The 57,671-nt window shown below is 63.1% G+C and carries 45 protein-coding genes (1 of these 45 running past the window's edge); 16 read left to right on the top strand and 29 right to left on the bottom strand.

The genetic code is table 11. The features are described from left to right. The first annotated feature begins 16 nt into the window (after nucleotides 1–16). Both glnL and ntrC read left to right on the top strand, forming a co-directional pair. On the top strand, nucleotides 17–1,102 hold the full coding sequence (gene glnL, locus ACQKPS_RS10980; protein ID WP_427604017.1) for a nitrogen regulation protein NR(II): 1,086 nt from the start codon (nucleotides 17–19) through the stop codon (nucleotides 1,100–1,102). Next, a complete protein-coding gene (gene ntrC, locus ACQKPS_RS10975) occupies nucleotides 1,099–2,535 on the top strand; it encodes a nitrogen regulation protein NR(I) (RefSeq protein ID WP_054884256.1) in 1,437 nt (478 codons plus the stop codon). The genes glnL and ntrC overlap by 4 nt, the downstream gene beginning before the upstream one ends. A 361-nt stretch (nucleotides 2,536–2,896) precedes the next feature. On the opposite strand, the gene ACQKPS_RS10970 is transcribed toward ntrC, so the two are convergent. Beyond that, nucleotides 2,897–3,334: a hypothetical protein gene (locus ACQKPS_RS10970; protein ID WP_427604015.1), complete on the bottom strand. Its 438-nt coding sequence runs from the start codon at nucleotides 3,332–3,334 to the stop codon at nucleotides 2,897–2,899. Between ACQKPS_RS10970 and trmL the strand changes: the two genes are divergently transcribed. After that, the gene (gene trmL / locus ACQKPS_RS10965; protein ID WP_427604013.1) at nucleotides 3,333–3,794 is read left to right on the top strand and encodes a tRNA (uridine(34)/cytosine(34)/5-carboxymethylaminomethyluridine(34)-2'-O)-methyltransferase TrmL; all 462 of its coding nucleotides are present in this window, start codon (nucleotides 3,333–3,335) and stop codon (nucleotides 3,792–3,794) included. The two genes, ACQKPS_RS10970 and trmL, sit on opposite strands and share 2 nt — an antisense overlap. 99 nt (nucleotides 3,795–3,893) lie before the next feature. Here the strand turns inward: trmL and secB are convergent, their stop codons facing one another. The 3 genes from secB to ACQKPS_RS10950 are packed head-to-tail and all read right to left on the bottom strand — an operon-like array spanning nucleotide 3,894 to nucleotide 5,089. Then, nucleotides 3,894–4,379 carry a protein-export chaperone SecB gene (secB, locus tag ACQKPS_RS10960; RefSeq protein ID WP_054884253.1) on the bottom strand — a complete coding sequence of 162 codons (486 nt, stop codon included), beginning with the start codon at nucleotides 4,377–4,379 and terminating at the stop codon, nucleotides 3,894–3,896. A 40-nt stretch (nucleotides 4,380–4,419) separates the two neighbouring features. Further along, nucleotides 4,420–4,674, bottom strand: coding sequence for a glutaredoxin 3 (grxC, locus tag ACQKPS_RS10955; protein ID WP_054884252.1), 255 nt, complete (start codon nucleotides 4,672–4,674; stop codon nucleotides 4,420–4,422). A gap of 1 nt (nucleotide 4,675) precedes the next feature. Beyond that, nucleotides 4,676–5,089 (bottom strand): rhodanese-like domain-containing protein, encoded by a 414-nt coding sequence (locus ACQKPS_RS10950; protein ID WP_254482712.1) that lies wholly within the window; start codon nucleotides 5,087–5,089, stop codon nucleotides 4,676–4,678. Nucleotides 5,090–5,295: 206 nt separating this feature from the next. Between ACQKPS_RS10950 and gpmI the strand changes: the two genes are divergently transcribed. From gpmI to ACQKPS_RS10925, 5 genes are all read left to right on the top strand, one after another. Continuing rightward, nucleotides 5,296–6,831, top strand: coding sequence for a 2,3-bisphosphoglycerate-independent phosphoglycerate mutase (gpmI, locus tag ACQKPS_RS10945; RefSeq protein WP_254482710.1), 1,536 nt, complete (start codon nucleotides 5,296–5,298; stop codon nucleotides 6,829–6,831). Between the two features lie 141 nt (nucleotides 6,832–6,972). Next, nucleotides 6,973–8,268 carry a murein hydrolase activator EnvC family protein gene (locus ACQKPS_RS10940; RefSeq protein WP_254482708.1) on the top strand — a complete coding sequence of 432 codons (1,296 nt, stop codon included), beginning with the start codon at nucleotides 6,973–6,975 and terminating at the stop codon, nucleotides 8,266–8,268. A gap of 79 nt (nucleotides 8,269–8,347) precedes the next feature. Next, nucleotides 8,348–9,682 carry a S41 family peptidase gene (locus ACQKPS_RS10935; RefSeq protein ID WP_054884248.1) on the top strand — a complete coding sequence of 445 codons (1,335 nt, stop codon included), beginning with the start codon at nucleotides 8,348–8,350 and terminating at the stop codon, nucleotides 9,680–9,682. Nucleotides 9,683–9,690: 8 nt separating this feature from the next. Next, nucleotides 9,691–10,458, top strand: coding sequence for a divergent polysaccharide deacetylase family protein (locus tag ACQKPS_RS10930; RefSeq protein ID WP_254482706.1), 768 nt, complete (start codon nucleotides 9,691–9,693; stop codon nucleotides 10,456–10,458). Nucleotides 10,459–10,538: 80 nt separating this feature from the next. Continuing rightward, the gene (locus ACQKPS_RS10925) at nucleotides 10,539–11,936 is read left to right on the top strand and encodes a trypsin-like peptidase domain-containing protein (RefSeq protein ID WP_427604009.1); all 1,398 of its coding nucleotides are present in this window, start codon (nucleotides 10,539–10,541) and stop codon (nucleotides 11,934–11,936) included. A 63-nt stretch (nucleotides 11,937–11,999) separates the two neighbouring features. Here ACQKPS_RS10925 and ACQKPS_RS10920 read toward each other — a convergent pair whose 3' ends face one another. Further along, nucleotides 12,000–16,655, bottom strand: a complete 4,656-nt coding sequence (locus ACQKPS_RS10920) for a hypothetical protein (RefSeq protein ID WP_427604007.1) — start codon at nucleotides 16,653–16,655, stop codon at nucleotides 12,000–12,002. A gap of 125 nt (nucleotides 16,656–16,780) precedes the next feature. Then, the gene (locus tag ACQKPS_RS10915; RefSeq protein WP_254485516.1) at nucleotides 16,781–18,727 is read right to left on the bottom strand and encodes a BCCT family transporter; all 1,947 of its coding nucleotides are present in this window, start codon (nucleotides 18,725–18,727) and stop codon (nucleotides 16,781–16,783) included. A gap of 533 nt (nucleotides 18,728–19,260) precedes the next feature. Here ACQKPS_RS10915 and betI point away from each other — a divergent pair. The 7 genes from betI (at nucleotide 19,261) to trxC (ending at nucleotide 30,492) form a co-directional block, all read left to right on the top strand. Next, nucleotides 19,261–19,917: a transcriptional regulator BetI gene (gene betI, locus ACQKPS_RS10910; protein WP_176508131.1), complete on the top strand. Its 657-nt coding sequence runs from the start codon at nucleotides 19,261–19,263 to the stop codon at nucleotides 19,915–19,917. 37 nt (nucleotides 19,918–19,954) lie between these two features. After that, complete coding sequence (betB, locus tag ACQKPS_RS10905) at nucleotides 19,955–21,427, top strand: betaine-aldehyde dehydrogenase (protein ID WP_054884242.1); 1,473 nt, start codon at nucleotides 19,955–19,957, stop codon at nucleotides 21,425–21,427. 77 nt (nucleotides 21,428–21,504) lie between these two features. Continuing rightward, nucleotides 21,505–23,202, top strand: coding sequence for a choline dehydrogenase (gene betA, locus ACQKPS_RS10900; RefSeq protein ID WP_176508129.1), 1,698 nt, complete (start codon nucleotides 21,505–21,507; stop codon nucleotides 23,200–23,202). A 247-nt stretch (nucleotides 23,203–23,449) separates the two neighbouring features. After that, nucleotides 23,450–25,192 carry a potassium/proton antiporter gene (locus ACQKPS_RS10895; protein ID WP_060509850.1) on the top strand — a complete coding sequence of 581 codons (1,743 nt, stop codon included), beginning with the start codon at nucleotides 23,450–23,452 and terminating at the stop codon, nucleotides 25,190–25,192. Nucleotides 25,193–25,227: 35 nt separating this feature from the next. Next, nucleotides 25,228–28,536 carry a mechanosensitive channel MscK gene (gene mscK, locus ACQKPS_RS10890; protein WP_254482702.1) on the top strand — a complete coding sequence of 1,103 codons (3,309 nt, stop codon included), beginning with the start codon at nucleotides 25,228–25,230 and terminating at the stop codon, nucleotides 28,534–28,536. A 45-nt stretch (nucleotides 28,537–28,581) separates the two neighbouring features. Then, the gene (gene selO / locus ACQKPS_RS10885) at nucleotides 28,582–30,042 is read left to right on the top strand and encodes a protein adenylyltransferase SelO (RefSeq protein WP_254482700.1); all 1,461 of its coding nucleotides are present in this window, start codon (nucleotides 28,582–28,584) and stop codon (nucleotides 30,040–30,042) included. Between the two features lie 15 nt (nucleotides 30,043–30,057). Continuing rightward, the gene (gene trxC / locus ACQKPS_RS10880) at nucleotides 30,058–30,492 is read left to right on the top strand and encodes a thioredoxin TrxC (protein WP_254482698.1); all 435 of its coding nucleotides are present in this window, start codon (nucleotides 30,058–30,060) and stop codon (nucleotides 30,490–30,492) included. On the opposite strand, the gene ACQKPS_RS10875 is transcribed toward trxC, so the two are convergent. Both ACQKPS_RS10875 and ACQKPS_RS10870 read right to left on the bottom strand, forming a co-directional pair. After that, the gene (locus ACQKPS_RS10875; protein WP_254482696.1) at nucleotides 30,489–31,262 is read right to left on the bottom strand and encodes a ParA family protein; all 774 of its coding nucleotides are present in this window, start codon (nucleotides 31,260–31,262) and stop codon (nucleotides 30,489–30,491) included. The two genes, trxC and ACQKPS_RS10875, sit on opposite strands and share 4 nt — an antisense overlap. A 96-nt stretch (nucleotides 31,263–31,358) precedes the next feature. Then, on the bottom strand, nucleotides 31,359–32,258 hold the full coding sequence (locus ACQKPS_RS10870; RefSeq protein ID WP_254482694.1) for a LysR family transcriptional regulator: 900 nt from the start codon (nucleotides 32,256–32,258) through the stop codon (nucleotides 31,359–31,361). Between the two features lie 161 nt (nucleotides 32,259–32,419). On the opposite strand from ACQKPS_RS10870, the gene ACQKPS_RS10865 reads away from it, so the two are divergent. Then, nucleotides 32,420–33,607, top strand: coding sequence for an MFS transporter (locus tag ACQKPS_RS10865; protein ID WP_254482693.1), 1,188 nt, complete (start codon nucleotides 32,420–32,422; stop codon nucleotides 33,605–33,607). Between the two features lie 12 nt (nucleotides 33,608–33,619). Here the strand turns inward: ACQKPS_RS10865 and gspM are convergent, their stop codons facing one another. The 21 genes from gspM to ACQKPS_RS10760 all read right to left on the bottom strand — a co-directional run. Beyond that, entirely contained in the window at nucleotides 33,620–34,090 is a 471-nt protein-coding gene (gspM, locus tag ACQKPS_RS10860; protein ID WP_427604002.1) for a type II secretion system protein GspM, read from the bottom strand. Beyond that, nucleotides 34,087–35,199, bottom strand: coding sequence for a type II secretion system protein GspL (gene gspL, locus ACQKPS_RS10855; protein WP_427604000.1), 1,113 nt, complete (start codon nucleotides 35,197–35,199; stop codon nucleotides 34,087–34,089). The genes gspM and gspL overlap by 4 nt, the downstream gene beginning before the upstream one ends. Then, the gene (locus tag ACQKPS_RS10850; protein ID WP_254482687.1) at nucleotides 35,192–36,025 is read right to left on the bottom strand and encodes a general secretion pathway protein GspK; all 834 of its coding nucleotides are present in this window, start codon (nucleotides 36,023–36,025) and stop codon (nucleotides 35,192–35,194) included. The genes gspL and ACQKPS_RS10850 overlap by 8 nt, the downstream gene beginning before the upstream one ends. A gap of 20 nt (nucleotides 36,026–36,045) precedes the next feature. Continuing rightward, a complete protein-coding gene (gene gspJ / locus ACQKPS_RS10845) occupies nucleotides 36,046–36,624 on the bottom strand; it encodes a type II secretion system minor pseudopilin GspJ (RefSeq protein ID WP_427603997.1) in 579 nt (192 codons plus the stop codon). After that, complete coding sequence (gspI, locus tag ACQKPS_RS10840; RefSeq protein ID WP_427603995.1) at nucleotides 36,611–36,994, bottom strand: type II secretion system minor pseudopilin GspI; 384 nt, start codon at nucleotides 36,992–36,994, stop codon at nucleotides 36,611–36,613. Before gspI ends, gspJ begins: the two co-directional genes overlap by 14 nt. Continuing rightward, nucleotides 36,972–37,436, bottom strand: a complete 465-nt coding sequence (gspH, locus tag ACQKPS_RS10835) for a type II secretion system minor pseudopilin GspH (protein WP_427603993.1) — start codon at nucleotides 37,434–37,436, stop codon at nucleotides 36,972–36,974. Before gspH ends, gspI begins: the two co-directional genes overlap by 23 nt. Beyond that, a complete protein-coding gene (gene gspG / locus ACQKPS_RS10830; protein ID WP_254482679.1) occupies nucleotides 37,433–37,879 on the bottom strand; it encodes a type II secretion system major pseudopilin GspG in 447 nt (148 codons plus the stop codon). The genes gspH and gspG overlap by 4 nt, the downstream gene beginning before the upstream one ends. Nucleotide 37,880: 1 nt before the next feature. Further along, the gene (gene gspF / locus ACQKPS_RS10825; RefSeq protein WP_427603991.1) at nucleotides 37,881–39,086 is read right to left on the bottom strand and encodes a type II secretion system inner membrane protein GspF; all 1,206 of its coding nucleotides are present in this window, start codon (nucleotides 39,084–39,086) and stop codon (nucleotides 37,881–37,883) included. Between the two features lie 2 nt (nucleotides 39,087–39,088). Further along, the gene (gene gspE, locus ACQKPS_RS10820) at nucleotides 39,089–40,552 is read right to left on the bottom strand and encodes a type II secretion system ATPase GspE (protein WP_427603989.1); all 1,464 of its coding nucleotides are present in this window, start codon (nucleotides 40,550–40,552) and stop codon (nucleotides 39,089–39,091) included. 2 nt (nucleotides 40,553–40,554) lie between these two features. Next, the gene (gspD, locus tag ACQKPS_RS10815; RefSeq protein ID WP_427603987.1) at nucleotides 40,555–42,390 is read right to left on the bottom strand and encodes a type II secretion system secretin GspD; all 1,836 of its coding nucleotides are present in this window, start codon (nucleotides 42,388–42,390) and stop codon (nucleotides 40,555–40,557) included. Then, the gene (locus ACQKPS_RS10810; protein ID WP_254482675.1) at nucleotides 42,387–42,881 is read right to left on the bottom strand and encodes a hypothetical protein; all 495 of its coding nucleotides are present in this window, start codon (nucleotides 42,879–42,881) and stop codon (nucleotides 42,387–42,389) included. Before ACQKPS_RS10810 ends, gspD begins: the two co-directional genes overlap by 4 nt. 4 nt (nucleotides 42,882–42,885) lie before the next feature. Then, complete coding sequence (locus ACQKPS_RS10805) at nucleotides 42,886–43,398, bottom strand: cytochrome b/b6 domain-containing protein (RefSeq protein WP_254482674.1); 513 nt, start codon at nucleotides 43,396–43,398, stop codon at nucleotides 42,886–42,888. A gap of 57 nt (nucleotides 43,399–43,455) precedes the next feature. Further along, nucleotides 43,456–44,919 carry an N-acetylglucosamine-binding protein GbpA gene (gbpA, locus tag ACQKPS_RS10800; protein WP_254482673.1) on the bottom strand — a complete coding sequence of 488 codons (1,464 nt, stop codon included), beginning with the start codon at nucleotides 44,917–44,919 and terminating at the stop codon, nucleotides 43,456–43,458. 213 nt (nucleotides 44,920–45,132) lie between these two features. Continuing rightward, nucleotides 45,133–46,197: a uroporphyrinogen decarboxylase gene (hemE, locus tag ACQKPS_RS10795; protein WP_254482672.1), complete on the bottom strand. Its 1,065-nt coding sequence runs from the start codon at nucleotides 46,195–46,197 to the stop codon at nucleotides 45,133–45,135. A 194-nt stretch (nucleotides 46,198–46,391) separates the two neighbouring features. Then, nucleotides 46,392–47,810 carry an FAD-dependent oxidoreductase gene (locus tag ACQKPS_RS10790; protein ID WP_060484277.1) on the bottom strand — a complete coding sequence of 473 codons (1,419 nt, stop codon included), beginning with the start codon at nucleotides 47,808–47,810 and terminating at the stop codon, nucleotides 46,392–46,394. Between the two features lie 106 nt (nucleotides 47,811–47,916). Next, nucleotides 47,917–52,362: a glutamate synthase large subunit gene (gene gltB / locus ACQKPS_RS10785; protein ID WP_427603983.1), complete on the bottom strand. Its 4,446-nt coding sequence runs from the start codon at nucleotides 52,360–52,362 to the stop codon at nucleotides 47,917–47,919. A gap of 374 nt (nucleotides 52,363–52,736) precedes the next feature. Further along, entirely contained in the window at nucleotides 52,737–54,356 is a 1,620-nt protein-coding gene (locus ACQKPS_RS10780) for an AAA family ATPase (protein ID WP_254482668.1), read from the bottom strand. Nucleotides 54,357–54,371: 15 nt separating this feature from the next. Further along, the gene (gene aroB, locus ACQKPS_RS10775; protein ID WP_254482667.1) at nucleotides 54,372–55,469 is read right to left on the bottom strand and encodes a 3-dehydroquinate synthase; all 1,098 of its coding nucleotides are present in this window, start codon (nucleotides 55,467–55,469) and stop codon (nucleotides 54,372–54,374) included. 93 nt (nucleotides 55,470–55,562) lie between these two features. Further along, nucleotides 55,563–56,081, bottom strand: a complete 519-nt coding sequence (gene aroK / locus ACQKPS_RS10770) for a shikimate kinase AroK (RefSeq protein WP_054884228.1) — start codon at nucleotides 56,079–56,081, stop codon at nucleotides 55,563–55,565. Nucleotides 56,082–56,085: 4 nt separating this feature from the next. Then, nucleotides 56,086–57,333, bottom strand: coding sequence for a type IV pilus secretin PilQ (locus ACQKPS_RS10765; RefSeq protein ID WP_427604251.1), 1,248 nt, complete (start codon nucleotides 57,331–57,333; stop codon nucleotides 56,086–56,088). Continuing rightward, nucleotides 57,278–57,671 carry the 3' end of a pilus assembly protein PilP gene (locus ACQKPS_RS10760; RefSeq protein ID WP_427603980.1) on the bottom strand. 626 nt of this gene lie beyond the right edge of the window, so only the last 394 of its 1,020 coding nucleotides appear in the window; the start codon falls outside the window, past its right edge — the gene reads right to left on this strand; the stop codon is at nucleotides 57,278–57,280. The genes ACQKPS_RS10765 and ACQKPS_RS10760 overlap by 56 nt, the downstream gene beginning before the upstream one ends.

Below are 57,671 nucleotides of genomic sequence, written 5' to 3'. Positions count from 1 at the left end.
AGGTCAACGACGCCTTATGACCATCAGCGATGCACAGCACCGTCTGCTTCTGGACAACCTGACCACCGCCACGCTCCTGCTCAATGCAGAACTGCGCCTGGAGTACATGAACCCGGCCGCAGAAATGCTCCTGGCGGTCAGTGGCCAGCGCAGCCACGGGCAGTTCATCAGTGAGCTGTTCACCGAATCGGCCGAGGCGCTCAACTCGCTGCGCCAGGCCGTGGAACAGGCGCATCCGTTCACCAAGCGTGAAGCGCAACTGACCTCGCTGACCGGGCAGGCCATCACCGTCGACTATGCCGTGACACCGATCCTGCACCAGGGCAATACCTTGCTGCTGCTCGAAGTTCACCCGCGTGATCGCCTGCTGCGCATCACCAAGGAAGAAGCCCAGCTGAGCAAGCAGGAAACTACCAAGATGCTGGTACGCGGCCTGGCCCACGAGATCAAGAACCCGCTCGGCGGCATCCGTGGTGCAGCACAGCTGCTGGCCCGCGAGCTGCCCGAAGAGGGCCTGCGCGACTACACCAACGTGATCATCGAAGAGGCCGACCGCTTGCGCAACCTGGTCGACCGCATGCTCGGCTCGAACAAGTTGCCGTCGCTGGCCATGACCAACATCCACGAAGTACTGGAGCGGGTCTGCAGCCTGGTCGAGGCCGAAAGCCAGGGCTGCATCACCTTGGTGCGCGACTACGACCCGAGCCTGCCCGACGTGTTGATCGACCGCGAGCAGATGATCCAGGCCGTACTGAACATCGTACGCAATGCGATGCAGGCCATCAGTTCGCAGAACGAATTGCGCCTGGGCCGCATCACCCTGCGCAGCCGCGCCGTGCGCCAGTTCACCATCGGCCATGTGCGCCATCGCCTGGCGGCACGTATCGAGATCATCGACAACGGCCCGGGCATCCCCGCGGAACTGCAAGACACCCTCTTTTATCCCATGGTCAGCGGACGCCCGGACGGTACCGGGCTGGGCCTGGCCATCACCCAGAACATCATCAGCCAGCACCAGGGCCTGATCGAATGTGAAAGCCACGCAGGGCACACCGCCTTCTCGATCTTCCTGCCCCTGGAACAAGGAGCCACCGCCTCATGAGCCGAAGTGAAACCGTATGGATCGTCGATGATGATCGCTCCATCCGCTGGGTCCTGGAGAAAGCCCTGCAACAGGAAGGCATGACCACCCAGAGCTTCGACAGCGCCGATGGCGTCATGGGCCGCCTGGCCCGCCAGCAGCCGGACGTGATCATCTCCGACATTCGCATGCCCGGCGCCAGCGGCCTCGACCTGCTGGCGCAGATTCGCGAACAGCATCCGCGCCTGCCGGTCATCATCATGACTGCGCATTCCGACCTGGACAGCGCCGTGGCGTCCTACCAGGGCGGTGCTTTCGAGTACCTGCCCAAGCCGTTCGACGTCGATGAGGCGGTGTCGCTGGTCAAGCGTGCCAATCAGCATGCCCAGGAACAACAGGGCCTCGATGTTCCCCAGGCCTTGGCCCGCACTCCGGAAATCATCGGCGAAGCGCCAGCGATGCAGGAGGTGTTCCGCGCTATCGGCCGCCTGAGCCACTCCAACATCACCGTATTGATCAACGGCGAATCCGGCACCGGTAAAGAACTGGTGGCGCATGCGCTGCACCGTCACAGCCCGCGTGCCGCCTCGCCGTTCATCGCCCTGAACATGGCCGCCATCCCCAAGGACCTGATGGAGTCGGAGCTGTTCGGCCACGAGAAAGGCGCCTTCACCGGCGCGGCCAACCTGCGCCGCGGCCGCTTCGAACAGGCAGACGGCGGTACCTTGTTCCTCGACGAGATCGGCGACATGCCGGCCGATACCCAGACTCGCCTGCTGAGAGTGCTGGCCGATGGCGAGTTCTATCGCGTTGGCGGCCATGTGCCGGTGAAGGTCGATGTACGCATCATTGCAGCGACCCACCAGAACCTGGAGTCGCTGGTCACGGCCGGCAAGTTCCGTGAGGACTTGTTCCACCGCCTGAACGTGATCCGCATCCATATCCCGCGCCTGGCCGACCGCCGCGAGGACATCCCGGCGCTGGCCCGCCACTTCCTAGGCCGTGCCGCCCAGGAGCTGGCCGTCGAGCCGAAGCTGCTCAAGCCGGAAACCGAGGAGTTCATCCGCAACCTGCCGTGGCCAGGCAACGTGCGCCAGCTGGAGAACACCTGCCGCTGGATCACCGTGATGGCCTCCAGCCGCGAAGTGCTGATCGGCGACCTGCCGCCGGAGCTGCTGAACCTGCCGCAAGACGCAGCGCCAGTCACCAACTGGGAGCAGGCGCTACGCCAGTGGGCGGATCAGGCGCTGGCGCGCGGGCAGTCGAACCTGCTCGACAGCGCAGTGCCCAGCTTCGAGCGAATCATGATCGAGACCGCGCTCAAGCACACCGCCGGTCGCCGCCGTGACGCTGCGGTGCTGCTGGGTTGGGGCCGCAATACCCTGACCCGCAAGATCAAGGAACTGGGGATGAATGTGGACGGTGGGGATGATGACGAGGGTGAAGACCACTGACCTGCCGCTAGACCTCTAACATAACCGGGGCCGCTTTTGCGGCCCCAGTCATTTCAGCCTTCCTGTGCACCGATCCTGTGCCCGATGCACCTCTCCAAGGCACAAATCCCCTCAAAACCCGGCCAATTCACCCTCAAAGCCCAGTACTCACGGGTTTTTCAAAACTGGCACGCCCCCTGCAATAACTCATGCATACCCAGTTTCGGGGGCCCTGGTACAGGCAGGCCGGGTGACCCCTCTTTTATTCGCAGTAACGCCAGTTTTGGGGACCTCGGTACAGGCAGGCCGGGCCATCCCCCCTTTAATTCTCTGTAAGCCCTTTTGGGGACCTTGGTACAGGCAGGCCGAGATATCCCCTCTTTTATTCGTGCAGTTTCACCTGCACCCGCCAACGTCCAGCGTCCTCTGCACCGGCCCATTCGCCGTGCAGGGGACGCGCGGCGATCACCGTCAGCAACAACCCCTTGTCGCTCTTCTGCAATCGCCAGCCGACCGGCTTGCCTTGAAGATCCAGCTGACCACGCTGTGCCTTGCCCTCGGCCTCGAACAGCAGCGCGACCGTACCTTCGACGTTTTCGCCATGCAGCTTGGGCGCGTCGTTGAACCAGAGGTTCAGGCCATCCTGCACCACTTCGACTTGCTCCAGCACCCGTTCTTCAGGGGCAGTCAGACGGCCAATCATCAACCCCACCAAGACGCCGAACAGCGCCAGGGAAAGCAGCATGCGCGGCCAGGCCTTCGAACGCAGGTCGGGTTCAGGGGTAGAATGCTCGTCATCTTCACGTTTGGAGCCGTGCATGTTTCACGTCATCCTTTTTCAACCAGAAATTCCGCCGAATACCGGCAACATCATCCGCCTCTGCGCCAACAGCGGTTGCGCCCTGCACCTGATCGAGCCGATCAGCTTCGAACTGGACGACAAACGCCTGCGCCGGGCCGGGCTGGATTACCACGAGTATGCCACGCTCAAGCGTCATGAGAGCCTCGCCGACTGCCTGGAGAGCCTGGGCAATCCGCGGCTGTTCGCCTTTACCACCAAAGGCTCGCACCCGTTCCATGAAGTGGCTTATCAGCCTGGAGATGCGTTCCTGTTCGGGCCTGAGAGCCGAGGGTTGCCAGCCGAAGTCCTGGACAGCTTGCCGGCCGAGCAACGCCTGCGCCTGCCCATGCGGCCAGGGTGCCGGAGCCTGAACCTGTCCAATACCGTGGCGGTCACCGTCTATGAAGCCTGGCGGCAGAACGGGTTTGCCGGGAGCTGATCGTTAGCCTGTGACGGCCTCTTCGCGGTAAACCCGCGAAGAGGCCGGAACAAGCAACAAAAAAGCGCCCCGAGAGGCGCTTTTTCGATTCCGGCAGAATTACTGAACGGTCGGCGTTTCGCCAGCTTCCTGCATGCGCTGCAGCTCTTGCGCGTACAGGGCGTCGAAGTTGACCGGCGACAGCATCAGGGCCGGGAACGAACCGCGGGTCACCAGGCTGTCCAGGGTCTCACGGGCGTACGGGAACAGGATGTTCGGGCAGAACGCGCCGAGGGTGTGGCTCATCGACGAAGCGTCGAGGTTCTTGATCAGGAAGATACCGGCCTGCTGAACTTCAGCGATGAAGGCCACTTCGTCACCGTTCTTGACGGTCACCGACAGGGTAAGCACCACTTCGTGGAAGTCGCCTTCCAGGGCTTTCTGCTTGGTGTTCAGGTCCAGCGCAACGCTCGGCTCCCACTGCTGACGGAAGATCTGCGGGCTTTTCGGGGCTTCGAACGACAGGTCGCGCACGTAGATGCGCTGCATGGAGAACTGAGGGCTGTTGTCTTCTGCAGCAGCGCCGTTGGTCTGTTGGTCAGTCATGGCAGATCCTTAATCCTAATGTTTTTGAATGCAGTGCAAATCAGACTGCCAGCAGCGCGTCGAGCTTGCCGGCGCGCTCCAGGGCGTAGAGGTCATCGCATCCACCGACGTGGGTGCTGCCGATCCAGATCTGCGGCACCGACGTGCGGCCGGCCTTCTGGCTCATCTCGGCGCGCACCTGGGGCTTGCCGTCGACCTTGATCTCTTCGAAGGCAACGCCCTTGCTCTGGAGCAGGTGCTTGGCACGCATGCAGTAGGGGCAGTAGTCGCTGGAATAGACGATGACGGGCTTCATATCACTTCACCAAAGGCAGGTTATCGGCTTTCCAGCTGGAAACGCCACCGCTCAGCTTGGCGGCAGTGTAACCAGCCTTGAGCAGTTCGCCGCAGACCGCGCCGGACTGCTGGCCCATCGCGTCGACGACGATCAGGGTCTTCGCTTTGTGCTTCTCGAGCTCGGCCATGCGGTTGGCGAGCTTGTCCTGCGGGATGTTCAGCGCACCGACGATGTGCCCGGCGGAGTATTCCTTGGACGGGCGAATGTCGATGACCAGCGCCTTGTCGGCATTGACCAGCGCGGTCAGCTGGCCGTTGCTCAGGCTCTGGCCGCCACGGCGCAGTTCATTGACGAGCAGTGCAACCAGCAGAACCACGAAGATCGCCACCAGGATGTAGTGATCTGTCGCGAATTGAATCAGGTGAGCAACCATCAGCGGTGTTCCAGGCGATTGAAAATGCCGGCCAGTATACACACCCCCCCAGTGCCACCAAAGCCCGATGGGCCGGAGGTAAAGGTACCTTCATGTTACCGGGTTGCCCGCGCCGGTCGGGTGACAGGACGATTATTCGCCGTTGATGGCGTATTTGCCCTAAAATGCGTGTCTTTATCATCTTTGAACAACCGTGAGTTTGATTGATGACGAGCACGCCCAAACCTCTGGTCCTGATCATCCTGGATGGATTCGGCCACAGCGAAAGCCCCGAATACAACGCCATCTATGCCGCCAACACACCGGTCTATGACCGCCTGCGCGCCACCCAGCCGCATGGCCTGATTTCCGGATCGGGGATGGATGTCGGCCTGCCGGACGGGCAGATGGGCAACTCCGAGGTCGGGCACATGAACCTTGGCGCGGGCCGCGTCGTCTACCAGGACTTCACCCGGGTCACCAAGGCCATCCGCGATGGCGAATTCTTCGAGAACCCGGTGCTCACCGGGGCGGTGGACAAGGCTGCAGGCGCCGGCAAGGCCGTGCACATCCTCGGCCTGCTGTCCGACGGTGGCGTGCACAGCCACCAGGACCACCTCGTCGCCATGGCCGAACTGGCCGCGCAGCGTGGCGCCGAAAAAATCTACCTGCACGCCTTCCTCGATGGCCGTGACACCCCGCCACGCAGCGCCCAATCGTCGATCGAACTGCTCGACGCGACCTTCGCCAAGCTCGGCAAGGGCCGTATCGCGAGCCTGATCGGCCGCTACTTCGCGATGGACCGCGACAACCGCTGGGACCGCGTCAGCGCCGCTTACAACCTGATCGTCGACAGCGTTGCCGAATACACCGCCGACACCGCACTGGCGGGCCTGGAAGCGGCCTATGCCCGCGAGGAGAACGACGAATTCGTCAAGGCCACGCGCATTGGCGAGGCCGTCAAGGTTGAAGACGGCGACGCCGTGATCTTCATGAACTTCCGCGCCGACCGCGCCCGCGAACTGTCGCGTGCCTTCGTCGAGCCGGACTTCAACGAGTTCCCGCGTGCACGCCTGCCGAAAATGGCGGCCTACATCGGCCTGACCCAGTATTCGGCAAAAATCGCCGCGCCGGCCGCCTATGCGCCGTCCAGCCTGGACAACGTGCTGGGCGAGTACCTGGCAAAAAACGGCAAGACCCAGCTGCGCATCGCCGAAACCGAGAAGTATGCACACGTCACCTTCTTCTTCTCCGGTGGCCGCGAAGAACCGTTCGAAGGCGAAGAACGCATCCTGATCCCGTCGCCGAAGGTCGCCACCTACGACCTGCAGCCCGAGATGAACGCACCTGAAGTGACCGACCGCATCGTCGAAGCCATCGAGCAGCAGCGCTTTGACGTGATCGTGGCCAACTACGCCAACGGCGACATGGTCGGCCACACCGGCGTGTTCGAGGCTGCGGTAAAAGCCGTCGAGGCCCTGGATACCTGTGTCGGGCGCATCGTCGAGGCGCTGGACAAGGTCGGCGGCGAAGCCCTGATCACCGCCGACCACGGCAACGTCGAGCAAATGGAAGACGCGTGCACCGGCCAGGCGCACACGGCCCACACCAGCGAACCGGTGCCGTTCATCTACGTCGGCAAGCGCAAGGTGCGGGTCCGCGAAGGCGGCGTGCTGGCCGACGTGGCGCCGACCATGCTGAAACTGCTGGGCCTGGAAAAACCGGCCGAAATGACCGGCACTTCGATCCTGGTCGACGCCTGATTCAGTGTCCCGGGGCCGCCTGGCAGCCCCTTTGCACATGAATTCCGGACAAACGCCTCGCTGCCCCGGCAGCGAGGCGTTTTTTTTGCCTGCTCGCACGGGCATACTAGCCCAGTCTCCATCCCCGGTACGCCAAACCCCATGCTACGCGCCCTGATCCTATTAGCCCTGTCCTGCCTGCTCAGCCCGGCGTTCGCCGATGAGCGCGCGCAGACCCAGCAGCAACTGGACGCCACCCGCCAGGACATTGCCGAGCTCAAGAAGACGCTGAGCAAGCTCCAGGAAGAAAAAGCCGGTGTGCAAAAAGACCTCAAGGCCACCGAGACCGACATCGGCAACCTGGAGAAGCAGGTGGAGGCCCTGCAACAAGAACTAAAAAAGACCGAGGGCGAGCTGGAGCGCCTTGATACCGAGAAAAAAAAACTCCAGAGCGCCCGCGTTGAACAACAGCGGCTGATTGCCATCCAGGCCCGTTCGGCCTACCAGAACAACGGCCGCGAGGAATACCTCAAGCTGCTGCTCAACCAGCAGAATCCTGAGAAGTTCGCCCGCACCCTCACTTATTACGACTACCTGAGCAAGGCGCGCCTCGACCAGCTCAAGGCCTTCAATGAAACGTTGCGCCAGCTGGCCAACGTCGAGCAGGACATTTCCCGCCAGCAGGAACAACTGCTGGCGCAGCGCGCCGACCTCGACACGCGCCGCCAGGCGCTGGATGCCGAGCGCAGCAAACGCCAGCAGGTACTGGCCAAGCTCAACAGCGACGTCAAAGATGGCGACCAGAAGCTGCAGGCCCGCCAACAGGACCAGGCGGACCTGGCCAAGGTGCTCAAGACCATCGAGGAAACCCTGGCACGCCAGGCCCGCGAAGCCGAAGAAGCGCGCAAGAAAGCCCTGCTCGCCCAGCAGGAAGCCGAGAAACGCCGCCAGCAGGAGGCCCTGGCTGCCCGTGCGGACAGGGAAGATAGCGAGCCAACGAAAAAGGCCCGCACCACCCTCGGCCCACTGGTTTCCAGTGACGGCGCCAGCTACGGCGGTGCATTTTCTGCAGCACGGGGAAAACTTCCCTGGCCGGTCAATGGTCGATTGCTGGCACGCTTCGGTGATGCCCGCGGCAACGATGCCCGGGCCAAGTGGGACGGCGTGATGATCAGCGCCAGCCCAGGCACCCAGGTACACGCAGTGCACGGCGGGCGCGTGGTGTTTGCCGACTGGTTGCGCGGCGCTGGACTTCTGGTCATTCTCGACCATGGTAATGGTTACCTGAGCCTGTACGGCCACAACCAGAGCCTGCTCAAGAGCGCCGGCGACATCGTCAAGGCCGGCGAAGCCATTTCCACCGTTGGCGACAGCGGTGGCCAGGACAGCGCAGGCTTGTACTTCGCCATCCGCCAGCAGGGCCGGCCAACCGACCCTTCGCAGTGGTGCCGCGGCTGACACATTACATACGGCATGGCGCCAGGCGCTGCGCCGATGCTCCGCAGGGAGCGCTTACAGGATCAGGAGTTCGTTCGACATGCTGCACTCGCCTCGCCTCACCCAGCTGGCCCTGACCATCGCCCTGGCGATCGGTGCGCCCCTGGCCAGCGCCGCGGAGCCGGTGAAGGCCTCGCCAGCCAAGACTGCCGCAGTGCCGGCCACCGAGGTGACCGCCAAGGCACCGCTGCCGCTGGAAGAGCTGCGCACCTTTGCCGAGGTCATGGACCGTATCAAGGCGGCCTATGTCGAACCGGTGGACGACAAGACCCTGCTGGAGAACGCCATCAAGGGCATGCTCAGCAACCTTGACCCCCACTCGGCCTACCTCGGCCCCGAAGACTTCCAGGAGCTGCAGGAAAGCACCAGCGGCGAATTCGGTGGCCTCGGCATCGAAGTGGGCCAGGAGGACGGCAATATCAAGGTGGTATCGCCTATCGATGACACCCCGGCATCGCGAGCCGGCGTGCAGGCCGGAGACCTGATCGTCAAGATCAACGGCGCCCCGACCCGCGGCCAGACCATGACCGAAGCGGTCGACAAGATGCGTGGCAAGGTTGGCGAGAAGATCACCCTGACCCTGGTGCGCGACGGCGGCAGCCCGTTCGACGTCACCCTTGCCCGCGCGGTAATCCAGGTCAAGAGCGTGAAGAGCCAGCTGCTGGAAAGCGGCTATGGCTACATCCGCATCACCCAATTCCAGGTCAAGACCGGTGACGAGGTCGGCAAGGCCCTGGCCAAGCTGCGCAAGGACAACGGCAAGAAACTGCGCGGGGTGATCCTCGACCTGCGCAACAACCCCGGCGGCGTGCTGCAATCGGCAGTGGAAGTGGCCGACCACTTCCTGACCAAGGGCCTGATCGTCTACACCAAGGGCCGCATCGCCAACTCCGAACTGCGCTTCTCCGCCGACCCGGCCGACGCCAGCGAAGGGGTACCACTGGTGGTATTGATCAACGGCGGCAGCGCTTCGGCCTCGGAAATCGTCGCCGGCGCCCTGCAGGACCAGAAACGCGCCGTGCTGATGGGCACCGACAGCTTTGGCAAGGGCTCGGTGCAGACCGTGCTGCCACTGGCCAATGACCGCGCACTGAAGCTCACCACTGCGTTGTACTACACGCCCAACGGCCGCTCGATCCAGGCCCAGGGCATCGTCCCCGACATCGAAGTGCGTCCAGCCAAATTGACCGCCGATGCCAACGATAACGATACCTTCAAGGAAGCCGACCTGCAGGGCCACCTGGGCAACGGCAACGGTGGTGCTGACCGCCCGACCGGCAGCACCAAGCGCCAGGAACGCCCGCAGGACAGTGACTACCAGCTGAGCCAGGCGCTGAGCCTGCTCAAGGGCCTGAACATCACCAAGGGCGACTGACCCACCCCATGCGTTATCTGCTGTGTCTGTTGGTCTGCCTGATGGCCGGGGTCGCACAAGCGGCGCCGGCCGGCAAGGCCTACATGAGCATCATCATCGACGACCTGGGCCAGAACGCCGAGCGCGACAGCCGCACACTCGCCCTGCCTGGGCCAGTGAACATGGCGATCATGCCCGACACCCCGCACGCCACCGATTTCGCTCGCCAGGCCCACAAGGCCGGCAAGACGGTGATCCTGCACATGCCCATGGACCCGGCCACCGGCCCCTATGCCTGGCATCCCGGCATTCCCCTGGACGAACTGGCCCGACGCCTCGATGCAGCCCTGGCCAAGGTGCCGTATGCCGCCGGTATCAACAACCACATGGGCAGCCGCATGACTGCCCAGCGCGAGCCGATGGCCTGGCTGATGGGCGAATTGCAGCGTCGGCACCTGTTCTTCGTCGACAGCCGCACCAGCGCGGCCACGGTCGCTGCGGCCGAAGCCCAGGCACAGAGCCTGGCGCATGTATCGCGGGATGTATTCCTCGATGACGTACGCACCACCGAGGCAATTACCGGGCAATTGCAGCAAGGTGTTGCTCTGGCCCGCAAGCAAGGCTCGGCCGTGCTGATCGGGCATCCCTACCCGCAGACGCTGGAAGTGCTTGAGCGCGAATTGCCAAGGCTGAGAAGCCAGGGCATCGAGCTGATCAGGCTCAAGCAGATGATCGCCGTGCGCAGCAACCTTGCCATGCCGGGTCACGGCAAGAACGGGCGCTACACCAACCGCTAGATAAGCCCGTCACTTATATACCGCCACGCGCCTCGCCAGCCCCCTCACCCTTCGTCCCTCCATGCTCAGGAGGTACGAATATGCAACGATCAATGCGTCTGGCGACGTTAGGCCTGATACTGCTCACCCAGTTGGCTGACGCCGACGACACCCTGCCCACAGCGCCGCTTACCCTGTACAACAGTGCCGGCCAGAACGCACAGTGGACCGGTGTCGGCCGGCTCACCTGGCGAAACCGGCTGTGCATCGGCACCCTGCTGGACAGCCGCGACGCCACCTTCGGCACCACTGGGCCCGCCTACCTGCTGACAGCCGGCCACTGCGCAGGAGGCGTCAATGGCAAAGTCATCGTCGACCTGCCACTGACCGGCAGCATTGCGTTCAATTACTTTGCCGATACCCAGGACCAGCGCCTCACCGTGCCCTTGAAGCGAACGGTCTGGAGCAGCATGCAAGGTGCCGACCTGGCATTGCTGGAACTGGATGCCACGCTCGACGAGTTGCTGGCGAAAGGCATCAGGCCGGTCAAGCTCGGTCCATCCTCCACATCGACAAACAGGGTCCAGGTCATCGGCGAACCCAGTTCCCTCGGCAAAGGGCTGCGTCTGTCCAGCTGCACGGAGCGCTGGCAGAGTCATTCCAGCGTCGGCAACTGGGTGTGGCGAAACGTCAGGCGCAACGATTGCCAGGGCATCGATGAAGGCGCTTCCGGCAGCCCGGTCATCGACAGCGCCACGCAGCGCCTGATCAGTGTGGTCAACAGCGTGCATGACGATGAGGTCGGCGCCATCCCGCTCCAGCGTGTGCAGGGATGCTTCAGCGCCGGGCAGGCCGACCTGGAGCTGGACGCCTGCCAATTACTGCCTGGTTTTCAGCTCACGCCGCAGGGCAGCGGTTTCAAAACTATCGCCAAGGCCAGAACCTTGGCCGATGGCTCGCTAGAGCAGCCCCGCTGGGACTTCGCCTTCCTGATCGACACGCCACGCTACCGCTACAAGTCCAGCACCGATGCGCTCGCCTGTGAGGACCCGGTCGGCTACAGCGGGACGATCTCCTCGGATGAGGCCAACATCTACGACCCCATCGGCACCACGCCGGGTAAACACTACCTGTGCCTGGTCGGCGTGCAATCACCCGAGCAATTGCCCTCCCGTGCGCTCATGGCCAACAGCCTGAGCCTGGAAGTCGAACTGCTGCCACCCGGCCGGCCCAAGGCTGAGGTGAGCACCGAACGGCTGCCGAACGGGGACATCCGGGTGAACTGGGCACGAGCTGCCGATATCGTGTTCTATCGGGTAAAGCGCGGCCCGGCGGCCACCACCGACTGCGACGATCATTCCGGTTATCGCCTGCTGCGCAGCCAGAGCGTGGTGATCGCACACGCGTCGTTACCCTTGAAACTGTGCAGCGTTGCCATTGACGTCATACGCCAGAGCTCCGAGTTTCGCACTGACTTGCTCGAGGCCAATGTCTCCTGACACCCCCATGGCCGCGGCTGCGCCTGTGCAGGGAAGCACAGACGCAGCGGGCGGTGCCCCTGCTCAGCGACGGGATCCATGGAAGGGAATGATTCCCCTGGCCTGCTCCAGCGTCAGCCTGCCTCGGTGCAGGCGCTGACCTGCTTCGGCCGCCTGGCGGCTGCTCATGCGGCGCTGGCTCCAGGTCTTCAAGTGGCCGGAAACGAAGTCCTCCGGGAAATCATCAGGCGAATTGAAATGGAAGTGCGCAGCCCAGATTTTGCGCTTGGTCGGCAGCAGCAGCAGCACGCGGTATTCGTCGAACGCGCTGCCGTCCTGCATGGTGCGCCGCTCGCCATACTGGACCTCGATCAACCCATCGGCATGCAGAAAGCGCAGCGCCTCGGCCGTAGGGTAGCGAGTGTTCGTGTACAGCATGGTCAAGCGCAGTTTCCTTTCCGACCGCAACGTGCCGGCTTCACGCTCAAGCGTCCTGAGCAGTGCGTCGTTGCCGTTGGCATCGCGGACGATACCGACCGCCCGCTCCAGCTTTTCCAGCTGCCGGTCGAACAGCCGGGCCAGGAGATTACCCTTGATGTCGTTTTCCACGTAGGACCTGGCCTTTTCCCGCACCCCGGCGCTATCCTCGAGCAACGACTGTACCCACAGGGGCAGGTCAGCCGACGGCGCTTCATCGATGAGCGAAGGCAGCTTTTCGCCACGCTGTTGCCAATCGCCACCCACCTGTTCGAACGTGGCCAATAGCTCCCCGGAGACCGACTCGCGCACTTCGAGCAGCGCCTCACCGCCCTCCGTCACGGGCGTGCCGATCAGCAACTGGCCCTCAGCGTTGCGCACCATCTGCTGGGGAACATCGGCCACCACGTAGGGCGATCCCCTGACGGATGTGCCGCCCCCGTCCTGTTCGCGGATGGCCTGTACCAGGCGGGCGCCCGCATCGAGCTTGAGCTTGCCGACATGCTCCCGGTAGCGATCGAGCATGGCCGGCTCGATCAGCGTGCCACCTTCCTCCCGTACGCGGCCGCTGTTGAGCAGTGCCGCGCTGTATTCATCCCAAGCCTCTTGCAGGATAACGATCCTGTCCGCAGCGGACAGGTTGGCAAAGTCGAGCTCGCCATGCACCTGCGCTGCATTGCGCAGGGACATCCCCGCCAGGTCGTCGCGGTAGCGCGCCAGGCGCTTCTGCCCGGTGGCATCGTCGAGGTGCAGGGCCAGGTCTGCCAGGTTCAGCACCTGGTGAAAGCGCAGTTGAACCGTGCTGAACGGGCGTGCGGCTTTCAACTGCCCGACAGTGCGGGGAGGCTCGGACGGCGCTGTGCTGATCAGCTGGTCGTCGGGCGTATCGCTGAGCAGTTCGTCGAGCTGCTCCTGGGCCAGCAACATGCGTTCCTGATACGCCACGACCACCTCGAGCCTTTGTCGGAACTGCCGGTACAGCGCCGAAGCTTCCACCAAGGGCAGCCCGTCGAGGCTCTTTTGCAGACGGGCAAGCCGCGGATAGTCGGTAAGTTGCCAGAGTTCGTGAAAAATGAGGTCGTTGTGGCGGATCTGGTCGATCAAGACATTGGCCCGATGGCTGGCGATCACGCCTTCAAGCCCTGCCGCTCGGCGCGCGTTGGCGTATTTGGGCTCTTGCAGGGTGGTCAGTGCGGGCAGCATTTGCCTGCCAGCACGCACCATGCCTTCCAGCACCTGTATCGAATCATCCCGCAGCCGGGTGACTTCCGCCTGCCGCTGGGCGATCCGTTCCCCATACATGCCGATCAGCGCCTGAGCGTCAGGCGCCCCCTCGGTCCCTTGCTTCTCCTCAAGGCTGGCCTTGAGTGTCTTGAGCTTCTGCAGCTCGGTCTCCTTGGCCAATACGCTGTTGCCCAGTTCCTTGAAGCGTGCCGCGCCAGCAACGACCTGGTTGTCCAGCTCAGTGACGGTGTCGCGCAGGCTCCGGAACCGCGATGCCAGCCGCTCACGGCCAGCCGCACCGCGCATCCCGCCAGCCAGGCGAAGCGCCGGGTCGAGCCGCCATGCACCCTCGACAAACGCAAGCCAGGGCCCATGCCCGCCCTTCGGGTCGATGACACGCACGCCCACCGCCGACACCGCCACCCGGTAGGTTTCCCCCGCCAGGCGAACATAGTGGTGGTTATCCAGCAGATAAAGTTCCTCGTGACCTTCGATCGTCATCGGCTTCACAGCGTCCAACGAAACCGCTGAGCGCATGGCCTGCAGCGCTTGCCGCTGGTGCTTCGGCAGCCAGTTGAAGCCCTGCTGGCCGCGCCAGGAAAAGTCCAGCTGCAACGCAGGCAAAGGCATCTGGGCAGGCGCCAGCGGCTTTTCCAGGGGCACGATTGCCGATTCGGCGAACGCCCCCCGCTGTGGGGCCGGCCCTTCGAATGCCGAGGCATCCGGCCAGGCACCAGGTGCAGCCGCCAGCTTCGGCTGAAGGGCGTGCAACAATGTCATGCTGATGTTCAACATCAGATCGACGACCGCTGCCGAGCGGTCGAAACCGCTGCCTTGTTCAAGGGCGTCGATGTCATGCTGCAGGGCAACCAGCAGCTGGGCCAACCATGCCACGCTGGCAATCGGACCACGCAGTGCCAGGGTCGCCACGTCGAACAAAAGCCCAGCACCTTCGAGCAGGGTCGACCAGCGGTTCTCGGCATTGGACAGCGATTGCCTGTCCGCCAGCTCGACGAGCAGGTCACGGTTCGCCTGATAGAAGCGTTCGTCCAGCTGGTTGCGCCAGAAGCGCAAGCCAAGCGTTGCCGGTTGCGGGCGCTGCAGCGCGACATAGGGATCAATGCCGACATGCACGATATGGGGCTCGCGGAAACCGCCATGGGCATAGGTATCGCGCGCCTGCGGGGCCAGCCAGGTGAGGATGCTGTCCTGCAGCAGGGCCGATTCACGCACATGTTCGAGCAACGCGCCAAGGTTGGCATATTCTCGAACGGTGTCGCGTCGATACAGCGGACGGTAGAGCAGCACCAACGCCGGCTCTGCGCAGTACAGCAGATACATGCCGCGTACCCGGTCTTCGACCTGCGAGCTGCTGCTTCGTCTGAACGCCAAAGGAAGCAGCGCCATCCGCGGGGTCGACAGATCGACATGGCCAGCACAGAAATCGACCACGCACTGCAACCCGGCCTCCGACACCTTGCCGTCGAGCCTGGCAGTGACCGCGCCCGACAGCAAGGCGCTGCGCCATTCCCGCCCCAGCTGCTCGACACGGACACTGCGCTCGCCAGGGTCGTCCAGGCGGGCGGCCACATAGGCCGGATAGCGCCCGCCGATATCAGTCTTGCTTACCAACGTGCGCGCCGCATCGGCGGTCAGCCAGGACGGCGCTGCACGGCCATCGCTACGGCGGATGTTTTCGATGCTCGCGCCCTTGAGCGATGCGAGGTTGCCTATGGCAAAGGCGGTCAGGCTCTTGCTGCCGACGAAGACCAGCGGCTCCCCACCACCGGCACCGGTTGCCGCGCCGCCAGGCACGCCGCGTGCAAGGTAGAGGTCGAGCAGCAGGTCGTCAGGCGAACTGTCCTCGGCATGGTCACTACGCATCTGCGCGCTCACCTGTTCACGGGCGAAATCCGTGAGCGTCTGGATGCCGTCCAGCGCGCCCTTGCCCTGCGAATCGAGCTGGTTCAGCGCCAGCGAGAGCAGCGCGGAGCTGCAAGCGAAACTGTTTTGCGCGGCAGTGGCCAGCAGCCCCGGCGGCGGGCGTACCGCCGGCGTTTCGTTTTCATAGCGAACGAACCACGGCGACACATCGCTCAGCTGTGCATAGCGCTGCTCCAACGCACCGACATCGGCCAGCCCCAGGCAGCGCGCCCGCTCTACCCGGTGGCACAGCGCGTCCAGCAGCAAAGCCACCTGCTGGGCGAACACATTGCCTTCGACAGGATGACGCTGCCAGGTCATGCTTTCGAAGCGGTAGCGCTGGGCCAGGTCATCGCGCAGTGCCTGACCGAACAGTGCCAGCGAAGCGAACGCACGCACCTCGCCTGAAGGCGCGCAATACAGCACCAGCTGACGCTCATCCAGCTCCGCGAGCAGCAGAACATGGGCCTGCATCTCATCGTATTCCCGGCCATCGCTGACCATGCTCGCCCGCACGAAAAACGCCGCGGGCTGATCATGCCCACCGCGGATCAGGCCGCGCACGCACGCCTGCTCCTGCACATCCAGCCCTTGGAAAGGCAACGCGCGCAGCAGTGCGGTCTTGAGCAGCAACTGCAACCACTGATCGCGGCTGACCCCCGCGCTGCCCTTGGCATTCCAGTAGGCGAGCTGGGCCTCGCAGAAATACTGCGGCAGCTGCGCCAGCAGCTCGTTGAGCGCATCTGACAGGCCCTTCAGTTGCCGGGTATCGAGCGGGTGGTGTGAGCCTGGAAACCGATAGGGCTCGCTGAGCCCGAGGTTGTGATGGCGCTCGCCCAAGGGTTCGAGGTCGAGCGGGGTCGAATCCAGCAAGCCCTGCAAGAGGCGGTCTACCAGCGGTTGCGTGGTCCAGTACGGCGTCGCCGGGTCGGGACTGTCCAGCAGCAGGGGGTCGGCCGAGGAAAGGGCCGGATGCACCCGTGCCAGCCAGGGCAGTTTCGCCAGCAAGGTCTTGAGCAGGTGTTCGCTGGCGACCTCGCGCAGGGTTGGGCGATCGCCGAACTGGGTGGCAACCGCCTGCTGGAAATCGAATGTGGGCGTGTCTGAAGGGTTCATGCCGCAGGCCTCTGGTGAAAACCGACAGGCTGCTGCAAACCTCTCGCAAGGCTGGGCTACATAATGCTCGGGTACAAAAAAGGCCCTGCTCCGCAGAGCAAGGCCTTCAGTTCAGCGCAACGGTGTCAGCTGTAGACACGCCCCAACAGCTGCCGGTGGCTTTCGAACTGATCCAGCACATCGCGCACGATCTGCTCCGGCGCGAAGCCCATCAGGTCGTACTCCTGGCTGCCATCGTGCAGATACACCTCGGCACGGTAGAAGCGCTGGCGCACTTCCGGCTCGCCTTCCACCGGCGCCTCGCTCGGTGCGGCCAGGTAGCCGTCCAGGCTCACTTCGTAAACGAACGGGTTGCCCTCGTCCATCATCACCCGCAAGCCCATCATGTTGCGTGACTGGCCAACGCGGGTTTCCACCTCGAAGCCCAAGGTCTGCAACTGCGCGGCGGCTTCTTTGAGCGCCGGGCTGACGTGCTTGTCCATGAAGCGCTGGACCACGGCCTGGGTCGGCTGCAATTCCAGCTGGGTCAGGCGCTCGGAGAAGCCGCGGCGGCCACGGGCGGCCAGCTCGGCACGCTCATGCTCGACGGCCACGTCCTGCTTCATGGCCTTGTACAGGCCGAACATGAACAGCACCAGCACTACCGAGAACGGCAGGCCGGCCAGCACCACCATGGTCTGCATGGCTTCGAAGTTACCGGCGAACAGCAAGCCGATGGTGACCAGGGTGATGACCACCGACCAGAACACCACCATCCAATGCGGGGCGTCTTCGTCGACCTTGCCGCCTGTGCACGACAGGTTGGCCATCATTACCGCACCGGAATCGGCCGGGGTGAGGAACAGCACGAAGCCGACGAATACCGCCACACCGATCACGATCTTGGCCGCCGGGAAGTATTCCAGCAGTTGGTAGATCGACATCGAAGGCTGTTCAAGCGCGGTCTTGCCCAGCTCGACCGCGCCCTGGTTGATGACCAGGTCCAGCGCGGTGTTGCCGAAGATCGACAGCCAGGCCAGGGTGAAGCCCAGCGGGATCAGCAGCACGCCGCTAACCAGCTGGCGCACGGTACGGCCCTTGGAAATACGGGCAATGAACATGCCGACGAACGGGCCCCAGGAGATCCACCAGGCCCAGTAGAACACGGTCCACAGGCCCAGCCAGCGCTCGGACTTGCCGGCTTCGCCTTCGTATACGTAGAGGTCGAAGGTCTTCAGCACGATACCGTTGAGGTAGTCGCCGATGTTCTGCACGAAGCCGTTGAGCAGGTGCAGGGTTTCGCCGCCCAGCAGCACGAAGATCAGCAGACCACTGAACAGCATGATGTTCAGGTTGGACAGGCGACGAATGCCGTTCTCCACACCCGATACAGCCGCCACGGTGGCCACGCCGGCCATCACCAGGATCACCACCAGCAGGTTGGTCTTGCTGTGGTCCATGCCGAACAGGTACTCCAGGCCGGAGGACACCTGCATCGAACCGATGCCTAAGTTGGTCACCAGGCCCAGCAGGGTCACGAACATGCCGAAGATGTCCACGGCATTGCCCGCAGCGCCTTTGACCCAGCGCTCACCCACCAGCGGGTAAAGCGCCGAGCGCAGGGCCAACGGTTGATTGTGGCGGTAGGCGAAGTAACCCACGGCCAGGCCGACCAGGGCGTAGATCGCCCAGCCATGCAGGCCCCAGTGCAGGAAGGTCAGTTGCAGGCCCTGGCGCGCGGCTTCGAGGCTGGCAGAGGTGCCCTCTGGCGGGTTGAAGTAGTGGTCCAGCGGCTCGGACGCGCCGAAGTACAGCAGCGAAATGCCGATACCCGAGGAGAACAGCATGCCGGCCCAGGCGCCGTAGCTGAAGTCAGGCTGATCGTCTTTGCCGCCAAGCTTGAGCTTGCCGTAGTCAGAGAAGGCCAGGTAGACGACGAACAGCAGGTAACCGCCGATCACCAGCATGTAGTACCAGCCGAAGGTGCGGGTCAGCCATTTCTGGGCTACGCCCAGCACCTGGCCGGCAGTTTCAGGTACAGCGATCAACAAGGCAGTCAGAACGAGGATCATCAGCGCGGAGGTGAAGAACACCACGCGGTTGACCCGGACCCTCTCGGCGGGGGGCTTGGTAAGTGAGGCAGAACTCATTGCACGAATGCTCCGGGCAGTACGGCTTTGGAGGCTAATCAGTCTTTTCCCGAGCAATTGGTGGAATTCCGCCACTGCATCAGGTGTTATAAAAGCACCCTGGAAACCGCGATCCCGAATCGATACGTTGCAAAAAACAGACAGGTGGCCTGCTGCAAATGCCACGCCCTCCACTAAGGTGCGCGCATTCGTCACAGATCACCCCGCCCGCTCCAAGGGCCTGTCGCAGGCCAGTGACCGTACGGCAGAATCTGCATTTCGCCTCGCTCATGCCCGTCAACGCCTTGTATTCCGGGGGTTACGCGATTTCCTGGGGTGTCAATCCGTGCCTTCTCGACCGCCTGAAAGACTGTCAATGGCACAAATTGTCGCAGAGCTTATTCTTTATTGATTGAACGTTCAATCAAAACAAAATAGACTGGCCTTCGCCGAGTCAGCCGCCTGTCGTCTGCTCGCAGGCCTGAGGAGATAGCAAGATGCCCAAGGTCGGTATGCAACCCATCCGCCGCCAGCAGTTGATCGAAGCCACATTGCAGGCAGTCGATCAGGTCGGACTGGGTGACGCCAGCATTGCGCTGATTGCCCGTTTGGCCGGCGTGTCGAACGGCATCATCAGTCACTACTTTCGGGACAAGAACGGCCTGATCGCAGCGACGATGGGTTACATCATGAACATGCTCAACGAAGGCGTTAGAGCACGTCGCCAGGCACTGACGGACGACAGCCCGCGCGCCCACCTGAAAGTGATCATCGAGGGCAACTTCGATGCCAGCCAGGTGAACGGCCCGGCAATGAAAACCTGGTTGGCCTTCTGGGCTTCCAGCATGCACCAGCCCGATTTGCACAGGTTGCAGCGGATCAACGATCACCGCCTGTATTCCAACCTGTGCTGCCAGTTCCGCCGCGCCCTGCCGCTCTACCATGCGCGCAAGGCAGCCCGCGGCCTGGCAGCCCTGATCGACGGCCTGTGGCTGCGTGGTGCCCTGTCGGGAGATGCATTCGACACCGACCAGGCGATACGGATTGCATACGAATACATGGATCTACAACTGGCTAAACAGCACACCCTGGACACAGACGACCAGGCCGCTGATCAAGCGCGCACGGCCCTTGCCCACCCGGCAGGAGCGTGACGCGCAGCCAACCACACACTGCACTTGCGAGGACACTATGGCCCGTTTCGGAACGCAAAAACTCTACATTGATGGCGCTTACGTCGACGCTGGCAGCGATGCCACCTTCGAAGCCATCAACCCGGCTACCGGCGAAGTCCTCGCCCACGTGCAACGTGCCACCGAGGCCGACGTCGAGAAGGCGGTGGAAAGCGCCGAGCGCGGCCAGAAGGTCTGGGCCGCGATGACCGCCATGCAGCGTTCGCGCATCCTGCGCCGCGCCGTCGACATCCTGCGCGAGCGCAACGATGAACTGGCCATGCTGGAAACCCTGGACACCGGCAAGTCGTACTCGGAAACCCGCTACGTCGACATCGTCACCGGCGCCGACGTGCTGGAGTACTACGCAGGCCTGGTACCGGCCATCGAAGGCGAGCAGATCCCCCTGCGCGAGTCGTCCTTCGTCTACACCCGCCGCGAGCCGCTGGGCGTGACCGTCGGTATCGGCGCGTGGAACTACCCGATCCAGATCGCCCTGTGGAAATCCGCCCCGGCCCTGGCCGCTGGCAACGCGATGATCTTCAAGCCCTCGGAAGTCACTTCGCTGACGACCCTGAAACTGGCCGAGATCTACACCGAAGCCGGCCTGCCGAATGGCGTGTTCAACGTCCTGACCGGCAGCGGCCGCGAAGTCGGCACCTGGCTGACCGAGCACCCACGCATCGAGAAAGTCTCCTTCACCGGCGGCACCACCACCGGCAAGAAGGTCATGGCCAGCGCCTCGAGCTCGTCGCTCAAGGAAGTCACCATGGAACTGGGCGGCAAGTCGCCACTGATCATCTGCGCCGACGCCGACCTGGACAAGGCCGCCGACATCGCCATGATGGCCAACTTCTACAGCTCCGGTCAGGTCTGCACCAACGGCACTCGCGTGTTCATCCCGGCGGCAATGAAAGCAGCCTTCGAAGCCAAGATCGCCGAGCGCGTTGCCCGCATCCGCGTTGGCAACCCGGAAGACGAGAACACCAACTTTGGCCCGCTGGTCAGCTTCCAGCACATGGAAAGCGTGCTCGGCTACATCGCCAAAGGTAAAGAAGAAGGTGCCCGCGTGCTGTGCGGCGGCGAGCGTCTGACTGCCGGTGATTTCGCCAAAGGCGCCTTCGTGGCCCCGACCGTATTCACCGATTGCACCGATGACATGACCATCGTCAAGGAAGAGATCTTCGGCCCGGTGATGAGCATCCTCACCTACGAAACCGAAGAAGAAGTCATCCGCCGTGCCAACGACACCGACTACGGCCTGGCCGCCGGTGTCTGCACCAACGACATCTCCCGCGCCCACCGCATCATCCACCAGCTGGAAGCCGGTATCTGCTGGATCAATGCCTGGGGCGAATCGCCAGCCGAAATGCCGGTTGGCGGCTACAAGCAGTCGGGCGTCGGCCGTGAGAACGGCGTCAGCTCGCTGGCTCAATACACTCGCATCAAGTCGGTCCAGGTCGAGCTGGGCGGCTACAACTCGGTCTTCTAAGGCCCTGTCCAGCCACGCCCGTTGCCACCGCACGGGCGTTTCCGCTCCCTGATCACCGCCAACACGAGGGTACTTTCATGTCCCAAGAATTCGATTACATCATCGTCGGAGCAGGCTCCGCCGGTAACACCCTGGCGACTCGCCTGACCGAAGACGCCGGCGTCACCGTACTGCTGCTGGAAGCCGGTGGCCCCGACTACCGCTTCGACTTCCGCACCCAGATGCCGGCCGCCCTGGCCTTCCCGCTGCAGGGCCGTCGCTACAACTGGGCCTACGAGACCGACCCGGAGCCGCACATGAACGGCCGCCGCATGGAATGTGGCCGTGGCAAGGGCCTGGGTGGCTCGTCGCTGATCAACGGCATGTGCTACATCCGTGGTAACGCCATGGACTTCGACGGCTGGGCGAAACTGCCAGGCCTGGAAGACTGGACCTACCTCGACTGCCTGCCGTACTTCCGCAAGGCCGAAACGCGCGACATCGGCCCGAACGACTATCACGGCGGCGAAGGCCCGGTCAGCGTGACCACGCCAAAGGCTGGTAACAACCCGCTGTTCCACGCCATGGTCGAAGCTGGCGTGCAGGCCGGCTACCCGCGCACCGAGGACCTCAACGGCTACCAGCAGGAAGGCTTCGGTCCGATGGACCGCACCGTAACCAAGCAGGGCCGTCGTTCCAGCACCGCCCGTGGCTACCTGGATCAGGCCAAGAAGCGCCCGAACCTGACCATCGTCACTCACGCCCTCACTGACCGCGTGCTGTTCGACGGCAAGCGCGCCATTGGCGTGACTTACCTGGTCGGCGACAGCGAAGAGCGCGTCGAAGCCCGCGCCCGCAAGGAAGTGATCGTAAGCTCCGGCGCCATTGCTTCGCCGCAGCTGCTGCAGCGTTCCGGCGTTGGCCCGCGCGCCCTGCTGGAAAGCCTCGACATCCCGGTGGTGCACGACCTGCCAGGCGTCGGCGAAAACCTGCAGGACCACCTTGAGCTGTACCTGCAGTACGCTTGCACCCAGCCAGTGTCGCTGTACCCCTCGCTGCTGTGGTGGAACCAGCCGGCCATCGGCGCCGAGTGGATGTTCAAGGGTACCGGTATCGGCGCCAGCAACCAGTTCGAGGCCGGTGGTTTCATCCGCACCCGCCCTGAATTCGAATGGCCGAACATTCAGTATCACTTCCTGCCGGTCGCGATTAACTACAACGGCTCCAACGGCGTGAAGGAACACGGTTTCCAGGCGCACATGGGCTCGATGCGCTCGCCAAGCCGTGGCCGCATCCAGGTCAAGTCGAAGGACCCGCGCCAGCACCCGAGCATCCTGTTCAACTACATGGCCACCGAGCAGGACTGGCAGGAGTTCCGTGACGGCATCCGCCTGACCCGCGAAATCATGGCCCAGCCGGCGCTGGACCCGTACCGCGGTCGCGAGATCAGCCCGGGCGAGCACGTGCAGACGGATGAAGAGCTGGACAAGTTCATCCGCGAACACGCCGAAACCGCCTTCCACCCGTCCTGCTCGTGCAAGATGGGCACCGACGAGATGGCCGTGGTCGACGGCGAAGGCCGCGTGCATGGCATGAAGGGCCTGCGTGTGGTCGATGCGTCGATCATGCCGATCATCATCACCGGCAACCTCAACGCCACCACGATCATGATCGCCGAGAAGATCTCGGACAAGATCCGCAACCGCAAGCCGCTGCCGCGCAGCACCGCCAAGTACTATGTGGCCAATGGTGCACCGGTAAAAGGCAAGCCAATGCGTGAAGTGAAGCAGGCGTAAGCCCGCACCGGCCCCTTCGCGGCTAAAGCCGCTCCCACAAGGACCGCGCGGTGACTGTAGGAGCGGCTTCAGCCGCGAAAGGGCCCACCCAGGCAACATCAGAAAAAGGCACCCTCCGCGGTGCCTTTTTTTCATCTGCAGAAACGCTTTACAGCCTGCCAATTCATCAGGTTAGAATCAGTTGGCACGCGACTTGCCAAGTCAAGGCGCCAAGCCCCCTTCCCGCGATATCCCGGAGTACCTGCCTTTGGATGCAAGCACCATCAACAGCCTGTTCTTGATCGGCGCATTGCTGGTGGGCGCAAGTATCCTGGTCAGCTCGCTGTCATCGCGCCTGGGCATCCCCATTCTGGTCATCATCCTCGCCGTCGGCATGGTCGCCGGTGTCGATGGTGGCGGCATCATCTTCAACAACTACCCGACCGCCTACCTGGTGGGCAACCTGGCATTGGCCGTGATCCTCCTTGACGGTGGCCTGCGCACGCGGGTGGCGAGCTTCCGCGTGGCACTGTGGCCGGCGCTTTCGCTGGCCACCGTCGGCGTGATGATCACCACCGCACTCACCGGCATGGTAGCTGCCTGGCTGTTCAACCTGAGCCTGATCCAAGGCCTGCTGATCGGCGCCATCGTCGGCTCCACCGACGCCGCCGCGGTATTTTCGCTGCTCGGCGGCAAAGGCCTGAACGAGCGGGTTACCGCCACGCTGGAAATCGAATCGGGCAGCAACGACCCGATGGCCGTGTTCCTCACCGTCACCCTGATCGACATGATCGCCAGCGGCCAGACTGGCTTGCACTGGAGCCTGCTGGGCCACTTGCTGCGCGAGTTCGGTATCGGCGGCCTGCTTGGCTTGGGTGGCGGCTGGCTGATGCTGCAGCTGGTCAACCGCATCAACCTAGCCGGCGGGCTGTACCCGATCCTGGTGGTCGCCGGCGGCCTGGTGGTGTTCTCGCTGACCAACGCCCTGCACGGCAGTGGCTTCCTCGCCGTGTACCTGTGCGGCCTGGTGCTGGGCAACAAGCCGATCCGCAGCCGCCACGGCATCCTGCACATGCTCGACGGCATGGCCTGGCTGGCCCAGATCGGCATGTTCCTGGTGCTGGGGCTGCTGGTCACGCCCCATGACCTGCTGCCGATCGCCCTGCCGGCGCTGGGCCTGGCGTTGTGGATGATCCTGGTGGCGCGACCATTGTCGGTGGTTGCCGCACTGCTGCCGTTCAAAGCCTTCCACGGCCGCGAGAAAGGCTTCATTTCCTGGGTCGGCCTGCGTGGCGCGGTACCGATCATTCTGGCGGTGTTTCCGCTGATGGCCGGGCTGCCGGACGCCCAGCTGTTCTTCAACCTGGCGTTCTTCATCGTACTGGTGTCGCTGCTGGTGCAGGGCACCAGCCTGCCGTGGATGGCCAAGCTGCTCAAAGTCACCGTACCGCCGGACCCGGCACCGATCTCGCGCTCTGCGCTGGAAGTGCACGTCACCAGCGAGTGGGAGCTGTTCGTCTACCGCCTGGGTGCGGAAAAGTGGTGCATTGGCGCCGCCCTGCGCGAGCTCAAGATGCCCGAAGGCACGCGTATCGCCGCACTGTTCCGGGGCGAACAACTGCTGCACCCGTCCGGCAGTACGGTACTGGAGGTAGGCGACATGCTCTGCGTGATCGGCCACGAACATAACCTTCCGGCGCTGGGCAAGCTGTTCAGCCAGGCGCCGCAGCGTGGTCTGGACCTGCGTTTCTTTGGCGACTTCGTGCTCGAAGGCGATGCCGAGCTAGGTGCGGTGGCCGCACTTTATGGCCTCAAACTGGACGGCCTGGACGCGAAAATGCCGCTGGCGCAGTTCATCCGACAGAAGGTCGGAGGCGCTCCAGTAGTAGGCGACCAGGTCGAATGGCACGGCACGATCTGGACCGTGGCGACCATGGACGGGAACAAGATCCAGAAAGTCGGCGTCAGATTCCCCGAAGGAACGCGACCCGGACCAGGATTGTTCCTCTAAACTCCGTTTCTGCCTGATCCACAAGTAGTCTGCCTATGTCCCTGCGCGTGTACCTTCGCACAGCCCTGCTGGGGTTGTGCCTGTCCATTTCTTTCGCGGTCAACGCGGCAGAAGCCCCGACCACCGCCAGCATCCAGAACAGCCTCGACAAGATCGCCGAGCGCAAGCTGCCCGAGGCCGACCAGAAGGCCCTGCAGCAGGTGCTCGAGCAGACCTTGAACCTGCTCAACAGCAAGGAAGACAGCGAGAAGAAGCTTGCCGCGCTCAAGCAGCAGTTGGCCAGCGCCCCCAAGGAAACCAGCGAAAGCCAGAAAGAACTGGCCAAGCTCAAGGAAAGCAAGCCCCAGCCGGTCGCCCAGCGCTATGCCAGCCTGAGCGTGCCACAGCTCGAGCAGATGCTCAGCGAACGCAACACCCAGCAGGGAGATTTGCAAAAGGCGCTGTCCGAAGCCAACAGCCTGATCATCAACTCGCAGACCCGCCCCGAACGGGCCCAGGCCGAGATCAGCAACAACCAGACCCGCACCCAGCAGATCAACAGCAGCCTCAAGAGCGGCAAGGACGGCGGCAAGCCGATCAACGCTGACCAGCGCAACCAGCTCAATGCCGAACTGGCCTCGCTCAACGCGCTGACCCTGCTACGTCGCCAGGAGCTGGCCGGTAACGGCCTGCTGCAAGACCTGGGCAACGCCCGTCATGACCTGCTGATCGAACGCGCCGCGCGCCTGGAGCAGGAAATCCAGGACCTGCAGACGCTGATCAACGAGAAACGCCTGGCCCAGTCCCAGGAGGCCGTCACCCAGCAGTCGATCGAAGCGCAAAAGGCCGGCGGCAGCAGCCTGCTGGCCACCGAGAGCGCGGCCAACCTGAAGCTCTCCGACTATCTGCTCAAAAGCACCGACCGCCTCAACGAGCTGACCCAGCAGAACCTGCGCACCAAGCAGCAGCTCGACAGCCTGACCCAGGCCGACCAGGCACTGGATGAGCAGATCAACGTGCTCAAGGGCAGCCTGCTGCTGTCGAAGATCCTCTACAAGCAGAAGCAAGCACTGCCGCACCTGAAGCTCGACCGCGACCTGGCCGACCAGATCGCCGATATCCGCCTTTACCAGTTCGAGATCAACCAGCAGCGCGAGCAGATGAGCAGCCCGGTGACTTACGTCGACAAGCTGCTGGCCAGCCAGCCGCAGGAAGACGTTACGCCGCAACTGCGCAAGGCCCTGCTGGAAGTGGCGATCACCCGCAGCGACCTGCTCGAACGCCTGAATCGCGAGCTGTCGGCGCTGCTCAACGAATCGATCACCCTGCAGCTCAACCAGAAGCAGCTGCTGGGTACCGCCCAGGGCCTGCGCAACACCCTCGACGAGCAGATGTTCTGGATCCCCAGCAACAAGCCGCTGGACTGGGACTGGCTGCGCCTGGTGCCGGAACGCTTCCCCGAACAGGTTGCCAGCCTGCCCTGGGGCTCGGGCTTCAAGGAGCTGGCCGACGGCCTGGGCCAGCGGCCGCTGCTGTTCCTGCCCCTGCTGCTGGCGATCGGCGCCCTGCTGTGGCGGCGCAAGTACCTCTACCAACGGCTGGGCAAGGTGCACCAGGACATCGGCCACTTCCGCCGTGACAGCCAGTGGCACACCCCCCAGGCCATCCTGATCAACATCCTCCTGGCGATGCCAGTGAGCCTGGGCCTGGCGCTGTGCAGCTATGCCCTGCAGATCGACGCCCGCGGGCAGAACGCCAACCTCGGCGCGGCGTTGTGGCAACTGGCCCAGGCCTGGCTGGTGTTCTACACCGCCTACCGCATCCTCGCGCCTGGCGGCGTGGCGGAAGTCCACTTCCGCTGGCACAAACCGCAGGTCGAATTCCTGCGCGGCTGGGTACGCCGGTTGGGCACCGTGGTGCTGGCGCTGGTTGGCGTGGTGGCAGTTGCCGAGCACCAGCCTTCGGCCCTGGCCGACGACGTGCTCGGCATCGGCGTGGTACTGACCTGCTACGCGCTGATGGCCTGGCTGCTCAGCCGTCTGCTGCTGAGCAGCCCGGCGCACCGCGACACGTCGCTGTTCCGCAGGGCTGTCGGGGTGGCCTTCACCGCACTGCCGATCGCGCTGTTCGTGGCCGTGTGCTTCGGCTACTACTACACCGCACTGAAACTGACCGACCGGCTGATCTATACCCTCTACCTGCTGCTGTTCTGGCTGGTGATCGAAGCCGCCTTTGTCCGTGGCCTGTCGGTCGCTGCGCGGCGCCTGGCCTACCAGCGCGCGCTGAGCAAGCGCCAGGCGGCCAAGGAAGGGCTGGATGGCGAAGTCATCACCGAAGAGCCGACCCTGGACATCGAACAGGTCAACCAGCAGTCGCTGCGCCTGATCCGCCTGGCCCTGCTCGGCGGTTTCATCGCTGGCCTGTACTGGGTCTGGTCGGACCTGATCTCGGTATTTGCCTACCTCAACAACTTTGTGCTGTACGAGTACACCAGCGGTACCGGGGCCGCCGCCAGCATGGTGCCGATCAGCCTCGGCGACCTGCTCGGAGCGCTGGTGATCGTCGGCATCACCTTCGCCCTGGCGGGCAACTTGCCGGGCCTGCTGGAAGTGCTGGTGCTGTCGCGCCTGAACCTGGCCCAGGGCAGCGCCTACGCCACCACCACGCTGCTGTCGTACACCATCGTCGGTGTCGGCATCGTCAGTACCCTGTCGACCCTCGGGGTGAGCTGGGACAAGCTGCAGTGGCTGGTAGCAGCGCTGTCGGTGGGCCTGGGCTTCGGCATGCAGGAGATCTTCGCCAACTTCATCTCCGGCATCATGATCCTGTTCGAGCGCCCCGTGCGGATCGGCGACACCATTACCATCGGCAACCTGTCCGGCACCGTGAGCAAGATCCGCATCCGCGCCACCACCATCACCGACTTCGACCGCAAGGACATCATCGTCCCCAACAAGACCTTCATCACCGGCCAGCTGATCAACTGGTCGCTGACCGACACGGTCACGCGGGTGACGCTGAAGCTGGGCATCGACTATGGCTCTGACCTCGACCTGGTACGCGACCTGCTGCTCAAGGGTGCCCACGAGAACCCGCGAGTACTCAAGGACCCGGAACCGATCGTGTACTTCCTGAACTTCGGCGAGAGCTCGCTGGACCACGAACTGCGCATGCACGTTCGTGACCTGGGTGACCGCAACCCGACGCTGGACGAGATCAATCGCTACATCAACCGCGAGTTCAAGGCCCACAACATCAAGATCTCGGTACGCCAGGTCGAGGTGTTCCTGATGGACCCGAAAGGCGGCAAGCAGCAGCTGATCCCGACGGAGCAACCTAAACCGGATGGCACTGCACCGGCCTGAGTGGGCTCGAATGCTTTATTCTGTGCTGAATCTCAGGAGCAGCCCGTGAAAGCCCTCGACCAACTCACCTTCGACAACCGCTTCGCCCGCCTGGGCGATGCGTTCTCCACGCAGGTCCTGCCCGAGCCGATCGCCGAGCCGCGCCTGGTGGTGGCGAGCGAGGCGGCCATGGGCCTGCTCGACCTTGCCCCGGACCAGGCCGATCTGCCGCTGTTTGCCGAGCTTTTCAGCGGGCACAAGCTATGGCAAGAGGCCGACCCGCGGGCGATGGTCTATTCCGGCCATCAGTTCGGCTCCTACAACCCGCGCCTGGGGGATGGCCGCGGCCTGCTGCTGGCCGAAGTGCTGAATGACCAGGGCGAGCACTGGGACCTGCATCTCAAGGGCGCCGGCCAGACGCCCTATTCACGCATGGGCGACGGCCGCGCCGTGCTACGCTCGTCAATCCGCGAGTTCCTCGCTTCAGAGGCCCTGCACGCGCTGGGCATCCCCACCAGCCGGGCACTGTGCGTGATCGGCTCAAGCACCCCGGTGTGGCGCGAAACCCGCGAGAACGCGGCAATGCTCACTCGCCTGGCGCAGAGCCATGTGCGTTTCGGGCATTTCGAGTACTTCTACTACACCAAGCAACCGGAACAGCAACGCGTACTGCTTGACCACGTGCTGGAGCAGCACTACAGCGAATGCCGCGATGCCGAGCAGCCTTACCTCGCCATGTTCCGCACCATCGTCGAGCGCAACGCCGAGCTGATCGCCCGCTGGCAAGCCTATGGCTTCTGCCACGGGGTGATGAACACCGACAACATGTCGATACTCGGCATCACCTTCGATTTCGGCCCTTACGCCTTCCTCGACGATTTCGACGCCAACTTCATCTGCAACCACTCCGATGACCGTGGCCGCTACAGCTATGCCAACCAGGTGCCGATCGCCCACTGGAACCTCAGCGCCCTGGCCCAGGCCCTGACCACGGTGATCGAGGTGGAACCGCTGAAGGAAGCGCTGGGCCTGTTCCTGCCGCTGTATCAGGCACACTACCTCGACCTGATGCGTCGGCGCCTGGGCCTGACCACCGCCGAGGAAGACGACATGGCGTTGGTCGAGCGCCTGCTGCAGCGCATGCAGAGCGGCGGCGTGGACTACAACCTGTTCTTCCGCAAGCTGGGTGACCAGCCTGTCGCCGAAGCGCTGAAGGTGGTACGCGATGACTTCATCGACCTTGCCGGCTTCGATGCCTGGGGCGCGGATTACCTGGCCCGCTGCGAGCGCGAGACCGCTAATGCCGAAGGCCGCCGTGAGCGGATGCATGCGGTGAACCCGCTGTACGTGCTGCGCAACTACCTGGCACAGAAGGCCATCGAAGCGGCCGAAGCGGAGGATTACAGTGAAGTGCGCCGCCTGCATCAGGTTTTGAGCCGGCCGTTCGAGGAGCAAGCCGGCATGCAGGCTTATGCCGAGCGCCCGCCTGAGTGGGGCAAGCACCTGGAAATCAGCTGCTCTTCATAATCTCAAGGAGCCAACATGTCCGACCCATTGGTCATCCCCTGCCCCCACTGCAACGGCCTAAACCGCCTGCCGGCAGCGCGCCTGGGCGACGCGCCGAAATGCGGCCGCTGCAAACAGGATGTGCTGCTGAGCCAGCCCTTCGAACTCAGCGAAGCCAACTACACCAGCCAGATCAAGGGCGATCTGCCGCTGCTGATCGATGTCTGGGCCGACTGGTGCGGCCCATGCAAGTCCTTTGCTCCGACCTTCGAACAGGCCGCCCGCCAACTCAGCGGCCGCTGCCGCCTGGCCAAGCTCGACAGCGAAGCCAATCGCAACCTCGCCGGGCAACTGGGCATTCGCTCGATTCCCAGCCTGATCCTGTTCAGGAACGGCCGCGAAATCAGCCGCCAGGCCGGGGCGTTTCCGCTGCAGTCGTTGCTGGAGTGGTTGCGTAGCCAGGGGGTTTAAGCGTTCTCTTCGAGCAGCGAGTGCAACTCGACAAACTGCTGCGTCAGCTTGTGCCGTGGCTCCAGGTGAATCAGCGGCAGGCTGGCGTGGTGCGACTCGCGCATCTTCACCGAGCTGCCCAGGTACACCGGTAGCACCGGCAGCCCTTCGGCCAGCAGCTCGTCAAGCATCTGCTGCGGCAGGCTGGCGCGGGACTGGAACTGGTTGACCACGATGCCTTCGACCAGCAGCTCTTCGTTGTGGTCGTCCTTGAGTTCTTCGATTTCGGCCAGCAGGCCGTACAGCGCCTGACGCGAGAAACTGTCGCAGTCGAAGGGGATCAGTACACGATCAGCGGCGATCAATGCGGAAACCGCATAGAAATTGAGCGCCGGCGGCGTGTCGATGTAAATCCGCTCGTAATCCTCGTCCAGCTCATCGAGCAACTTACGCAGCTTGTTGATCTTATGTTTGGCTTCCAGCTTGGGCTGAAGGTCGGCCAGCTCCGCCGTGGCAGTTACCACATGCAGGTTATCGAACGGAGTTTCGTAGATATCGACCTTGTTCTTCTTGCTGAATGGCCCGCTGGACAAGCTCTGCTTGAAGAAATCGGCGATCCCCATGGGGATATCGTCGCCAGTCAGGCCGGTCAGGTACTGGGTCGAGTTGGCCTGGGCATCCAGGTCGATCAGCAAGGTCCGATAACCTTCGCTGGCACTCACAGCCGCCAGGTTGCAAGCGATGCTCGACTTGCCCACGCCACCCTTCTGATTGAACACCACGCGCCGCATGATTGACCTCCGTGTATCAACGAATGCCCGAGTATGTGGCGGCTCAGCGGCAATGACCAGTGCCATTTGCCCATTCGCCAGCACCACCCAGAAACATCACCCCTGCCCCGCCATGAGTCCCGTCAGCAATTCGGCAAACGCACGCGCCATCGCCGAACCCCCGCGCTCACGCTGCACCAGCCACACCGCCGACATCGCCTCTTCATCCAGCAGCGTGCGGTACACCACGCCTTCGATGCGCATGCGCTGGAACGATGCTGGCAGCACCGAGACCCCAAGCCCCGCCGATACCAGGCCGATGATGGTCATCGCTTCCCCCGCTTCCTGGGCGAAATGTGGGCTGAACCCGGCTTGGCGCGCCAGGCTCAACAACTGTGCATGCAACCCGCTGCCATAGCTGCGCGGGAAGAACACGAACGGTTCAGGGGCCAGGGCAGCCATGTGCACGCCCTCTTCCGTGCCTTTGGCCAATGGGTGCGAGGCATTGATCACCGCCACCAGCGGCTCGCGAAACAGCTCGGTGGCGACCAGCCCTTCCGGCAACGGCATCGGCCGCATCAGCCCGACCTCGATGGTTTCGTCGAACACCCCTTCGGCGACGTCCCGGCTACTCATTTCCTTGAGGTTGAGGTGCACGGCGGGGAAGCGTTGGCGAAAGGCATGAATGGCCTTGGGGATCTTCGAGGTGAACGGCGCCGAAGAGGTGAAGCCAATCTTCATCTCGCCCAGTTCACCCAACTGTGCACGCCGGGCCACATCGGCGGCCTTTTCCACCTGCGCCAGCACCTGGCGCGCTTCTTCAAGGAACAGCCGGCCAGCCTCGCTCAGCTCGACCCGACGATTGGTCCGCTCGAACAGACGGGCGCCCAGCTCCTGCTCCAGCGCCTGGATCTGCTGGCTCAAGGGCGGTTGGGAGATGCCCAGTTGCTGGGCCGCCCGGCCGAAGTGCAGCTCTTCGGCAACGGCGATGAAGTAACGCAAATGGCGCAGTTCCATGATCAGGTCCGATTAGGTCGTTAAACATCTTAAATAGGTCGAACAATATATTGGATCTAATCATTAGCCAGCTATATGCTTTTTTCATTGCGTCAGAGGTACCGCCCGTGAAAACTGCCGTAGCCCCCCTTAGTAGCCCAGAACCTGCCCCCCTGAACGACATGTGGATCGAAAAAGGCACCCCCGCCTTCATGAAGACCGTGCTGGCCCTGTTCAGCGGCGGCTTCGCCACGTTCGCCCTGCTGTATTGCGTACAGCCGATGATGCCGCTGCTGTCGAAGGAGTTTTCCATCAATGCGGCGCAGAGCAGCCTGGTGCTTTCGGTGTCGACTGCGATGCTGGCCTTCGGCCTTTTGATCACCGGCCCGATATCCGACCGCATCGGCCGCAAGCCGGTGATGGTCTTTGCCCTGGTCTGCGCCGCCCTGTCGACCTTGGCCAGCGCGGTGATGCCGAGCTGGGAACTGGTGCTGGCCACTCGCGCCCTGGTGGGCCTGTCCCTGAGCGGCCTGGCGGCGGTGGCAATGACCTACCTGAGCGAAGAAATCCACCCGCAGCACATCGGCCTCGCCATGGGCCTGTACATCGGCGGCAATGCCATCGGTGGGATGAGCGGGCGGCTGATTACCGGGGTACTGATCGACTTCGTCAGCTGGCACACGGCGATGCTGACCATCGGCGGCCTGGCCCTGGTGGCGGCGCTGGTGTTCTGGAAGGTACTGCCGGAGTCGCGCAACTTCCGCCCTCGGCTGATGAGCCCGCGTAGCCTGCTGGACGGTTTCGTCATGCACTTCAAGGATGCCGGGCTGCCTTGGTTGTTCCTCGAGGCCTTCTTGCTGATGGGTGCCTTCGTCACCCTGTTCAACTACATCGGCTACCGCCTGCTGGCCGAGCCTTACCACATGAATCAGGCGCTGGTCGGCTTGCTGTCGGTGGTGTACCTGTCGGGTATCTACAGCTCGGCGCAGGTCGGCGCATTGGCCGACAAGCTGGGCCGGCGCAAGGTGTTCTGGGCCAGTATCGTGGTAATGGCGGGCGGCCTGCTGATGACCCTGGCGACCCCGCTGGCGCTGGTGATCGTTGGCATGCTGGTGTTCACCTTTGGTTTCTTCGGGGCGCATTCGGTGGCCAGCAGCTGGATCGGACGCCGGGCGCTGAAGGCCAAGGGGCAGGCTTCGTCGCTGTACCTGTTCAGCTACTACGCAGGCTCCAGCGTCGCCGGGACGGCCGGTGGCGTGTTCTGGCACCAATGGGGGTGGAACGGGATCGGCTTGTTTATCGGCAGCCTGCTGGCGGTGGCGTTGCTGGTGGCCCTGCACTTGAGCAAGTTGCAACCCAAGGCCGCCTGAATGGCCGAGGCATCAAGCTTCGGCCAGCATCATCACGAAGCGTGCCTGAAGCAGCTCGCCTTTGGCCTGCAGCTGGAGGCTGAGCGGTTTGCCACCTTCCTGCTCCAGCCTGTGCAACCAGGCCAGCACGGCAACTGCGCCCCCCTCCAGGCTGACATCCACCTGCCCGGAGCTGGCCTCCAGGCTGATGATACGCAGGCCTGCGGCCTTGGCGCGCTCGTTCAATCCGGCCGGTGTCTGCACCTCCACGGAGGTTGACGACCGAGGCGGCCCCTGCACGATTCGCTGCAGCTGGGCACTCAGTTCATGTTCGCGCGCCAGGTCTCGCTCTGCCTTTTGCAGGCGGGCCTGCCCAGGCAACCACAGTAGCTGGCCAATCACGATCAAGCTCAGGCCCCATGAAGCGGCCTTCAATAGCGTGCGTCGGCTGGTTGATAGCTGTTGCCAATGGCGTACCAACGCAGATTCTCTCCAGTACTTCATTCAGCCTCCCGCCAGGACAGGGTCGCCGACACACCTCGGTCGGCCTGCCGACCCTGTTCCATCCGCATACCGGGAAGGCGAGCGCCAAGCCGTTCGAGATCGACAAAGCCGTGAGCAACAACGTCGACGCGCCAACCTTGTTCAGGCGTCGATTCGGCCCGCTCAATGACCACATTGCCAACGCCGACCAACTGCTCCGAAAGCAGCACCAGCTGCTCCACGGCAGTCGCCTGCTTTGGGCGGTGTTCGAGCAACCTGATCTGCGTAGCCAGGTCGCCACCAGGAAGCTGCTCAGGTGCCCAGCGCTGAAAAACCCGAACATTCTCGGCATGCAGCAGTGATGCCTGCTGCATAAGCCACTGCGCACGCACCTGATCGACCACGCAAGCCATGAGCAATGCCAGCACCACGCCACTTGCCAGGCCTCGCCATGCTGGCCGTATGCGCCGCCGACGCAGTGCGCCTTGGCGCAGGTCCACAGCGCCAGCAGTGCCTTGCATCAGGATCTCCACTGCACTGCTGATTTGCTGATCACAGTCGGCCGCACCTGCCGAGCCTGCCTCGGCCATCCAGGGCATCGAAGCATATTTCTGCTTCAGTGCCTGTGCAGCCTGGGCCCTGAGCGCCAGGCAAGCGCCCTCGCTGCCTCCCAGCAGCCATCGTCCCTCGAACCACAGGGCGCATACCCGCTCGGCACTCAGCAGGTCGGCATCGACGTGTACGGCGATCGGGTCGATGCCCTGCTGCTGAAGCTTCGACAGCAGCTGGCGCAAGCATTCCAGCGCGATCACCCACACCTTGCGCCGGCCCTCTTGATCTTCTGCCCCGAATGCCAGGTGCAGCGCCTCCAGCGGTGCGGCCAGTTGTTCTTCCGTCGCATAACCCAACGTCTCCCGGCTGGGGCGCCTGCCCGGTATCGGCCCGATCACGCAGTAGCCCGCCAGCTCCATCGGCAAGACAAGCACCACAGCAGCCGCGGCCAGGTCTGGCGGCAAGTTGCCCAACTGCGACCGGTACAGGTGGCCCTGCGCTGTGCGCACAAGCACCGGCCATGCCCCGTCGTCTTCGACTACGCCCCCGGCCAGCAAAAACAGGTAAACCTCACTCATCTTGCATGTGCTCCGGCTGTGCAGAAAAAACTCGACGCAGCACACGGACCTGATGTGTGTTCGGGTCGATTTCAAGGTCGCTGTAGAGATAACCAAGGCTGCCTTCCAACGCTGCCTGTACCTCCAGGCGGTACCAGCGGCTGGTCACCGACAACCCATGGCTGTCGATGCCAAGCCCCACCAGCTGCGGTTGCGCCAGAAACTGCTGAACGCTGGCATAGCCCTCTTCGGGCCGCTTGCCCACCACGCTCCGTGCAACAGAGGCATCCACGCCTTCAAGGCCTTCAAGTACCCGTACCAGGGCTGTATTGACGTTGAGCCCCGCTTGGGTGGGCAACGCCACGACCCATGGCTGCAGGCGTGCCATCACCTGCGCATCAACGCCTGGCAAGGTGCGCAACTGGCTGGGGTCGAGCATGCGCTGCCCGGCCAGAGGCTCCAGCGCTGGCGCCTCGATCTGCAAGGCATGGCACAACCGCTGCCAACGTTCGAGCAGCACAGGGTCGAGGGTTTTTCGGGCGATCAGCGCAGCGATATTGAAGCGCCCGGAAAGATCCTCCAGGCGCAGCCGAACCTGCCCCTGCTCAAGTTCCAGCAAACGGGTTTGCGCCCAAGGTTGACCGCCATGGGTCACCTGCAACAAGGTTGTAGCCTGCTGTTTCAGCTGCTTCAGGGCATGCTGTTCGCCGGCATGGGCGAGTTGCAGCAAGCGCGAGGCATCGATCTGCTTCCGGATGTTCCCCAGCATCCACTGGTGGCTTCGCAACATGCTGGCGACCAGCAAGGTCGACAGTGCCATTACCAACAACACGGTGATGAGCGCCACGCCCTTCTGCCCCGACCTCTTCACAGGCTTGCCCCCGCCAGGGGCAGCACTCGGCGAATCCCCTGAAAGCGCTGGGTCGACAGGGTGATTTCAAGTGCCTGGGGCGGTTGCGCAGCAGTCCAGCGGGATACCCACCCGCTTTCTGCTCCATAAAACCTCCAGCGCAGATCCTCGATACCTTCAAGTAACCGTTGAGGGTGAACCTGCCCGTGCTCCAGCGTCCGCCGCTGACGCCACAACACACCGTCCTCCAGCCAGTACTCGACAACCCGCAGATCGCTGCGCGGAAGCGATTGACGATCACGCTCGGCACCAAGCAACCAGCCCACCCGCTGCGGCGTCAGCAACATCCCATGATTCCCACCCTTCTTGCTACTCGTGGGCCAGTACCCTTGCAGTGCATCCCGCTGCATCACACTCATTGCCCGACCCAGAGAACGCAACTCATCGGCCTGGGCCTGACGTGCGGCATCTGCCCGTACCAGTGCAGCCAACAATTGGCTGGTACCTGCCGCCAGCAAGGCAAAGATGGCGATGGCCAGCAACAGCTCCAGCAGGGTAAAACCGCGCTGGATACGGGCAGACTCACTGCGCTGCATCGGCATCCTCCTGCCAGCCAACGACGTGGTAAAGCGGCTGCCGGTCCGATGCGAGGCCGACGCTCACGCCAACTTCCACAAGTGCCAGCTCAGCCTGGTAACGCCTCGACTCGACGATGAACCAGGCGCGCTGATCGAACTGGATCTCGTGGGGCCGACGCTGTGCAGCCGCAGTCGCGTGCAAGCGAAGCTCGTTAAGGTGGTTATCGGCGATCCAGCTGGCAAACAGTCGATCACGCATACCCTGAGACTGTGCCAGTACCTGCTGGCTGGCGCTGGTCACCGCTGCGGCCAGCACGGCGAATACAGACAGCGCTACCAGCACTTCCAGCAAGGTAAATCCACGTTCAGTGTTCGAGCCAGGGGTCATTGAGGCCATCGCTTGAGAGTTGCACAAGGGCGACACCCGCCTCGTGGAATGACAACGAAAACGGGGTGTACTCGTCGTTACGGGCAAACACCACCTGCGCGGTGTTTCCTGGCCCGGCGAGCATCACCGGGAAGTCGTCGATGCTCAGGCGCAGGTCCAGCCCAGTGTCCCGACGCTGCCCTGCAGCCACCCAGCTTCTGCCGGACGCCTTCATCAGCTGATAGCCGCGGGCATCGATGCTCACCCCCATCTCCTGCCCCTCAAGCACAGCCTGCTGCCTGGCATGCTCGACCATTTGCAGGAACAAACCGGCCTCCTGGTTGGCCAGGCGTTGCGGGTCGCGCCCCACCACTAACCCCGCCATGCCTATGACAACGCCTGCCAGCAACAACACCAGCATCATTTCGAGCAGGGTAAAGCCTTTCGAGCGGTGCAGACTCATTCGGCCCAGTTACCGATATCGGCGTCCGCATCTTCACCGCCCGGCTGACCGTCGGCGCCAAAGGAGAACAGATCGAACCCCTGCCCTGATCGCGTTCCAGGGTTACGGTATTGATAAGGCATGCCCCATGGGTCCAGTGCCTGGTTCTTCAGGTAGCCCTGTGCGTTCCACTGGCGTGGCAAGGGTGCAACCGTCGGGCGCCGGACAAGTGCCTCCAGGCCTTGGTCGGTGGTCGGATAGCGTCCGTTGTCCAGGCGGTATATTTCCAGGGCCGTAGAGATCGACTGGATATCGGCACGTGCTGCCGTGAACTTGGCATGGTCCGGACGGCTCATGACGTTGGGCAAGACTAATGCGCCAAGCACGCCGAGAATGATGACCACCACCATGATTTCGATGAGCGTGAAGCCACGCTGCGCACGATGTGCAAAGCCAGAAGACATATCAGTTGACCAGTTGGTTGAGGTTGAGAATGGGCAGCAGGATGGCCAGTACGATGAACAGCACGATGCCACCCATCAGCAACAGCATCAGGGGTTCGCACAGGCCGACCAGGAGGGTTATGCGACCAGCCAGTTGCCGGGCCTGGAGCTCGGCGGCGCGCTCGAGCATGCTGTTGAGTTCCCCGGCACGCTCGCCACTGGCGATCATGTGCAGCATCAGCGCGGGCATGCTCTGGCTGCGAGCCAGGCTATGCGCCAGCGATGCGCCTTCGCCCACTTCACGCACCGCCGTTTGCAAACGCTCGCGTAAAACCAGGTTGCCCACCACGCCTGCAGCGATGTTCATGGCATCGACCAGCACGACTCCGCTGCGGCCAAGAATCGCCAAGGTGCTGATGAAGCGGGCAGCCTCGCTGGCTAGCACAAAGCTGGCGTAACCTGGCAGGCGCAGTGCCGTGGCATGCCATTGCCTTCGCCTCGCAGGCGCGCGCAGCAGCAGGGCAGCACCGGTAGCGCCTGCCAGCAACACCAGCAAGGCCAGCCAGCCGAAGCGGCCAACAGCATCGCTGAGTGCAATCAGCAACTGAGTCGCCAGCGGCAACTGTGCCTGGTCGCGGGCAAATGCCTGCACCACATCAGGCACTACATAGCCGAGCAGAAACCCCACCACCAGCAGCGCGACGATCGTCAGTATCAACGGGTAGAGCATCGCCAATTGCACTTTCTGGCGCAGGGCCTGCTGATTTTCGCCATGCCCTGCCAGCCGCTCCAGTACCCCCGCCAGGTGGCCGGAGCGCTCCGCCGCCTCGACCGTCGCACGGTAGACCAGCGGAAAGGCCAATGGGTAATGGGCCAGAGCAGCGGCAAGGGTATTACCTTCAGCGACTCGCTCAGCCACGCCGAGCAAAACCTGCCTGGACTGACGCTGGCCACTTTGCGCCGCAACCGCCTGTAGCGCCTCGGTCAGCGGCATGCCCGCCTGCAACAGTGTCGCCAGCTGCCGGGTCAGCAAACAGCGGTGCGCCAGGGAAAGTCGATTGCCTGCCAGCAGGGCGGCAAATGGTGAAGGTCGTACCGGCTCGATCGCCATGACCGACCAGCCCTGCTCGCGCAGCTGTTGCCGGGCCTGACGCGCACTGGCAGCCTCAAGCGTGCCGCGCTGGCGAGCGCCACCGAGGCGCTGGGCACGATATCGGAAAACCGCCATGTTCAGTCCTGGCCCGTCACGCGCAGCAGTTCCTCGAGACTGGTCTGCCCTTGGCAGACGCGCTGGACGCCATGCTGAAACAGGCTGGTCGTGCCCGGACGAAGTAATTCCTGCATCTGTGCCAACGATGCGCGGCCATGGATGGCCTGCGCCAGCTGCGGGGTAATGACGACCATTTCATGCAATGCCACGCGCCCGCTGTAGCCCATCTGGCACAGCTCACAACCTACAGCCTGGTAAAGCAGCCGTGGCAGGCCGGCTGGGTTGCCCAGGGCGCTGGCGGTGGCGTCCTCCACCTCGTACGCGGCCTTGCAATGCGGGCACAGCACACGGACCAGGCGCTGTGCCATGACCCCGGCAAGGGAGGATGCCAGCAGGCATGTGTCCACTCCCATGTCCGCCAGCCGCGTGATGGCGCCCAAAGCACTGTTGGTATGCAGGGTCGACAGCACCAGATGGCCTGTCAGCGATGCCTGCACGGCGATATCCGCCGTTTCCCGGTCGCGAATCTCCCCTACCATCACGATGTCCGGGTCTTGCCGCAGGATTGCCCGAAGCCCACGGGCAAAGGTCATGTCGACCTTGCTGTTGACCTGGGTCTGGCCGATGCCGGGCAAGTGGTATTCGACTGGGTCTTCGACGGTGAGGATATTGCGCGATTCACGGTTCAGTACCGAAAGCGCCGTATAAAGCGTGGTGGTCTTGCCCGAACCGGTCGGGCCTGTCACCAGGAAAATACCGTGGGGTTTTTCCAGCACGGCCAGGAACGCCTTCTGCACCGAGGGTTGCATCTGCATGTGCTGCACATCCAGGCGCACAGCCTGCTTGTCCAGCAAGCGCAGCACCACCCTTTCGCCATGGGCCGCAGGCAAGGTGGACACCAGCACATCCACCTCATGGCCGGCCAACCGCAGGCTGATGCGGCCATCCTGTGGCACGCGCTTTTCGGCAATGTCCAGGCGCGCCATGACCTTGATCCGCGACACCAGCAGAGCCGCGAGCGCCCTGGGTGGCGACAGCACTTCGCGCATGACCCCATCGACGCGCATGCGAACACGCAACTGCTGTTCGAAGGTTTCCAGGTGGATATCGGAAGCGCGCGACCTGACCGCTTCGCTGAGCAAGGCATTGAGTAGACGGATGATCGGCGCATCATCCTGTTGATCGAGCAAGTCGCTGGTCTTCGGCAACGACTCAGCCAGGCTTGACAGGTCGATGTGCTCATCCAGCCCCTGGATGACCGACTGCGCTGCATCCTGCGCGCCGCCGTAGCAAGCAGCAAGGTGCTCTGCAAACTGCTCGTCATCCACCAGACGCAGTGGCCAGCCCTGCCCCACGACACGCAGCGCCTCGGAAAGGGCTTCGAGAGAAGCATTGTCGCGCATCAACAACACGGGTTCGGCTGCCTGCCGGTCCAGCAAAATGCCATGACGCCGGGCGAAGCCAAATGGAATCAAAGGCTTCAAGGCTATGGCTCCCGACCTTCCGGCATCGACCGCGCTTCGAACAACCCGCGGGGATCCTGGGGTACGCGCGCCGGGTCGGAGGCGCGAACATCATCGTAGGCACGATGCCCGGACTCAACCAGTTCGGCCTGGGTACGCAAGATGGTAGGCCGCAGAAACACCATGAGGTTGGTCTTTTCCTGAGTATCCCTGGTCCAGCGGAACAAGCCACCCAGCAGAGGAATACGACTGAGCAACGGCACCCCACGTTGCTCTGTGCGCACAGTGTCCTTGATCAGGCCACCGATCACGATGATCTCGCCATCCGCCGCGAGGATGGTGCTCTTGAGCGTTCGCTTGCTGGTGACCAGATCACCTTCGAGCGTGCTGGGGACCAGTTCCGAGCTTTCCTGCTCGACCTCAAGGCGCAGGCTTCGGCCTTCGTTGATGTGTGGGCGAACCTTGAGGCTGATGCCGATATCCTTGCGTTCCACGGTGGTGAACGGGTTATCCGCGCCATTGCCCGAAGTGGTGTACGAACCGGTCTTGAACGGCACGTTCTGCCCCACCAGGATTTGCGCCTCCTGGTTGTCGAGCGTGAGCAGGCTGGGGGTGGACAGCAGGTTGCTACGGCTGTTGCTGGCCAATGCGGAAACCAGCACACCGAAGCGGTCAGAGCCCAGCGCCAGTGCCGCACCACTGGGCAGTGCCTTGTCCGCGCCCAGCACATCGGCCAGCAACGCGCCGCTGTCCGGGAATGTCACCCCGCCTTTGAGGCTTCCGGTGTTCATCCCCCATTGCAATCCCAAGGCTTCATTGATATCGCCGCTGACCTCGACGATGGCCGCATGTATCAGCACCTGCGCGCGAGGCTGGTCCAGTTGCTCGATGATCTGCACGACGTTGCCCAGGGCCTTGGGTTCCCCCAGCAACACCAAGGCGTTCTGGCTGGAGTCTGCCTTGACCATCGCCCCGGCCGCGAGCGGCTGGCCCAAGGCTTCTGTGCCCGGCTTGCCATCCAGCCGCTTGCCCACCTCACCGAGGACCTCGGCCAGTTGCTCGGCATTCCCGTGCTGAAGGCGCACCACGCGCCAGTTATGCGAATTTTCAGGTGCCGGCACATCTAGTTCGCGGGCCAGTCGTGCCAACCGTTGGCGGGATTTTTTCGGCCCAAGCACGAGCAGGCGATTGCCACGGGTATCGGCCAATACCCGCACGCCACTGTCCGGGCTGCCTGCCGAAGCCTCGACGACAGGCAATACATCAGCGACCTGCGCTGTACGCAGCGTTACCAGCTCATAGTCATGCCGCTGACCGCTGTCCAGTTGGCGCACCAGAGCCTGCAAACGCTCGAGGTTGGCAGCCGAGTCGGTGACGACCAAGGCATTGGCGGAGCTGGACGGGCCGATATAGCCGTTGCTCGACACCAGTGGCCTCAGCAGGCCGGCCAGGTCGGCGGCAGTGCTGCCAGACAGGCTGAACACGCGTGTGGTAAATGCGGAAGGAATCGCATCGGCCTGCTGGTTAGCCCAGGCTTTGGCTTCGCTTGCCGGCAACACCAGCAAGCGGTCACCGTCGTTCACTGCGGCAAAGCCTTGAGCATTCAAGACCGAGTAAAACAGCCGACGTACGCCCTCTCGGTCGTGCGCCTCATTGGACAGTACTGTGATGCGCCCTTGCACACGTGGGTCAAGGACAATTGTCTGGTCAAGGATGGCCCCGACTTCGCGGACCACATCACGCACATCGGCATCGCTCATCGCCAGTTGCCAGGTTGACGCGTCAGCCAGGGCCAGTGGGCAGGTCAAGCTCAGGCAAGCCCCGAGTGAGGCTGCCCGCAAGTAACGTTGAAATCTCATTGCACCTCCCGCAACAGGCGGGGTGATTCGGCATGGGCAGAAACGCGCACGGCGCTACTGCCAGATTGAGCGAAGACATTGGCGCCGCCGCCGGACAAGGTCAGGACTTCCTCACGCCCCTCGACCCAAAGGGTGATCGCACCCACGTCGATTCGGCGCAGCACGCTGCCACCCGGCAAGCGATCGCCCACGCCATAGAAGCTGTCACCCTCGCGGCCTCCCACCAACGCACGGGGTTGGCCGCGACTGGGGATAAAACAAGCCTTGAGCACTAACCCGGCCTGGCTTGCCAGCCGTTCCCCTGGCTCGCTAAAGCCAAAGGCCAGTGCCAGGGTCGCCGTGGGCAATGGCTGTTGTGCGGGTAATACACGGGCAACACTGTCTTGCGCGACAGGTTCAACCAGATCTGGGCGCGTGGCTTCGCGCCAGGCCAGCATGACCAACGCCAGCAGAGGGATTGCCACCCAGGACAAGACGGAAGAATGCTTCATAGGCTCAGGGCAGCATTCGACTAACCACCCGCCGCCCGGCAAATTCATGAATGGCGACTGCCCCTACGTGCACCGCCACGGCCAAAGCCAAGGCGACGTTTGCTGCGATATGCAGCATGAACCAGACGCGTAGCCAAAACGGATCCGTTAGCCAGGGCTCGATTGCAAACCAGCCAAATACGTCAATCGCACGGTCCATCATCAGCACGCCTGAAGCCAGCACGATTGCGGTCAGCCAGTAGATGCCTTCGTGAACAACATGCGCTATGCGCCGTGCCCAGGGGTTTTCGTTCAGCGCGCACGGCCTTGGCTTCAGGTAGCGCATCAACCAACGCAGCAGAAAGACCGGTATGAACAGTGTCGTCAGGCCAACATTCAGGAAACTGATACTCTGTGCTGTGGCAGGTTCGACCGTAAAGCCTGACACGTAAAAGCCACTTACCAGCGCCCAGACGATCACCAAGGCAGAAACCCAGTGCAATAGCATCTGCTGCCAGCAATAAGTGTGTAGTTGCATAAGAAATACCGTGTCTCGGCCCGGCATGCCCCATCGGGCTGCCAGGCCGCACTCCCTTTAGCGCTTGATCCAGGCGTCTTGCCAGTTGCTGCCTACACCGGGCTCATAATGGTTGGCATTCTCCGAATAGCTCTTGCACCAACCCTCGAACGGGAATGGCTTGCACTCGAATATCTCACCGGTCTTGGGCTGCAGGACAAGCGTGCCTGCCTTGTAGCTGGCAATCGATTGAGGGAACTCGAAGTCGTAGCCTTCAGCAGCAGCTTTGAGCGCGACTTCACGTTGCTCTTGCAGCAACACGCGCTGTGCCTTGTCGACACCCACGACCTTGAGCGTGTGCGGCCCCTCGACGCTGCTGGCTTCCAGCAGCAGCTTGCCAGTGCCTTCGACCTGCTGGCGCACATAGCCGACCTGCTTGTTATCGGCATCGAACAACCGCGCGCTCACCTGCAGGTTCTTGTTGCTCATGACCGTGAAGTCGAGGGTGGTCTTGCCATCCTTGAGCTGGTACTCAGGCTTCAGGTCATGCAGATGCATGTAGCCAGGCTCAGGGGTCGCGGCGTCGATCTGCAGTTCGAAGCTGGTAATGCCACTTTCGCGCTTGGCATATAGCGTATTGGCGCCTAGCACAGGCTCGAAGTCGCCATCCGCGTTAGGCTTGCCAGCGCGCACGAGCGCTTGGGTTTCATTGATACGGCTGGCCAGTTTGTATGACCAGTTGAAGGCAGTGCCTTCCTCGGCATGCTCAATGACGATAGACGTACTGAACTGCTCACTCTCCGCCCCATTCACAAATGCGCGGACCTTGACCTTGTCGCCAACTTCCAGGTCTCGATGCGGGTTGATCGCGCCAACTGCAGGCCATTCCGGTGCCGGTCCACCTTCAGCCTGGATGTCCACGTCGATCACGTTGTGGAATGCGGCGCCGGTGTCGGCGATTGTCCACAGCCCCAGAACGACATGCTGCCCGGTGCGGTCGGCTGGCAATGTGCAGCGGTGCTTTTCAGCCCCGGGGCCTTTGCCCGCATGGTCGCCGCCAGTAGCAAACTTGCCATGGCCGTCCACCGTGCAGAACGGTGTGCTTTCGAATGCCTCACGAGCCAGCGGCGCATTGGGATTCCAGCCTGTCTTGGTAATGAAATACTCCCACTTGGTGGTCGGGTGTGCAGTGGTGTAGTACCAGTCAAAGGCGATTTCACGGTCGAGGATGGGAGTCAGATGCCAGCGAGCGGCTGACTGCTCGTCAACCAAAGCGAAATCAGCGCGATCGCCACCGCTTGCGATCTTGCCATCCACGGGGCCGAGTTGAGGAAACCCTTTGGCCGCCTCACCCACCGACCAGGGCTCATAGATAACCGCACCACAGCCCGTATTCAAACCCAACTGACAGGCATACGAACGGGACGGCGGCTCGCTGGCATAGCCATGGGCATTGGCCAACTGGGCATGCATGCCCGCACCGGCAACTGCCAGCCAGATTCCACTTGCAGCGAACCTGCGCAGATTCTTTCTTGTATTCATGACGCACTCCGGACTACTTGAGCTTGCGTCGGGGAAGGCCCGACAGGAGTGCGCGAGTTTAGGAATGGCCAAGGGGCCGATATGTAGGAAAAGGGCTGGAGTTCTTCAGGCTTCTCTTTCTCGGTTCAATGGCGTCGATTTCATCGCTGAGCAGTGGCGTGTCGAACGCCAAAAAAAGCCCGGCTCTTGGCCGGGCTGTTCGTCTCATCGCACTTACTGGTGGTACTGCGCCGACAGTTCATGCACGGCGTTGATGAACACGCCTGCGTGCTCCGGATCGACTTCCGGGGTGATGCCGTGGCCGAGGTTGAACACGTGACCAGTGCCCTTGCCGTAGCTGGCCAGGATTCGCGCCACTTCGTTGCGGATGGCTTCTGGCTTGGCGTACAACACGGTCGGGTCCATGTTGCCCTGCAGGGCTACCTTGTCACCGACGCGGCGGCGCGCGTCGCCGATTTCACACGTCCAGTCCAGGCCCAGTGCGTCGGCACCGGCATCGGCGATGCTTTCCAGCCACAGCCCGCCATTCTTGGTAAACAGGATCACCGGCACTTTGCGCCCTTCGTGCTCACGAATCAGGCCGCTGACGATCTTGCGCATGTAGGCCAGGGAGAACTCCTGGTAGGCCGCCGCCGAGAGGTTGCCGCCCCAGGTGTCAAAGATCTGCACCGCCTGGGCACCCGCAAGGATCTGTCCGTTGAGGTAGCTGGTGACCGACTGGGCCAGCTTGTCCAGCAGCAGGTGCAGGGCTTGCGGGTTGTCGTAGGCCATGGCCTTGGTCTTGCGGAAGTCTTTCGACGAGCCGCCTTCGACCATGTAGGTGGCCAGGGTCCAGGGGCTGCCGGAGAAACCGATCAGCGGCACGCGGCCGTTGAGTTCGCGGCGGATGGTGCTCACCGCGTCCATCACATAACCGAGGTCTTTCTGCGGGTCAGGGATCGGCAGCGCTTCGATGTCGGCCGGGGTGCTGATGGTCTTCTTGAAGCGCGGGCCTTCACCGGTTTCGAAGTACAGGCCCAAGCCCATGGCATCGGGGATGGTGAGGATGTCGGAGAACAGGATCGCTGCATCCAGCGGGTAGCGGTCAAGCGGCTGCAGGGTCACCTCGCAGGCGAACTGCGGGTTCATGCACAGGCTCATGAAATCACCGGCCTTGGCGCGGCTGGCGCGGTACTCCGGCAGGTAGCGGCCGGCCTGGCGCATCATCCAGACAGGGGTGACATCAACGGGTTGCTTGAGCAGCGCACGCAGGAAACGATCGTTCTTCAGGGCAGTCATGTCGGCATCCGGAAAAATAGTGCGGGCATTTTCTCAGACGCCAGCGCAAAAGGCACGGTCAAGGCCATGCGTTTTGTCTATTAGGTGCCACAGATCAAACGTTTTTGTATACAAAAGCTTCGCGGGCACGCCCGCTCCCACAGGTTCTTCGCTGAACCCTGTGGGAGCGGGCGTGCCCGCGAAGAGGTCGAAAGTCAGACTTCCAGGTAATCCAGGATCCCTTCGGCAGCGTTACGGCCTTCGAAGATCGCCGTCACCACCAGGTCCGAACCGCGCACCATGTCGCCACCGGCGAACACTTTCGGGTTGCTGGTCTGATGCTTGAACTTGGCTTTCTCCGGCGCCACCACGCGGCCCTGGCTATCCAGCTGGATGCCATGCTGCTCGAACCACGGGGCCGGGCTTGGGCGGAAGCCGAAGGCGATGACCACGGCGTCAGCCGGCAGGATCTCTTCGGAGCCCGGGATCGGCTCGGGGCTGCGGCGGCCACGGGCATCCGGCTCGCCCAGGCGGGTCTCGACCACCTTCACGCCTTCGACCTTGTCCTCGCCGACGATGGCGATGGGCTGGCGGTTGTAGAGGAACTTCACGCCTTCTTCCTTGGCGTTCTTCACCTCTTTGCGCGACCCCGGCATGTTGGCTTCGTCACGGCGATAGGCGCAGGTCACCGACTTGGCGCCCTGGCGGATCGAAGTACGGTTGCAGTCCATCGCGGTGTCGCCACCGCCCAGCACCACCACTTTCTTGCCCTGCATGTCGACGAAGTCTTCAGGCGACTTCTCGAAGCCGAGGTTACGGTTGACGTTGGCGATCAGGAAGTCCAGCGCGTCGTGCACGCCTGGCAGGTCTTCACCGGGGAAGCCGCCCTTCATGTAGGTGTAGGTGCCCATGCCCATGAACACGGCGTCGTATTCGGCGAGCAACTGTTCCATGGTGATGTCCTTGCCCACCTCGGTGTTCAGACGGAACTCGATGCCCATGCCGGTGAAGACTTCGCGGCGATTGCTCAACACGGTCTTTTCCAGCTTGAACTCGGGGATACCGAAAGTCAGCAAGCCACCGATTTCCGGATTCTTGTCGAACACCACCGGGGTCACGCCACCACGCACCAGCACGTCGGCGCAGCCCAGGCCAGCCGGGCCGGCGCCAATGATGGCGACGCGCTTGCCGGTTGGCTTGACCTTGGACATGTCCGGGCGCCAACCCATGGCAAATGCCGTGTCGGTGATGTACTTCTCCACCGAGCCGATGGTCACGGCGCCGAAACCGTCGTTCAGGGTGCAGGCCCCTTCGCACAGACGATCCTGCGGGCACACACGGCCGCACACTTCCGGCAGGGTGTTGGTCTGGTGCGACAGTTCGGCCGCGGCCAGGATGTTGCCTTCGGAGACCAGCTTCAGCCAGTTGGGGATGAAGTTGTGTACCGGGCACTTCCACTCGCAATACGGGTTGCCGCAGCCCAGGCAACGGTGCGCCTGCTCCACGGACTGCTGCGGCTTGAACGGTTCGTAGATTTCCACGAACTCCTTCTTGCGCTGGCGCAGCAGCTTTTTCTTGGGGTCCTTGCGGCCCACTTCGATGAACTGGAAGTCGTTGTTCAGACGTTCAGCCATTTTTCAAAACCTCTTTACCGCAGTTGCCAGCCTCAGGCTGCAAGCTGCAAGACGATCACTTGAGCACGACAGGCCCCGCGCACGGGGCCGTCACTTGCAGCTGTTCTTACTGCGGGTTGGCACGGGTGCTGGACAGCAGTTGCTTGAGGTTGGCCGCCTTCGGCTTGACCAGCCAGAAGCGCCGCACGTAGTCGTCCAGGTTCTCGAAGAGCTCACGCCCCCACTCGCTGCCGGTCTCTTCAACGTATTCGCCAAGGACCCGCGCCAGGTGGCTGCGGTAGGCTTCCATCGCCTCACCACTGATACGCTGGATTTCCACCAGCTCGTGGTTGAGCTTGTCGACGAAGCTGTTGTCCATGTCGAGCACGTAGGCGAAGCCGCCAGTCATGCCAGAACCGAAGTTGTAACCGGTCTTGCCCAGAACGCAGACAAAGCCACCGGTCATGTATTCACAGCAGTGATCGCCAGTACCCTCGACAACAGCGTGGGCGCCGGAGTTACGCACAGCGAAGCGCTCGCCCGCGGTACCTGCGGCGAACAGCTTGCCGCCGGTGGCGCCGTACAGGCAGGTGTTGCCGACGATGGCGCTGTGCTGGGTGGCAAACGGGCTGCCGGCGGGTGGCACGATGGTCACCTTGCCACCGGTCATGCCTTTGCCGACGTAGTCGTTGGCATCACCTTCCAGGTGCAGGTTCAGACCACCGGCGTTCCACACGCCGAAGCTCTGGCCAGCGGTACCCTTGAAGCGGAAGGTGACCGGCTTGTCGGCCATGCCCTGGTTGCCGTACAGCTTGGCGATTTCGCCAGAGATACGCGCACCGATGGAGCGGTCGCAGTTGCAGATGTCGAGGCTGAACTCGCCACCGGCCTGGTCGCGGATTGCCGGCAGGGCCATCTCGACCATCTTCTCGGCCAGCTCGCCCTTGTCGAACGGCGGGTTGTTGTCGACTTCGCAGAACTGCGGCTTGTCAGCCGGAATGTGCGAACTGCCCAGCAGCGGGGTCAGGTCCAGGTACTGCTGGCGCTCGGTGTCGCCTGGCAGCACGTCGAGCAGGTCAGTACGGCCGATCAGCTCGCCGAGGCTGCGCACGCCCAGCTTGGCCAGCCACTCACGGGTCTCCTCGGCGACGAAGGTGAAGAAGTTGATCACCATGTCGACGGTGCCGATGTAATGGTCCTTGCGCAGCTTCTCGTTCTGCGTGGCTACACCGGTGGCGCAGTTGTTCAGATGGCAGATGCGCAGGTACTTGCAACCCAGGGCGATCATTGGCGCGGTGCCGAAGCCGAAGCTCTCGGCGCCGAGGATCGCAGCCTTGATCACGTCCAGGCCGGTCTTCAAGCCGCCGTCGGTCTGTACCCGTACCTTGCCGCGCAGGTCGTTGCCACGCAGCGTCTGGTGGGTTTCAGCCAGGCCCAGTTCCCACGGGGCGCCAGCGTACTTGATCGAGGTCAGCGGCGAAGCACCGGTACCACCGTCGTAACCGGAGATGGTGATCAGGTCGGCATAGGCCTTGGCCACGCCGGCGGCGATGGTGCCAACGCCGGCCTCAGCCACCAGCTTGACCGAAACCAGGGCCTGCGGGTTGACCTGCTTGAGGTCGTAGATCAGCTGGGCCAGGTCTTCGATCGAATAGATGTCGTGGTGCGGCGGCGGCGAGATCAGGGTCACGCCCGGTACCGCATAGCGCAGCTTGGCGATCAGGCCATTGACCTTGCCGCCTGGCAGCTGGCCGCCTTCACCGGGCTTGGCGCCCTGGGCAACCTTGATCTGCAGCACTTCGGCGTTGACCAGGTATTCCGGGGTGACGCCAAAGCGGCCGGTAGCCACCTGCTTGATCTTCGAGCTCTTGATGGTGCCGTAGCGCGACGGGTCTTCACCGCCTTCACCGGAGTTGGAGCGTGCGCCCAGGCGGTTCATCGCCTCGGCCAGGGCTTCGTGAGCTTCCGGCGACAGTGCACCCAGCGAGATACCGGCGGAGTCGTAGCGCTTGAGGATGGCCTCCAGCGGCTCGATCTGGTCCAGCGGCAGGGCCTCGTCGGCGACCTTGACTTTCAGCAGGTCGCGGATCATCGACACCGGGCGCTGGTCGACCAGCGTGGTGTATTCCTTGAACTTGGCGTAGTCGCCCTGCTGCACCGCAGCCTGCAAGGTGTTGACCACATCCGGGTTGTAGGCGTGGTATTCGCCACCGTGGACGAACTTCAGCAGGCCACCTTGCTGGATCGGCTTGCGCGCACTCCAGGCCTCGGCTGCCAGCAGCTTCTGGTCACTTTCGAGGTCGACGAAACGCGCCCCCTTGATGCGGCTGGACACGCCCTTGAAGCTCAGGCCAACCACTTCTTCGGCCAGGCCCACGGCTTCGAACAGCTGGGCGCCACGGTACGAGGCGATGGTGGAGATGCCCATCTTCGACAGGATCTTCAGCAGGCCCTTGGAGATGCCTTTGCGGTAATACTTGAAGACTTCGTCGAGATCGCCGAGCACTTCGCCGGTACGGATCAGGTCGGCCAGCACTTCGTAGGCCAGGTACGGGTACACGGCCGAAGCACCGAAGCCCAGCAGCACGGCGAAGTGGTGCGGATCACGGGCAGTGGCGGTTTCGACCAGGATGTTGCTGTCGCAACGCAGGCCCTGCTCGGTCAGGCGGTGGTGTACTGCCCCCACGGCCAGCGAAGCGTGCACAGGCAGTTTGCCCGGGGCGATATAGCGGTCGCTCAGTACCAGCTGGGTCTTGCCGCTGCGCACGGCTTCTTCAGCCTGGTCAGCGATGTTGCGGATGGCCGCTTCCAGGCCGACGCTCTCGTCATAGTTGAGGTCGATCAGCTGGCGGTCGAAGCCTTCGCGCTCCAGGTTCATCAGCGAACGCCACTTGGCGGGCGAGATGACCGGCGAGCTGAGGATGACCCGCGAAGCATGCTCCGGGGATTCCTGGAAGATGTTGCGCTCGGCGCCCAGGCAGATTTCCAGGGACATGACGATCGCTTCGCGCAGCGGGTCGATCGGCGGGTTGGTCACCTGGGCGAACTGCTGGCGGAAGAAATCGTACGGCGAACGCACGCGCTGCGACAGCACTGCCATCGGCGTGTCGTCACCCATCGAGCCGACCGCTTCCTGGCCCTGCTCGCCGAGTGGGCGCAGCACCTGGTCACGCTCCTCGAAGGTGACCTGGAACATCTTCATGTACTGCTTGAGCTGGTCAGCGTCGTAGCTGGCCACGCCCTGGTCGTCGGTCAGGGTCGCCTGGATACGCAGGGCGTGCTGACGCAGCCAGCGTTTGTACGGGTGGCGCGACTTCAGACGGTTGTCGATGGCGTCAGTATCGAGGATCTGGCCGGTCTCGGTGTCCACGGCAAGGATCTGGCCCGGGCCGACGCGGCCCTTGGCCAGGACTTCCTCAGGCTGGTAACCCCACACGCCGATTTCCGAGGCGATGGTGATGTAGCCATTGGTGGTCGTCACCCAGCGCGCCGGGCGCAGCCCGTTGCGGTCGAGCAGGCACACCGCATGGCGACCTTCGGTCATGACGATACCGGCCGGGCCATCCCACGGCTCCATGTGCATGGAGTTGTATTCGTAGAAGGCGCGCAGGTCGGCGTCCATGGTCTCGACGTTTTGCCAGGCTGGCGGAACCAGCATGCGTACGCCGCGGAACAGGTCGATGCCGCCGGTGACCATCAGCTCCAGCATGTTGTCCATGCTCGAAGAGTCGGAACCGACGCGGTTGACCAGTGGGCCGAGCTCTTCGAGGTCGGGGATCAGATCGTTGGCGAACTTGGTGCGACGGGCCATGGCCCAGTTGCGGTTGCCGGTAATGGTGTTGATCTCGCCGTTGTGGGCGAGGAAGCGGAACGGCTGCGCCAGCGGCCATTTCGGCAGGGTGTTGGTGGAGAAGCGCTGGTGGAACACGCAGATCGCGGTTTGCAGGCGCTCGTCACCCAGGTCTGGATAGAACGCCGCGAGATCGCGCGGCATCATCAGGCCTTTGTAGATGATGGTCTTGTGCGAGAAGCTGCAGATGTAGTGGTCGGCGTCGTGGGCGTTGGCCACGGACGAGCGGCGACGGGCACTGAACAGCTTGATGGCGAATTCCTGATCGCTCAGGCCTTCACCGCCGATGAACACTTGCTCGATCTGCGGCAGGCGCTCCAGGGCCAGGCGGCCGAGCACGCTGGTGTCGATCGGGACCTTGCGCCAGCCGACCAGCGTCAGGCCGGCCGCGACGATTTCGCGGTCCATGTTGGCGCGGGCAGCCTCGGCTTTGACCGGGTCCTGGTTGAAGAACACCATGCCGACGGCGTATTGCTTGGGCAGCTCGACGGCGAATTGCTGCTGGGCCACGGCCCGCAGGAACTGATCAGGCTTCTGCATGAGCAGACCGCAACCGTCACCGGTCTTGCCGTCAGCGTTGATACCGCCGCGGTGGGTCATGCAGGTCAGTGCCTGCATGGCGGTTTGCAGAAGGTGGTGACTCGGCTCGCCCGTCATATGGGCGATCAGGCCAAAACCACAGTTGTCCTTGAATTCTTCGGGATGGTACAGACCTGTTTTCATAGACACTTTCTCACCAGGTTCACCTCTCAACCGGAGGTAAATCTCTTTTATGTACAACCACTTACCATCCACGCCGATCAAACGCCAGCTTTTTTGCGGTGGCCATGGAAAACCATTGTTGCACAGCGACAGTCATACCCACAAATTTTCATGTCTCACCATTGAAAATTTATGTCGCAATTTTGAATGTTTTTGCGCCATGCGCCGTGATAGCGGCTTGGCTCGAGTCTGAAGCGTTTCAGCCAGGTCTGCAACAGAGGCTTGTGGCCGGCAGTCTGGGACAGAAAAGCCTGCCGCGCGCAGGCGCAGCAGGCTAGTCGGATGTCGTTAATCGCTCAGCAACTGGGCGGCGGGGTGATGCCGCCCGGAAGGTATCAGCGGGCCGAGGCCAGCTCTTGTTGGACGCTGGCGACGGTACGTGGCCAAGGTTTACCAGCCTGGACCTTCGCTGGCAAGCTCTTGATTGCCGCAACCGCTGCGTCGCGGCTGGCAAAATTGCCGTAGGTGACCACGTAGAGCGGTTTGCCCTGCAGGTTTTTCTTGAAGTAGCGATACTCGCCACCCTGTTCCTTGACGAAGGCCTGGGCCGACGCTTCGGAGCTGGTGCCGAGGATTTGCACCACGTAGTTGCCGGGCTTCTGGCCCGAGTACCAACCGCCGCTGCCGCTGCCACTGGCGACCGGCTTTTCCACCGGTTTCGCGGCTGGCTTGGCAACAGCGACCTGAGTGGGTGCAGGGGCCGGCTTGGCAGGCGCAACCGGCTTCGCTGGCTGGGTGGCGACAGGCTTCGGCGCAGGCACAACCGGCTGCACAGGCGTGGCAGCCTGGGCCATGCTCGGCGCCGGGCCGGCAGGCACGCCCTGTGGCGGTGCGATGGTGGTCACGGTCGGCGGATTGCCAGGCTGCAAGGCGGTGTTGCCCGCTGGGCCACCTTCTTCGCCATCACCCATGCCGGCAGCTTGCGCCAGCGGCTCGCGCATCACGGGCTGGGACTGACCCACCAGCGGTAGCGGCATCGGCTGCGACTGGCCAGAGAATTCGATGGCCGGGCTGCCGTTGTTGGACTGGGCGGCGCCTGGCTGGCCCTCGCCCAGCGGCAGCTGGGCCTGAGCTACAGGCGCTTCGGCTGGCGCCTTGTCGCCTTTCTTGGGCATCAGAACTGCAGCACCTACGGCGACCACGACGACAGCGGACAGCGCGAGTACGTGTTTCTTAGGCATTTTGAACCCCATGGATGGTCGCTTGACCGTGGTACGGCTGGCGATCATGGCTTCGATCAAAGTATCGCGGGCGACCTGGTTGATGTTGCCAGGCCATCCGTCGGAGTTTTCATGAATATCCACCAGCTGTTCACGGGTGAACACCTCGATGCCCCGGCCAGCGCCCTCCAGGCGTTGCTCCAGGTACTCGCGGGTTTCTTCCTCGTTGTAGGGGGCGAGCTCAATGATGTGGAAGCGCTCTTCCTCGACTTGAATCTCCTCCAACCCGGCAATCAGCGAAGGCTCGCCGAACAGGAACACGTGCGGGCGCCCTTCCGGTAGCCCGGCCGCCAGTTCCAGCAACGCTTGGAGTGCCGACTCGTCGAGTTGTTCCGCATCGTCCACCAGCAAATAGACTTCCTGACCGGTCAGTGCCAACTGCACCACCTTGTTCAGGATGGCCTGCACTTCAGGCTGGGCGACTTCAAGTGTTTGCGCCACCTGGCCGAGCACGCTGGCAGCGTCGCTGGCACCACGGGCCGACACCACCACGCTCAGCACCGTCTGCTTGTTGGTGCTGGCCACCAGGGCCTGGCGCAGCAGGGTCTTGCCGCTGCCCACAGGGCCGGTAACCACCAACATCAGCTGGCTGTAGCGGGCCAGGTGATGAAGTTGGCCCAGCACCGGCTTGCGCTGGGCGGGGAAGAACTTGAAGCCGGGCACACGCGGTGCGAACGGATCGTGGCTCAACTGGTAATGTTCGAGGAACGCCTCATCGGCATGCAAACTGGTCATTACGCTGTCACAACCTCAAAGCTGGGCCACGATCGAGCGGTAATCCGCCGACAGCGTGGCCTGAAGAATCTCTTTCGGATAGTCGTCGGTGATCACGGCCTCGCCCAGCTGGCGCAGCAGCACCAGCCGCAGGCGGCCATCGAGCACCTTCTTGTCGACCGCCATATGCTCCATGAAATGCGCCGGGGTCATTTCCTGTGGGGGCACCACCGGCAAACCTGCGTCCTGCAGCAGGCGGATTGCACGATCACGCTCGGCTTGGTCGATCCAGCCCAGGCGCATGGACATTTCCAGCGCCATGACCGTCCCTGCGGCCACGGCTTCACCATGCAGCCACACGCCGTAGCCCATGTGCGTTTCGATGGCATGGCCAAAGGTGTGCCCCAGGTTCAGCGTGGCACGCACGCCCGACTCACGCTCGTCGGCGCCGACAACGGCTGCCTTGGCTGCGCAGGAGCGACGGATCGCTTCGGTCAGGGCGGCGGGTTCGAGCGCGCGCAGGGACTGGATATTGTCTTCGAGCCAGCCCAGGAATGGCTTGTCGCAGATCAGGCCGTACTTGATCACTTCGGCCAGGCCCGCCGACAGCTCGCGCGCGGGCAGGGTCTTGAGGCTGGTGGTATCGATCAGTACCGCGTTGGGCTGATAGAAAGCACCGACCATGTTCTTGCCCAAGGGGTGGTTGATGCCGGTCTTGCCTCCCACCGAGGAGTCAACCTGAGACAGCAGGGTGGTCGGCACCTGGATGAAATCGACGCCACGCTGGTAGCAGGCTGCGGCGAAACCGGCCATGTCACCGATCACGCCGCCGCCGAGGGCGACCACGGTAGTACGGCGGTCATGTCGCGCCGTCAGCAAACCGTCAAAGATCAGTTGCAGGGTCTCCCAGTTTTTATGGGCTTCGCCGTCCGGCAGGATCACCGGCAGCACCGAGTAGGCGCCAAGGGTCTTGCTCAGGCGTTGGAGATACAGAGGCGCGACGGTTTCGTTGGAAACGATGGCGACCTGCCGCCCGCGGATATGCGGCGCCAGCAGTTCGGCCTGGTCCAGAAGGCCTTCGCCAATGTAGATCGGGTAGCTACGCTCGCCGAGGTCGACCTTAAGTGTCTGCATGTATCCCCACAATGTACTAGGGCGCGGCGCCGGCTGTTCGACCCGCGCGGTAACGTTGAACCTCGCCTCGGCGCTGCCGAGAATAGTCCCGGCTTAGCGGGGCGGCAACTGCTGCAGGCGCTCCAGAATATCGAGCACCACCATGCGCGGTGGCCGTTCGTCGGTTTCCACAACCAGGTCGGCGATTTCGCGATAAAGCGGGTCGCGCGCCTCCAGCAAGGCGCGCAGTGTCGCCTCCGGGTTGGCCGTGCGCAGCAACGGGCGATTACGATCACGCGCGGTGCGCCCGACCTGCTGCTCCACCGAGGCATGCAGGTAAATGACCCGGCCGCCCCTGTGCAGGGCCTGGCGGTTCTCCGCACGCATGACTGCGCCGCCCCCGGTCGCCACCACCACGCCATCGAGCGCGCAGAGCTCGGCGATCATCGCCTGCTCACGGTCACGGAAGCCCGGTTCGCCTTCCTTGTCGAAGATCCACGGGATATTGGCACCGGTCCGCAGTTCGATTTCCTTGTCGGAATCCTTGAACAGCAGGCGCAGCTCTTTGGCCAACAGGCGCCCTATGGTGCTTTTACCAGCGCCCATGGGCCCTACAAGTATCAAATTTCGCACAGAATCAACGACTCACAGCAATCGCCTGGTCACTCATGATACGCGGAGTCAGGAAGACCAGCAGCTCGGATTTTTTCTCTTGTAATGCATCGCGTCGAAACAGCCGCCCAACATACGGCAGATCGCCGAAAAATGGCACCTTGTCGACCACATTGTTTTGCGTGGTCGAGTAGACACCCCCGATGACGATGGTTTCACCGTCCGCCACGCGAACCTTGGCATTTACCTCATTCTTGCGAATCGGCGGCACGTCGTTCAGGGCATTGACGAAGTCAGGCTCGTCCTTGGTCACCTTCACCGTCATGATGACCTTGCCGTCCGGGGTGATCTGCGGCGTGACCTCCAGCGACAACGACGCCTCGCGAAAGGCCACCGAGGTGGCGCCACTCTGGCTGGTTTCCTGATAAGGCACCTCGGTGCCCTTGAGAATCCTGGCGGTTTCCTTGTCCGCCGTGACCACTTTGGGCTGGGAGATGATTTCGCCATTGCCGCTTTTTTCCATGGCACTGAGTTCCAGGTCCAGCAGCACGCCGCCACGCAGCAGGCCTACGCCGATGCCAGCACCGCCCCGCTCCATGCCCAGATCGACAAACAGGTCCTTGCCCAGTTGCGGCGCCTCCCCGTACAACTGCCGCCCCCAGCGCACACCCAGGCCTTTCTCGTAATCGACATTGGCCTCGACGATACGCGCCTCGATCTCCACCTGCCGCACCGGCACGTCCAGCTGAGCGACCAACTGCCGCAAGTCGGCAAGGCGATCCGCAGGCTGGTGGGCGACCAAAGTGTTGGTACGAGTGTCGACGCTCAGGCTGCCACGACCGGTCAGGATGCCATCGTCCGCCAGGGTTGCCAGCAACAACTCGGCGAGGTCGGCCGCCTGGGCGTGATGGATCGGCAGCAGCTCACGCTGCAAGGGTTGCAGCTGCGCATCCAGCTCTTGCCCGATACGGGCACCGCGGGATTGTTCGGCCAACTCGGCGGCTGGCGCCACCAGCAGCACATTCCCTTCCTCGCGCCGGGCCAGCCCTTTGCTACGTAGCACCAGCGCCAGCGCCTGGTCCCACGGGACTTCGTGCAACCGCAGGGTAACATTGCCCTGCACGGTATCGCTGGCCACCAGGTTGATCCCGGCGTAGTCCGCCAGCACTTGAAGCACCGAGCGCACCTCGACATCCTGAAAATTCAGCGAGATGGGCTCACCCCGATAGGGCGCTGCCATGCACAACTGACTGGTGAGAAGCGCCACCGTCATACCCTTCAATAGCCATTTCATCTCCGTCCCTGGCCTCCATTGTCACGCTCTTCCTGAGCGTCAGCATTACCGTGCGTTCACGCCACACGCCCCCGAGGAACAGTCGCTCACGCACGTTCAGCTGGCGCTCGCCGACTTCCACCACAACACCCCCATCGCGCCCCAGCCGATCACCGGGGCGCACGCGATACAAGCGACCTGCCGCCGACAGCAACGCTTCGCGTTGCGGCCCTCGTTGCAGGCTGCCGACCATCTGCAGCTGAGCCAGCGGGACGCTGGCAAGCCCCGCCTGGGCAATTCGCGTAGCCCATTCGGAAAACGGATCGAGAAGCACCGGC

Source organism: Pseudomonas sp. NPDC086566, assembly GCF_050280885.1.
Classification (GTDB): domain Bacteria; phylum Pseudomonadota; class Gammaproteobacteria; order Pseudomonadales; family Pseudomonadaceae; genus Aquipseudomonas; species Aquipseudomonas vlassakiae.
The sequence above is the reverse complement of the archived record's forward strand: the minus strand, read 5'-3'. Positions and strand labels throughout refer to the sequence as shown.

Excerpts from the sequence above, each read along its gene's own strand:
- gspI (WP_427603995.1), bottom strand. The coding sequence starts at position 36,994 with ATGACCCCTGGCTCGAACACTGAACGTGGATTTACCTTGCTGGAAGTG.
- ntrC (WP_054884256.1), top strand. The coding sequence starts at position 1,099 with ATGAGCCGAAGTGAAACCGTATGGATCGTCGATGATGATCGCTCCATC.
- secB (WP_054884253.1), bottom strand. The coding sequence starts at position 4,379 with ATGACTGACCAACAGACCAACGGCGCTGCTGCAGAAGACAACAGCCCT.
- trxC (WP_254482698.1), top strand. The coding sequence starts at position 30,058 with ATGTCCGACCCATTGGTCATCCCCTGCCCCCACTGCAACGGCCTAAAC.
- ACQKPS_RS10865 (WP_254482693.1), top strand. The coding sequence starts at position 32,420 with ATGTGGATCGAAAAAGGCACCCCCGCCTTCATGAAGACCGTGCTGGCC.
- gspD (WP_427603987.1), bottom strand. The coding sequence starts at position 42,390 with ATGAGATTTCAACGTTACTTGCGGGCAGCCTCACTCGGGGCTTGCCTG.
- ACQKPS_RS10810 (WP_254482675.1), bottom strand. The coding sequence starts at position 42,881 with ATGAAGCATTCTTCCGTCTTGTCCTGGGTGGCAATCCCTCTGCTGGCG.
- aroB (WP_254482667.1), bottom strand. The coding sequence starts at position 55,469 with ATGCAGACACTTAAGGTCGACCTCGGCGAGCGTAGCTACCCGATCTAC.
- gspG (WP_254482679.1), bottom strand. The coding sequence starts at position 37,879 with ATGTCTTCTGGCTTTGCACATCGTGCGCAGCGTGGCTTCACGCTCATC.
- glnL (WP_427604017.1), top strand. The coding sequence starts at position 17 with ATGACCATCAGCGATGCACAGCACCGTCTGCTTCTGGACAACCTGACC.
- gspH (WP_427603993.1), bottom strand. The coding sequence starts at position 37,436 with ATGAGTCTGCACCGCTCGAAAGGCTTTACCCTGCTCGAAATGATGCTG.
- ACQKPS_RS10935 (WP_054884248.1), top strand. The coding sequence starts at position 8,348 with ATGCTGCACTCGCCTCGCCTCACCCAGCTGGCCCTGACCATCGCCCTG.
- gspF (WP_427603991.1), bottom strand. The coding sequence starts at position 39,086 with ATGGCGGTTTTCCGATATCGTGCCCAGCGCCTCGGTGGCGCTCGCCAG.
- hemE (WP_254482672.1), bottom strand. The coding sequence starts at position 46,197 with ATGACTGCCCTGAAGAACGATCGTTTCCTGCGTGCGCTGCTCAAGCAA.
- gspJ (WP_427603997.1), bottom strand. The coding sequence starts at position 36,624 with ATGCAGCGCAGTGAGTCTGCCCGTATCCAGCGCGGTTTTACCCTGCTG.
- betB (WP_054884242.1), top strand. The coding sequence starts at position 19,955 with ATGGCCCGTTTCGGAACGCAAAAACTCTACATTGATGGCGCTTACGTC.
- ACQKPS_RS10870 (WP_254482694.1), bottom strand. The coding sequence starts at position 32,258 with ATGGAACTGCGCCATTTGCGTTACTTCATCGCCGTTGCCGAAGAGCTG.
- ACQKPS_RS10805 (WP_254482674.1), bottom strand. The coding sequence starts at position 43,398 with ATGCAACTACACACTTATTGCTGGCAGCAGATGCTATTGCACTGGGTT.
- gltB (WP_427603983.1), bottom strand. The coding sequence starts at position 52,362 with ATGAAAACAGGTCTGTACCATCCCGAAGAATTCAAGGACAACTGTGGT.
- ACQKPS_RS10875 (WP_254482696.1), bottom strand. The coding sequence starts at position 31,262 with ATGCGGCGCGTGGTGTTCAATCAGAAGGGTGGCGTGGGCAAGTCGAGC.
- betI (WP_176508131.1), top strand. The coding sequence starts at position 19,261 with ATGCCCAAGGTCGGTATGCAACCCATCCGCCGCCAGCAGTTGATCGAA.
- grxC (WP_054884252.1), bottom strand. The coding sequence starts at position 4,674 with ATGAAGCCCGTCATCGTCTATTCCAGCGACTACTGCCCCTACTGCATG.
- betA (WP_176508129.1), top strand. The coding sequence starts at position 21,505 with ATGTCCCAAGAATTCGATTACATCATCGTCGGAGCAGGCTCCGCCGGT.
- mscK (WP_254482702.1), top strand. The coding sequence starts at position 25,228 with ATGTCCCTGCGCGTGTACCTTCGCACAGCCCTGCTGGGGTTGTGCCTG.
- ACQKPS_RS10920 (WP_427604007.1), bottom strand. The coding sequence starts at position 16,655 with ATGAACCCTTCAGACACGCCCACATTCGATTTCCAGCAGGCGGTTGCC.
- ACQKPS_RS10790 (WP_060484277.1), bottom strand. The coding sequence starts at position 47,810 with ATGGCTGAACGTCTGAACAACGACTTCCAGTTCATCGAAGTGGGCCGC.
- ACQKPS_RS10765 (WP_427604251.1), bottom strand. The coding sequence starts at position 57,333 with ATGACGGTGGCGCTTCTCACCAGTCAGTTGTGCATGGCAGCGCCCTAT.
- gbpA (WP_254482673.1), bottom strand. The coding sequence starts at position 44,919 with ATGAATACAAGAAAGAATCTGCGCAGGTTCGCTGCAAGTGGAATCTGG.
- ACQKPS_RS10950 (WP_254482712.1), bottom strand. The coding sequence starts at position 5,089 with ATGGTTGCTCACCTGATTCAATTCGCGACAGATCACTACATCCTGGTG.
- ACQKPS_RS10940 (WP_254482708.1), top strand. The coding sequence starts at position 6,973 with ATGCTACGCGCCCTGATCCTATTAGCCCTGTCCTGCCTGCTCAGCCCG.
- ACQKPS_RS10925 (WP_427604009.1), top strand. The coding sequence starts at position 10,539 with ATGCAACGATCAATGCGTCTGGCGACGTTAGGCCTGATACTGCTCACC.
- trmL (WP_427604013.1), top strand. The coding sequence starts at position 3,333 with ATGTTTCACGTCATCCTTTTTCAACCAGAAATTCCGCCGAATACCGGC.
- ACQKPS_RS10930 (WP_254482706.1), top strand. The coding sequence starts at position 9,691 with ATGCGTTATCTGCTGTGTCTGTTGGTCTGCCTGATGGCCGGGGTCGCA.
- ACQKPS_RS10780 (WP_254482668.1), bottom strand. The coding sequence starts at position 54,356 with ATGACCAGTTTGCATGCCGATGAGGCGTTCCTCGAACATTACCAGTTG.
- ACQKPS_RS10970 (WP_427604015.1), bottom strand. The coding sequence starts at position 3,334 with ATGCACGGCTCCAAACGTGAAGATGACGAGCATTCTACCCCTGAACCC.
- gpmI (WP_254482710.1), top strand. The coding sequence starts at position 5,296 with ATGACGAGCACGCCCAAACCTCTGGTCCTGATCATCCTGGATGGATTC.
- gspM (WP_427604002.1), bottom strand. The coding sequence starts at position 34,090 with ATGAAGTACTGGAGAGAATCTGCGTTGGTACGCCATTGGCAACAGCTA.
- gspL (WP_427604000.1), bottom strand. The coding sequence starts at position 35,199 with ATGAGTGAGGTTTACCTGTTTTTGCTGGCCGGGGGCGTAGTCGAAGAC.